Source organism: Ureibacillus sp. FSL E2-3493 (assembly GCF_038077515.1).
Lineage (GTDB): Bacteria > Bacillota > Bacilli > Bacillales_A > Planococcaceae > Ureibacillus > Ureibacillus halotolerans.
The window spans coordinates 2,853,943-2,895,000 of record NZ_JBBOPK010000001.1 but is presented as its reverse complement, the minus strand read 5'-3'; the positions used below and the strand labels follow the sequence as shown (position 1 = coordinate 2,895,000).

The following is a 41,058-nucleotide window of genomic DNA, read 5'->3' as shown; positions in this document are numbered from 1 at the left end:
CAAACTCCGAATGCCAGATATTTATACACGGGAGTCAGACTGCGAGTGATAAGATCCGTAGTCAAAAGGGAAACAGCCCAGACCACCAGCTAAGGTCCCAAAGTAATCGTTAAGTGGAAAAGGATGTGGCGTTGCTTAGACAACCAGGATGTTGGCTTAGAAGCAGCCATCATTTAAAGAGTGCGTAATAGCTCACTGGTCGAGTGACGCTGCGCCGAAAATGTATCGGGGCTAAACGATTCACCGAAGCTGTGGATGGACATCTTTGATGTCCGTGGTAGGAGAGCGTTCTAAGGGCGTTGAAGTCAGACCGGAAGGACTGGTGGAGCGCTTAGAAGTGAGAATGCCGGTATGAGTAGCGAAAGATGGGTGAGAATCCCATCCACCGTATGACTAAGGTTTCCTGAGGAAGGCTCGTCCGCTCAGGGTTAGTCGGGACCTAAGTCGAGGCCGATAGGCGTAGACGATGGACAACAGGTTGATATTCCTGTACCACCTCCCCGCCGTTTGAGTAATGGGGGGACGCAGTAGGATAAGGTAAGCGCGCTGTTGGATATGCGCGCCCAAGCAGTAAGGCGTGGAAGTAGGCAAATCCGCTTCCTAATACGCCAAGCTGTGATGGGGAGCTCTTATGAGCGAAGTACCTGATTTCACGCTGCCAAGAAAAGCCTCTAGCGAGGCGGGAGGTGCCCGTACCGCAAACCGACACAGGTAGTCGAGGAGAGAATCCTAAGGTGTGCGAGAGAACTCTCGTTAAGGAACTCGGCAAAATGACCCCGTAACTTCGGGAGAAGGGGTGCTCTCGTGAGAGAGCCGCAGTGAATAGGCCCAGGCGACTGTTTAGCAAAAACACAGGTCTCTGCAAAACCGTAAGGTGACGTATAGGGGCTGACGCCTGCCCGGTGCTGGAAGGTTAAGAGGAGGGGTTAGCGTAAGCGAAGCTCTGAATTGAAGCCCCAGTAAACGGCGGCCGTAACTATAACGGTCCTAAGGTAGCGAAATTCCTTGTCGGGTAAGTTCCGACCCGCACGAAAGGCGTAACGATCTGGGCACTGTCTCAACGAGAGACTCGGTGAAATTATAGTACCTGTGAAGATGCAGGTTACCCGCGACAGGACGGAAAGACCCCGTGGAGCTTTACTGTAGCCTGATATTGAATTTTGGCACAACTTGTACAGGATAGGTAGGAGCCAGAGAACTCGGAGCGCCAGCTTCGAGGGAGGCGTCGGTGGGATACTACCCTGGTTGTGTTGAAATTCTAACCCATACCCCTTAGCGGGGTAGGAGACAGTGTCAGGTGGACAGTTTGACTGGGGCGGTCGCCTCCTAAAAGGTAACGGAGGCGCCCAAAGGTTCCCTCAGAATGGTTGGAAATCATTCGTAGAGTGTAAAGGCACAAGGGAGCTTGACTGCGAGACCTACAAGTCGAGCAGGGTCGAAAGACGGGCTTAGTGATCCGGTGGTTCCGCATGGAAGGGCCATCGCTCAACGGATAAAAGCTACCCCGGGGATAACAGGCTTATCTCCCCCAAGAGTCCACATCGACGGGGAGGTTTGGCACCTCGATGTCGGCTCATCGCATCCTGGGGCTGTAGTCGGTCCCAAGGGTTGGGCTGTTCGCCCATTAAAGCGGTACGCGAGCTGGGTTCAGAACGTCGTGAGACAGTTCGGTCCCTATCCGTCGTGGGCGTAGGAAATTTGAGAGGAGCTGTCCTTAGTACGAGAGGACCGGGATGGACACACCGCTGGTGTACCAGTTGTCTTGCCAAAGGCATCGCTGGGTAGCTATGTGTGGACGGGATAAGTGCTGAAAGCATCTAAGCATGAAGCCCCCCTCAAGATGAGATTTCCCATTACGCAAGTAAGTAAGATCCCTCAAAGACGATGAGGTAGATAGGTTCGAGGTGGAAGTGTGGTGACACATGGAGCTGACGAATACTAATCGATCGAGGACTTAACCAAATCTTGAATGCATTCAATGTCTTTATCCAGTTTTGAAAGAATAATAAATTTGAAGCAAAAAAATATAAAAAAAGTATTGTAATTGCTTTCAAATATGGTATAATAATACTTGTCTTTCGGTTTTAAGTCTAGTGATGATGGCAAAGAGGTCACACCCGTTCCCATACCGAACACGGAAGTTAAGCTCTTTAGCGCCGATGGTAGTTGGGGGCTTCCCCCTGCGAGAGTAGGACGTTGCTAGGCGGCTATCTAAATATTCCGAAGTAGCTCAGTGGTAGAGCAACCGGCTGTTAACCGGTTGGTCGTAGGTTCGAGTCCTACCTTCGGAGCCATACTTCTTGGAGAGTTGTCCGAGAGGCCGAAGGAGCACGATTGGAAATCGTGTAGGCGGGTAACACTGTCTCAAGGGTTCAAATCCCTTACTCTCCGCCATATTACTTATTGATTGGCCCGTTGGTCAAGTGGTTAAGACACCGCCCTTTCACGGCGGTAACACGGGTTCGAATCCCGTACGGGTCACCATTTGAATTTTATAAATCCAGTTGGAGGATTAGCTCAGCTGGGAGAGCACCTGCCTTACAAGCAGGGGGTCGGCGGTTCGAGCCCGTCATCCTCCACCATATTTAATTTATGGTATAATGAAAGTAACAAAATAATAATATTATCGCGGGGTGGAGCAGTTCGGTAGCTCGTCGGGCTCATAACCCGAAGGTCACAGGTTCAAATCCTGTCCCCGCAACCAAATGGTCCCGTGGTGTAGCGGTTAACATGCCTGCCTGTCACGCAGGAGATCGCCGGTTCGATCCCGGTCGGGACCGCCATTTTAAATAAAAACATGGGTCAGTAGCTCAGTTGGTAGAGCATTAGATTGAAGCTCTAAGTGTCGGCGGTTCGATTCCGTCCTGACCCACCATGTAGATATGTTGCCGGTGTAGCTCAATTGGTAGAGCAACTGACTTGTAATCAGTAGGTTGAGGGTTCAAGTCCTTTCGCCGGCACCATTCTTCGGAGGGGTAGCGAAGTGGCTAAACGCGGCGGACTGTAAATCCGCTCCTTCGGGTTCGGCGGTTCGAATCCGTCCCCCTCCACCATTTCAAAAAAATAGGGGCATAGTTCAACGGTAGAATAGAGGTCTCCAAAACCTTTGGTGTGGGTTCGATTCCTACTGCCCCTGCCAATTTTTTAATTTAAAACTAGTTATTACGGCGATTGTGGCGAAGTGGTTAACGCACCGGATTGTGGTTCCGGCATTCGTGGGTTCGATTCCCATCAGTCGCCCCATTCTAAGTTTTAAAATAAAGAAATTGAACATAAATATAATTATGGCGATTGTGGCGAAGTGGTTAACGCACCGGATTGTGGTTCCGGCATTCGTGGGTTCGATTCCCATCAGTCGCCCCATATAAACTTAGAATTACTATCTACATTATATTTTTGGGGTATAGCCAAGCGGTAAGGCAACGGATTTTGATTCCGTCATGCCCAGGTTCGAATCCTGGTACCCCAGCCATTTTGCGGAAGTAGTTCAGCGGTAGAACACCACCTTGCCAAGGTGGGGGTCGCGGGTTCGAACCCCGTCTTCCGCTCCAAAAAGTTATGGCGGCATAGCCAAGTGGTAAGGCACGGGTCTGCAACACCCTTATCACCGGTTCGAATCCGGTTGCCGCCTCCAAAATTTTAATCGGTATGACCGATCTTTTTTTTATCTTTTTTTAATATGCCGGTGTGGCGGAATTGGCAGACGCGCACGACTCAAAATCGTGTTCCATCACGGAGTGTCGGTTCGACCCCGACCACCGGTATCATACTGCTACTGAGAAAGCAGTAAAAGTAACGTTTCTTACATTATGTAAGAAACGTTTTTTATTTGTTTTAAAAAGGCTTCCGAGCAAAATATCGTGTACATAAAATTGTGTGTGTACCTTGTCTTTAAACACTTGGAAATCGGGAAGAGGTAAGGCATAAATCCTTTTCTCTTAAGTAAACCGATAAATATGATCTAGACGTAATTTCAAATAAAAATAACAAGTTTTACTCCTTAATGAAGGAAGGCTTGTCTTATAATGAAAATATGCAGCTTTTAGAGGAGATAGTTGAAAAGCTTAAAGAGATAGGATGGGAAGACATGCAAAGTGATTTATTGAGTAAACTAGAAATTCTTTACCATACAGAATTATCGAATGGATTCCCATACGAAGATATTGAACTAATTGAAAAAGATTTCGTGGGTATTATCGATGAAGAGAATTGGTTGGCTGCTGATTTTAATGAATTTTGTATGTTTATTGCGGGAAGTTCTACTTATGTACTAGCAAATAAGAAAATTCCTAAATATCAAAGGCAAATTCTACATAAAGACTTTTTTTCACTTTACCCGAACTATTACTTTTTAAAAGATTCATTAGCTAATTATTCAAACTTTCATAGAGAACTTATCAGTTTTGAAAAAACAAGAGAATTGTTACTTACAATTATTAATAAAAATAGATAAGTTATTTTAGTTAAAAGAATTATTTTAAAAAGAAATGAAGAATACGGTAAAGGTAAGCTTCTAGGAAAAAGGATTTTCTATACGAAGGTTTTACAATCCCTTATTTATGTTGAAATCGATTTATTTGTCTTTTATCCTTTTTATTTTCTAAGCATTATACCAATGGTTTAAAGGTCCAGACTCTCTAGCACGTCTTAAAATTATATCCTATCAAGAGTATTCGGAAAGACCCAAACCATTAGTATAATCCTTGTGAACGATGAAAATTAGAACTGTTTCAAATCCTCTCCCGCTTAATAATGACGAAAGAGGCTATGATATAAACAAAAGAAATTAAATAGAATAGACTTGCAATGGTTAAGAAATCAATTAAGTAACCAGTAAGAATAATCCCTAAACCGCTCCACAATGAAATCTGTAAATGGTATTTACCAATTCGTTCACCTGCAGTTTCATTATCATTATTTCTAGCCAAAAAGGCTTTTTCTGTATTTTTTTGAATTGCACCGAGGATTCCCATCATGATCTGTATCATATAAACTTGCCATACCTCGTACAGAAGTGGTATAAGCAACATTACGGCAGCCGTGCCTAGTGTGTAAATAAGTAGCATTTTCTTATCACCATACCTATCACCTAGTCGGCCGATGATTGGATAGGTAAGCGCTGCGGTTAAAGTAAACAATCCATAGGCCCAACCAAATTGAGAGTAGCTATCTCCAACATTTTTAATCAATAATAAATAAAATGGAAAGACTACACTACTTGCTGCAATTAGAATGCTTTGGGCAATTAAAAACTTACGGAAATTCATTGACTGTACTCCTTGTAAAATAGATTCATAAATAATTCATTCATGTCAAACTGTTTCTTTTGTTCGAAAAACTCTTTGTTCTTCGGATAGGCTTCATCCATTTGCGCTTGGGTAGGATAAGAATAGTAAGGCAAATAGTAGGAGCCATCGTGTTGTAAGGTAACATCAATCATTTTCTGGATAACCTTATTGGTTTTTTCAATTTCCTTTTTGCTTTTACCTTGGTTAATTAGTAAAACAAGTGCAAACATATCTTCTTTTGCATAGGATAATACCGCCTCATTATCTTCATTTACATAACGAACCGTAATATTTAATAGATTTAGTTCTTCTTTTTCAAGCATTGACCGTAAATCATCTAGATACATAGAGAACTCATCAATTGGGACAAAGTATTCTTGTAAAATTTCAGTTTTGCTTGGGTTGTCATACTCCATAAATTTACTGTCCCCTCGCATCGCATTGTTACGTGTAATGTAGTTCCCATCTTGGCCAACATATAACTTGTTTTGCATATCCCAAAGTAGGTTCTTTCCCCAATCACTGTAACGTGAAAGTCCAAGCATGAATTTTTGAGGTGCAGCAAGTGTATCTCTTTTTAACTCAGAGTAATTGGCTAAGTTATTTTGATTTTCAGCTAATTCATAATCCGTGACATACATATCACGTAGAAATGAATCTGGAGCTACGGATAATCTAGCAATGTGCATTCGGATATTTTCATTATTTTTGACATCATGAATGAAATAATCAGGATAATCCTGATAATCGATTGATCTTGAACGAATTTGATAGAGTTCGTCATCGGTTAAATGCATTGTGACATCTAAAATGATACCAAATAGACCATAACCCCCTATTACTAGAGGGAAAAGGTTACTATTTTCTGTTCGACTGACATTGATAATATCTCCTTGAGGAGTAAGGAGTCGGAAAGATTCAACAGTATCAATAAGCGAACCATATCGAATATCTCTCCCATGGGCATTGACACTTATAGATCCTCCAACCGTAAAAATATTTTGTGATTGCATTACACGAATCGCAAGGTGATCAGGATTAATTTTCTGTTGAATATCTTCCCATGTAGTCCCACTTTGAACTGTAATCATTTTCTCATGAGGGTTATAGTCAAGGATTTTATTATATTTCTTCATATCGATCACTACACCGTTAGGATAGTATGTTTGTCCTCCCTGACTATGTTGCATGCCAGCAACAGAAATTTTCTCATTGTTATTAATCGATTCCTTTACCAAACTTTGCAGTTCTGCTTCACTTGTCGCACTATGTATTTCTTTTACCTTCGTAGGTAGTAACTGACCGACATCCTCAATGAAAATGGGCTTGTGATTATATAGCCAAAGAGAAAGTATTAATCCAATTCCGTATAGTGTACTAACGATTACAATACTTTTTTTCAAAATAACTCTCCTTAAATTCATGGTAATTACTGTTAGTTTGATTAGGTTAAGTATAGCTTTAAAGACTTTACCCTACAATTGCCAATTTTTAATTCGATAGTTAAAAATAAATTTCTTCCTTTTCCCAAGTACTAAACCGCTTTTTTTACAATAAGATATAAATAAATGTTTTGTTTCATATAATAGAAAGCCTTTTACAGAATAAATGTTTTATGGAATGTCATCAAATTTAAGGAGTGTTAAAGTATGGGTGCTGTTAATGGAAAGGATTTTATTAACAGACTGAATCAGCTAAAACCGGAGATTTGGTATGACGGTGAAAAAGTTGAAGGATTACTATCAGAGCATCCCGCCTTCAAAGGTATTATCCAAACAAAAGCGGCTCTCTATGATTTACAGCATGATCCGAAAATAAAAGATGAAATGACGTATACCTCCCCTACATCAGGTAACCCTGTAGGCCTTTCTTTTTTACAACCGAAAACAAAAGAGGATTTAATAAGAAGAAGAAAGATGTTTGAACATTGGGCACGACATACGGGAGGGATTATGGGGAGAAGCCCCGACTATTTAAATACAGTATTAATGAGTTTTGCCTCATCTGTTTCCCTTTTAAAAAATAAAAGTAACAGTTTTCCAAATAATCTCCAAGCGTTTTATGAATTAGCGCGGGAAAATGACTTATCGTTAGCCCATACATTTGTTGCACCGCAAGTGAATCGTTCTCAAATTTATATTGAAAATTCAGAGGAACCAATTGCAGCGAAGGTTATTGGTAAAAATGAAGAAGGCATCATTATTAAAGGGGCCCGGGTTCTAGCAACACAAGGTGGCTTAACTGATGAGTTATTAGTTTTTAGTGTCGGGAAATTTTTGTTTAACGAAGATGAAGCATTTGCTTTTTCGATTCCATCGAATACAAAAGGTTTAAAGTTTATTTGTAGAGATACATTTATTGGTGGTCAATCTGCTTTTGATCATCCATTAAGTTCACGATATGAGGAAATGGACTCCATTGTAGTCTTTGATAATGTATTAGTTCCATGGAATCGAGTATTTTACTATAACAATGACGAAGTAGCTGAAGACTTTATCATTAAAAGTTCCTTTCATCCATTTGCCAAGCATCAAGTAATGGTTAGACAAATTGTAAAATTGGAATTCATTTTGGGTGTTGCGGAGTTATTAATCGAAACGATTAATGTTAGTGAATATCAACATATTCATGAGAAAATGTCAGAAATCATCATTGGACTCGAGACAATGAGAGCGTTACTTGAAAAGGCTGAAAATCACGCTTCATTAGATGAATGGGGATATATGCGTCCTGATATTAATACGCTAATGGTAGCCGGAAATCTATTTCCGAAAATTTACTCCCGATTTACTGAAATTATTCAACAAATCGGTGCAAGTGGCATGATTACTTTACCGACGGAAAAAGCATTCCATTCGACGATTAGAACGGATTTAGATCGGTATTTACAAGGGGCAACAAAGCCAGCGGAGGAACGGGTTAAAATATTCCGCTTAGCCTGGGATTTAACAATGAGCTCCTTTGGAACAAGGCAAACTCAATACGAACGGTATTTTTTTGGTGATCCGATTCGATTATCAAGTGAGTTGTATAACGCCTATCCAAAATCAGAATATGTAAAGGTTATAAGCAACTTTTTAAAAAATCATATGAATTAATCCTTCTATTAATAAATGAGAATAATAGAATTACATGGAACATAGATATTTATAATATGAAATTTTATCATTCCCATTTATGAGCCCAATCAGAATAAATAAACTTGAATTTCTTATCCAAAATATTAAAATTAATTTAATTATACGGATAATTTATTCTTAACATTTTACAGTTTAATGGGGGAAGAAAGGTGTTTTAAACAATGACGAAAAAAGATTTTCTTATCTCTTTTGTCGTTGCGACTTTTGTAGTAGTAGTAGGGGGATTAGGTTTTATTTATTGGGTTTCAAAAGGAGAAGCTCAAGTAAATACGAAGACTGTTAAGGATGAGGTTATTCAAAAATCCGTTGATACAGCCCTTTCTACAGATACAGAAGGAAAAACGAACCTGGAAAAAGAAGCAGCCATGGGTGGTTTCCTCGATGAAAAGGTATTCCAACAAATGTTGCATGAAATGTCCCATCAAAAAGTCCATGCATCCCAAAAGTGGGGATTTATCGAAATGAAAGAGTCAACCATTAATGCCTTATTAAAAATGTTAGAAAACGGAAATTATGAAAATGAAAATTTGTATCGTGAAATTTTAACTGAATGGAAAGAAGGAAATTTTAAAAACGCAGTAGAGCATCACAACGCCATTTGGAAATTGCAAGGCGGTTCTATTGGGATGGCAACCCGTTTATTAACGGAGGAAGAAGAACAGAAATATTTAGAAGGTTTTCAAGATACTAAGTTTGTTGAAGAGAGTGGAAGCGGCGATTAATTCGCCGTTTTTTCTATATAAATACTAATTTCTTTTTACTTTCCTAATCTCCTTGCAATCTGAAACTTATCCGTTATAATCACATAAGAATGACGTTATAACGTTTATTTCCTGGGGGTAAATGAATGGGAAAAAGAGTATTAGCTTATTTCATCGATACGTTAGTAATAATAATCGCAAGTCTTATATTTTCCTTTGGGACAATGGCAGTATTAGGAATTGTCGCATTACTTTTACTACCTTTTTCTTATGATGCGAACGGTGAAATCCTCAATACGATTTTATTGGTAGTATATTGTCTCTTTTTGATTCCTTTTTACATTCTAACGATAATACCATCTATCGGCATCAACCTGACGTTCAAAAAAACGGTAGGCTATAAAATAGTAGGTTTAAAAGTTAATAGTGACAGATGGTTTAAATTATTTATGAGATGGTTTTTAAGAACTGGTATTATACCATTATTCTTTTTTGTATATATCTGTAATTTAATGTATGACAGTAATTTTGATAGTTATTCTTATATAAAGATTTGTATTACCTTTTACGTAATATACATCGTTTTCAACAACATTTTTGTACTCTTTCCAAAGAAGAAAAAGCCTTTCATCGATTCACTATTGAACATTGAGGTAGAAATGGATAACCGAAAACTAAGTTAAAAGACAGCAATATAATAAAGCATTTAAATTATTAGTAGTATTGAATAATAATTTAAGCGCTTTTTAATTTTAACAAGAATTTAGAGGACAAAGGTAAAAAATTAAGAGGATTTATCCATTAAACTATTGAACTATTTAAGAAAAAAGAAAGTATGGGATTATAAATGTGTACAAGCTTTGTAATTTATTCAAGTAATACTTTTATTGGGATGAATTTTGATATTTCCAAAAGGCCAATAAAAATTGTATTAAAAGGGGATAACCAGTTTGTCGTATTACAACAGGAAGACGGCCAATTTCTACCGGCATTTGGCGTAAATCGTAACGGAACTTTTGTCAATTTATTAATGGTTCAACCGAATGAAGAAGGAAAATATCGAAGGGGAAAAAATTGCGTTCATATCATGAGATTATTTGAAGAAGTTTTAGCAGAGAAAACCGATGTCTCCCAATTAAAGGATTATTTAAATGAAAAAACGATTGTTAACGTTCCGAATTATAGTGTTCATAGTTTAATTGCTGGGAAAAAGCAAAATTCATATATTGTAGAACCGGGAAGAGAAAACTTAGATATCGATTCAGTAAAAGAAAATTTTATGGTCTTAACGAACTTTCCTTTATCGGAAAATAAATCTAAAAATTACGAGGAAGTAGAAGGTTTTGGTAGTGATCGGTATAAAAAGGCTTATAACTTATTATTAAAAAATAAAGATTATTTTAATGACACAATCGGCTTTTCAATTCTTAAAGAGACAATTCAACAAGATGGAGATTATCCTACCCAATTTTCCATGATTTCGGTTCCAGAAGAAAATGCCGTATATTTTTACTTTAAATGGTGAGTTTCATAAAATATTTAAATTTTCATTTATGGATAAAGTGATACGAACAGACAAAGGTTTTCATCATAAAAACGAAATGCCCTTATCGACAAAGGGCGTACTACTTTCCGAACTTGAAAGTTGGTAAAGTTGATAAACATTTGAAAACGCGATTTATACAAGACCATCCATTATGGTCTTTTTCTTTTTGCCCAAAAACTGTCTGAAATTACCTTCTTAATGGATGATTAAAGGGAAAATGGAATGTCTATAACTAGTATAGTTTAAACTTCCAAGAGTATTGAGGTGTCTACATGGAAAAGACCTATATAACCAAGATACAAGCCTTAATGCTAGGGATATCAAGTATTACCGTGACGGGTCACCTGTTGTTTATTCCTGTCATTATTGACCATGCTGGTCGAGATAGTTGGATTTCTCTTTTATTAGCTATTTTTCCAGCCATACTAATTGGTTTTACTGTTGCTCTATTATCCCAACGATACCCAGGACGTTCTATGGTTGAATATTGTCAATTGATTTTAGGGAAATGGTTAGGAAGTTTAGTTGTCATTATATTTTTAGTGTACTTCCTACATGAAATCAGTTTATCCATTAGAGGGTTTGGTGAATTTTATACATCGGCAGTAACGCCAAGAACACCGATTGCCGTTTTTTTATTGCGATTTTAATCCTTGCTGCCTATGCGGTACATTGTGGGCTTGAAGTTATTTCGAGAACAAATCAGGCTATCCTCGTCATTTTAATTCCAATTGTAATATTTGCTACCATTCTTACTCAAAAGGATAAAGATTATCTGAACTTTCTTCCGATTTTAGAAAATTCCATAGGACCAGCTCTAGATGGAACATTGGCACTAACTTCACTATATAGCTCTATTTTTGTTTTAAGTATGATTTTTCCTTATGTGAATAACACAAAGCGATTAAAAAGATACTCCATTGTTACAATGATTATTCTTGTAATCATGTTTATTGGTCCTATAACGGGAGTAGTTGCGATTTATGGGGAAGAAAGGGCAAAAGGTCTCTATTTTCCTACATTTTTGACTTTAAGGGATATTGAAATAGGCGCATTGCAAAGATTGGACATATTGGGCATTTTACTATGGTCCCTTGGTTCCTTCGCAAAAGTTGCCCTTTTTCTATATGCGATAGTGCTAGGAATAGCCCAATTGTTTAAGCTAAAAGATTACAAAATTTTAGTTATTCCTGTTGGAGCACTAGTCTCCATTATTTCGCTTATAAATGGAGAGGATCTTAATGGAATATTTCGCTTTTTAGAAAATTACTATCCTTTTTATTCGACTTTTGTCGGCTTAATATTACCTCTTTTGTTATTGATTATTAGTCAGTTTAGGAAGAAACCAGGTGTAAAGAAAAGAAGGGCGGAATAGAGATGTCTAGAAATGACAAAGAGAACGAACAATCATCGTCTGAACATTCTAAAGAACCTGAGGAAAATAAAGTTGTATTATATGATTTAGCCGAGAATATTAAACGATATAAAGATGTATTTGGAGAAGACTCGGATTTATCAGTAAGATACATGCAACATGAAAATCTAAAAATGGCCATTTTATTTATCGACAGCTTAGTTGAAAAAGAAATTATGGACCAACATGTCATTCATGTTTTAAATAATCAATTAAACGATATAGTATCTGCTGACGAAGAAATCATCTTATCGACAAGTAAGACTAAGAAAATAACGAAACATAAAGAAGTGTTAGAACATTTGCTGCAAGGCTATTCCATTATTTTGTTTGATGGATATCCTATTGCCTATGCAGCAGAAACAGCTGGTGGAGATCGAAGACCTGTTACAGAATCTTCTGTTGAAACAGTCGTACGTGGACCTAGGGAAAGCTTTAATGAATCTATTATGACAAATATCGGATTAATCCGCAGAAGAGTCCATACACCTCATTTACAAATATACAAAAAAGAACTTGGAAAAGAGAGTAAAACTTCTGTAGCGGTACTTTATATAAAAGGGATAGCAAAAGACAATATTGTCGAAGAAGTAATTTCCCGTATTGATAATATTAGTATCGATGCGGTTTTAGATTCCCTTTATATTGAAGAGTTAATTGAAGATCCACAAAGATATTCTCCCTTTCCAACCATTTTCAACTCCGAAAGACCAGATCGAATTTCGGCAGGTTTACTTGAAGGTAGAATAGCAATTATCGTTGATGGAACACCTGTAGTTTTACTCGTTCCCGCGACTATTGGCCTTTTCTTAACTTCCAATGAGGATTACTATCAGCGATATGATATTTCTAGTTTGATGAAAATATTGAGGGGAGGAGCTTTTGTCCTTTCCATTATTTTACCGGGCTTATATGTCGCTTTACTTACGTATCATCAAGAGATGATACCGACACCGCTGTTAATTGCAGTTACAGGACAGCGCGAAGGGGTACCTTTTGGAATTGCGATTGAAGTTGCCATCATGGAAATTACCTTTGAGATTTTACGGGAGGCGGGGATTCGATTACCTAAAACGGTCGGTGCCGCTATTTCTATTGTCGGTGGTTTAGTTTTAGGACAAGCCGCTGTAGATGCAGGTCTTGTCGGTCAAGGTACCGTTATTGTTGTTGCCCTGACGGCGATTAGTTCCTTTACAACTCCTTCGTATAATATAGCGATTACCGCCAGAATGATAAGATTTATATTATTAATTTTATCTTCATTTTTAGGAGCATTCGGTTTAATTTTCGGATTGATTTTCCTATTAATTCATTTAAATTCTTTACGTTCATTTAGCGTTCCTTATTTAGCTCCTATCGTTCCATTCCATAAAGGCGATTGGAAAGATTTATTTATTAGAGTGCCATGGAGCCATATGAAAGAAAGACCAGAGGAAATATCAAATAATAACAAAAATAGGATGGAAAGTTCAAAAGTAGACCGTCATCTAAATAGGAGAAATTAGTAATATGAATTTCAAAAATTGTTTCTTACTCATGATTCTTGTCATTTTTTTAAGTGGATGTTGGGATCAAAAGGAATTAAATGAGATTGCTGTCGTGATGGGTGTAGGAATTGATAAAGTAGAGGAAGGATATAAAATAACTGCCCAAGTCATTAAACCACCACCTAAAGAAAATGGGGCAACAGGTGGTTCTGAGTTGCCGACTTGGAGTGTAACGGCTACAGGAAAATCGGTTATGGGGACAATTCGTAATTTAAACGAATTGTCACCTCGCCGTCTGTACTGGGCACATTTACAAATCATCATTTTTGGTGATGCAATGGCAAGGGAAGGAATCACACCCGCTACAACATGGTTTGAGAGGGATAGGGATAGCCGAGCAGGCGCACTAATTACCGTAACACCTGGTACAGCTGAGGACTTATTAAACAGTAAAATTGAATTAGGCGGTGTTCCAGCAAAATCAATGGCTGATCTCATCGATGGTTCAGAAATGAGAGGTATTAATGCCTTAGATGTTCAATTAAGGGATTTAATGTCGATTCTCTCTACTCCGGGTATAGAATTGACACTAGATGTCATTCGACCGAAGGAAATTAGAGGGCAAGTTGAAACGTTTGAAGTCGATGGAGTAGCCGTTTTCGATCAAGGGAAATTACAAGGATATATTTATGGACCGGAAACGACAGGAACACAAATTATGAATAGCAAACTAAATTATACGATTATTGAAGGAAAGTGTCCTAAAGGTGGAGTTGATGAAGTTTTTGCTTTTCAAATTACTGATTTTCAAAGTAAAGCAAAACCTAAACTTAATGGGAATACGATTACGATGAATGTAGATGTAACACTGGAAGGAAATTTACTAGACCAGACTTGTAGTATTGATTTACTGCAACCGGAACAAACAAAATTAGTTGAAAAGGAAATTACCGACTTTATAAAAAAGAATCTAGAAGGTGAATTTCGAATTGCTAAGGAAATGAATTCAGATATATACGGGGTTGGAAGAGACCTTAGAAGGTACTACCCCGACTATTGGGCGAAAATTAGTGATTCATCGAATTACTTAGATCAAGTGAAATTTGATATAAAAGTGGAATCTGAAGTAAGAAGATCTGGATTGATTATTGATACAACACAAGAAAAAACTAAGGAAGTGAGTGATTAATGAACACTTTCTTATTAATTCTTTTATTTGCTGCGATTTCTTTTTTAGATTATCGGCATTTGATGCGAACGAAGGATAAGAAAGGTTTTATCGTTTATACAAGCATCCTTGCTCTTGCTTTTGTTATTACCCAATTACACTTACTCGGATTTAAAGTTCCCGGTTTAAATAAATTTGTTACATTTATCGTTAATTTGTTTATTTAAGGTTTACAGTTTCTATAACAACTATCAAACGTTTCTTACTCCATGTAGGAAACGTTTTTTATATTCCTCAAAAATATCTTGTTACTTCATGGAATTCACAACCCTCGATAGGTATTTCAATTAATGTTAAAATGTTAAGAAAGAAAGAAGAACCCTTTAATAGGAAAGGAGCGGGGAAAGCATGAACATAAAACTAAATCAAAAGATGATAAAAGAAATGTGTGGTACCGTCTCCTTTAAAAGAGGGGACTCTTTTTATCGTAGTGGGAAAGTAACATTTGAACATATAAGCGAAAATGATTGTGAAGCAACTGTTCATGGGACGGAAGATTTTCATGTCTTCGTTAAAAATGATGTAACTGGCGAGATTCGAACGGATTGTAGCTGCCCAAAATTACCGAACTTTAAGCATTGCTGTCAACATGTTGCAGCTGTTTTAATCGCACTCAATGAACGAAAAAAGCAAAGATTGAACCTTCCAGACAACCAAGGAAAACCTTTTAATGCTCAAGGAATAACAGAAGACTTTATAACACTTTTCAAGGAAAGAACAATACGGACAAGTGGTCATCAACGACATTTTGAAAAAAGGGAAGTATTGGAGCTAGTATTTAAACTTCAACGAATTTCAATGAAAATGGATGAAAATTTAATTGGAATTGAAGTGGAGATTAATCAAGTAAAAGTAGAAAACATTCGAGATTTTTTACGGGATGTCAAAATGGGAAAGGTAAGTACGATATCGAATGAGTTTAAGTATAATCCTAGCTTATCCTGCTTTTTAAAAGAGCCGGATGTCATTCTCCAACAACTTATTCAAGTCGTCGATGATGAAAGTGCTTTCTTAGAAGCATTACCAAATCACGCTAACTATAACGTTCAAAATGAAGTATTATTAATTCCACCATCTACATGGTCTGGACTTATTCCATTACTAATGAATACACCCTTTGTGAAGTTTGTCAGTGAAGATGTTCTTGTGGACTTACGTATTGTTAACGGGCCTTCCTCTATTCAGTTTACATTAGAGGAAAATGAAAGGAACGGTTATCGATTAGTGATAAAAGGTTTTGAACATATAACATTCTTTAATTCCTATCATTCTGTATTAAATAATGGAGTTTTCTTTCAATTGGAAGGTTCAGATTGTGAGCGGCTATTTGAACTATATCAAATGTTGAAAAATTCTAGTGAAAAATTTATCCCGATTCATGAAGATCAAATTGATTTTTTTCTTAAAAAAATTGTACCTAGTTTGAAAAAACTTGGCGATGTCCAATTGTCTAACGGATTAACTCAAAAGTTCATGAAGACACCTCTCATTGCGAAACTTTATTTAGATCGTTTGAAAAATCGTTTACTTGCAGGGCTAGAATTTCATTACGAAAACGTTGTTATTCAACCATTAGAAAATCGTGATAGTCCAATTGGGCCGATGATTGTCAGAGATGTAGAAAAAGAAGGAGAAATCCTTCAAATAATGGAGGAGAGCGGTTTTGCGATTACAGAAGGCGGATATTTTATGCAAAATGAACAGTTGGAATATGAATTTTTATATCATATTCTTCCTACGCTAAATTCCCTTGCGCAAATTTATATTACTTCAGCTGTCCGAACTCGAATTGTCCGTGATCATAGATTCCCGAAAATCCGGGTGAAAGTTCAAAAGGAACGAACAGATTGGTTAGAATTTAAGTTTGAAATGGACGGTATCAATGACAAAGAAATTAAAGAAATTTTAGCCGCCCTTGAAGTAAAGCAAAAGTATTATCGCCTATCCAATGGCTCCCTTTTATCCCTTGAAACTAAAGAAATGGAAGAGATACGCCGGTTTTTAAATGCAGCACCGATTCAAGATGAACAATGGGAAACGACATTGAATATGCCTATAATGGATGGCCTTCCATTCCTTGATCTAATAGAAGAAAGCGAACTGTTTACTGCAGAAGAGTCCTTTCGCCAATTTGTCGATCAGCTACTCCATCCATCATCATTACATTTTGAAGTACCTTCTAGCTTGAAGGATCAGTTAAGGGATTATCAAAAAAACGGATTTAAATGGATGAAGGCATTGGCCCATTACGGTTTTGGTGGCGTATTAGCAGATGATATGGGGCTAGGAAAGACAATTCAAAGTATAGCGTTCATTGTTTCTGAGCTTTCAAAAATACGACAAAAGAAACTACCTATTTTAATCCTTTGTCCATCCTCTTTAACATATAACTGGTTCCATGAGCTTTTAACATTTGCACCTGAAGTTCAAGCGATGGTGATGGACGGAAATAAAGCGGAACGAATGAAATTGCAACAAGAGGCACAAAACTTTGATGTGCTGATAACGTCCTACCCGTTACTTCGTCATGACCGGAAATGGTATGAAGAGCAATCTTTTCATACAATCTTTTTTGATGAGGCACAATTTTTTAAAAATCCAGCAACCCAAACGGCTCGTACCGTGAAAAAGCTAAAGGCGAATCACAAATTTGGACTTACAGGAACACCAGTGGAAAATTCATTAGAAGATCTATGGTCTATCTATCATGTTATTTTCCCACAATTATTTAAAGGGTTAGAGGAATATAGTCATCTTTCTAGAAAATCAATTGCAAGAAGAGTTCGCCCATTCTTACTCCGCCGTATAAAACAAGACGTATTAGCCGAGTTACCTAAAAAACAAGAAGCGATGGAAATATCAGACCTACTTCCTGAGCAAAAGAAGCTTTATACAGCATATTTAGCAAAGCTAAGACACGATACATTAAAGCATCTGGATAAAGATACGTTACAAAAAAATCGTATTCGTATTTTAGCTGGTTTAACTAGATTACGCCAAATTTGTTGCCACCCTGCCTTATTTGTTGACGGGTATAAAGGAAGTTCTGCAAAATTTGAGCAATTGTTACACATTCTCGAGGAGTCGAAATTATCGGGAAGAAGAGTATTGATCTTCTCCCAATTTACGAAAATGCTCGAGTTAATAGGTAGGGAGCTTACGGTACGCGGCCAAACCTTTTTCTATCTTGATGGACAAACACCTTCTGAAGAAAGAGTAGAACTTTGTCATCGTTTCAATGAAGGAGAACGGGATTTATTTCTCATTTCATTAAAAGCCGGTGGGACGGGATTAAACTTGGCAGGAGCAGATACTGTCATTTTATATGATCTTTGGTGGAATCCAGCGGTAGAACAACAGGCGATGGACCGTGCCCATCGTATGGGGCAAAAAAATATTGTACAAGTCATAAAACTTGTTGCCAGGGGCACGATTGAAGAAAAAATGAACGAACTCCAAGAAAAAAAGCGAAGTCTCATTTCGGATATTTTGGAGACGGAAGAAAAAGTCTTAACTTCCTTGACAGAAGAAGATATTCGCGAAATTTTAAATATATAAGGAAGGCACATCAATAGTGATGTGCCTTTTAAATTATGCTTTTTAAATATAGATAGGTTAAAAGGGCTATAAATTTCGTAAGTTTCGAGTTAGATTATTAGGTCTTATTTCTAAAATTTATAGATAAAAAGTATTGATTTTCAATGCGAAATAATTGTATACAATTTCGATATGCTATATCATATAATGGCATGTTTATTTATAGTAATTTTGATAGTTATTGGAGGAGAATGATGTGAATATTGCAAAGAAAATGCTAATTTCCTTTATGTCCATTATTATATTAATGATAATAATAGGGGTCGTTAGTAATAAAACTTTATATGATTTAAATGATGAGTATACGAGAATAATAGACGAAAATATCGAGCAGCTTGCTATTATTAACGATATTAGACGTTATGTTCCTTTACAAGCATTACAAATGCGTTCCTATATATTAGAGGATTCTGAGAAACAGTTGGAGTTATTAGAGCAACGGTTAAATGAAGTAGATGAATTCATTCATGACTTAGAGCAGAAAAATACGAATGATCAATTTACTGAAAAAATTCAAATAGCAAAAGAATCTCAAGCACAAGTACGAGCACTAGGTGAAGAACTAATTGCAGCTGTACAAAGGGGAGATACTGCTCGAGCTACGAATATTGTTTTAGTAGAAGCCTACGATGTGAATACATTGTTAGTTAATACAATTGAAGAATTACAAACTGAAGAATATGAACTGATCGATAAGGTCAATGATGGAGCTACTAAAACGGCATTAAAGGGTGCATTGATCGTTATTTCAGTTATTATTGTGTCAATTCTTATTAGTATCTTCATCGTCATCCTTTTAAACCGTCTTATTACGAAACCGATTAAACGTATTTCAAAAGCGGTTCAAGTAGTTGCACAAGGTGATTTATCAGAAAATGATGTGGAAGTACATACAAAGGATGAAATAAAAATATTGGTTGATTCCTTTAATGAAATGAAATCTTCCTTACGTTCCATGATTGAGAATACAAGTGAAAATGCTTCCCTTTTAACCTCTTCAGCAGAAGAACTGTTAGCTAGCACGGATGAAGTCAATCATTTATCCCAATCTATAGCAAAAAATATGGAAATCACTGCACAATCTATTGAAGAAAATGCTTACGCATCAAACGAAAGTGCATCTGCAATGTCCGAAACGGCAAGTGGCATTCAACGGATAGCTGAATCGACAACATCTTTACAGGATAAAGCACTTAGCACGAAGGATGTTGCCCAATCAGGTGGTCAGACGGTAACGGATGCTCAAAATCAAATGCAAGTGATTTATCAATCTTCAAAACAAGTAACGGAATTAATGAACAAATTAACCAATCAAATCAATGAAATTAGTAATATTTCAACCATTATTACGGGCATTACAGAGCAAACAAATCTACTAGCATTAAATGCTGCTATAGAAGCTGCCCGTGCTGGTGAGCATGGTAAAGGCTTTGCAGTAGTAGCTGATGAAGTACGTAAACTTGCTGAAGATTCAAAGGAATCTGCCACTCAAATTGTCAACTTAACAAAAGAAATAGTTGGTGATGCTAAAACAGTACAACAAGCAGTTGGATATAGTTTAGCAAACGCCCAAGATGGGGTAACTCGGATTCAAGAAGCAGGGGAAGCTTTTGAAACAATTCATGTCGCCATTAATGAGATTGCCGACCAAGTAACGGACATTTCGGCGGTAACCGAGGAGATTTCCGCGGCAGCAGAAGAAATTGCTGCATCAGTAAACCAAATTTCATCGAATTCAAAACACTCTGCTACCCTTACTACGGATGTAAGTAATGCCGTCCAAGAGCAAGTCTCAACAATTGAGGAAATTAATAGCGTTTCAAAAGACTTAGGGGAAAAAGCAGTGAAATTACAACAAAGTATCCAACATTTCAAAATTTAAAAGTTTAACGCCGCTCCTCGTTAAGAAGGAGCGGTTTTTTAATATATCCTAGTTTGATTAAAAAAGAGGAAAAATTTCGTTTATAATATTTGTATTTGATATGATAGTATATGGAAATTACTGAAATAAACAAATAGGGAAATATCTTAAAATATAGAATAAAAAGCGGGGTGTAATCTTTGATACGAATTATTTCTTGGATTCTAGTTATTGCTGGATGTGGGTTTTTACTTTATGAAGGTTACCAATTATATACATCTTCCTCTATGGAAAGTAAAAGATTAGATGAAGCAAAAGCGATGATTTCCGATGACTCCCATACTTCTCAAAAAGAGTCTTCAAATAAAAGGGAAAAACAATTTCAAGAAGGGAATACATTGGGAATCTTTTATATTCCAAGACTTGATCGGGAAATCCCGATTATTGAAGGGACAGATGAGGATGAGTTAGCTCAAGGCGTAGGGCATTTTTCGAGTACTGGGTTGCCTGGGGATAATAGACAAATTCTTTTATCTGGCCATCGAGACACGGTGTTTCGACAATTTGGTGAATTAAAGGTGGGAGATGAATTACATATTAAAATGGAATATGGAACGTTTATTTATGTTATTGAGGACTATGAAATTGTGGATGCAAACGATCGTACCGTCATTCAACCAAGCAGAGAGGAAGAATATTTAACCGTTTCGACATGTTATCCTTTTTCCTTTATCGGCGGTGCACCTGATCGTTATATTCTTTACGCTTATCCGAAAAAGGTAGAATAGTCACAACCCCGTAAAATTAACACCTGTTTTACGGGGTTAGTGGAATTTCCCCATTTGAATCAATTTTTCTATTTTCGGTTAGTTAAAATAACCCCTCCAACGACTGCTAATCCTCCTATCATTTGAGCCATAATCGGTCTTTCTCCGAGAAAGAGAACCGCAAATAATGTGGCGAAAACGGGAATAAGGTTTAGAAAAACACTTGCCCGGTTTGCTCCTATTTGGATAACACCTTTATTCCAACTTAAAAAGGCGACAATAGAAGCGAGGGTGCCTACATAAAAAATAGCGCCTAATACTTTTGGAGTCCAAATAATTGGTTCTTCTAAAGTGATCATTTCATAAGCTGAAAACGGTAAAAGGAAAACGGCCCCTATAGCTATCGTTACTAAAAAGGTTGACAGACTAGGTAGTCGATTCGAATATTGTTTCACTAATAATGAATAAATACTCCAACAAAAGACAGCTAAAAGAACAATGAGATCCCCTTTATTTAAATTGAATTGTAGAATGCTTTCAATGTTGCCTCCTAAAAGGATAAAAAGTACACCGATGAGCGAGATGACTGTACCGATGATTTGAAAACGAGATAAACGTTCCTTTAAAAAAATATATGATAATATGTAAATGAATATCGGTGTAGTAGAATTCATTAAAGAAGCGTTAATGGAAGTTGTCGAATAAACAGCAATATAAACTAGCGTATTAAACGCTGTAACACCTGTTAGGGAAAGGGTAAGTACAACTTTCCAATGTTCTTTCAATTTTTGCCAGTCTCTTTTTACCTGGCTATAAGCAATGGGGAAGAACACTAGGAATGCTAAGCACCATCTATAAAAAGAGAGGGTGAAGGGTGGGATATCACCTGTAACGGCTCTTCCGATGACAAAATTCCCTCCCCAAAGTACCGTTGCTAATATTAATAAAACATATGGTGGAATCTTCATGTAAACGCCCCTTATTTTAAATAGTATGACAATTATATCGGTATAGATATTACGTAGACAACTTTATTTTCAAATTGCTTGTGCATATAGATTAATTCATGAAAAACTGGAGGAATTACAATGAAAATACGCCCAGAACATTTAATAGTAGGAGACACAGTGGGAATTGTTGCTTTAAGTAGCCCCATTGCAATGGAAAAATTACCACAAAAATTAAGTTTGTTAGAAGAGCTTGGGTTGAAAGTGAAATTAGGCGAAACGGTGGGCTTGACGGGAGATTATTTAGCTGGAACGGATGAGGAACGATTACAGGATTTACATAACATGATCCAAGACCCAGAAGTGAAAGGGATTTTTTGTATCCGTGGTGGTTATGGGGCAGCACGAATTGCCGATCGAATTGATTATCAATTATTAACAGAACATCCTAAAATCTTTTGGGGCTTTTCAGATGTTACATACCTCCATACAGCTTTTCAAGAGTATTCAGATATTGTAACGTTCCACGGTCCGATGCTTTCCGGAGGAGATGGACCACTATCGGAGGCATCAAAAAAAATGTTTTATCAGCTGTTTACACCTGTAGAAATTCAGTATGATGAACAGATTTCTTCCCTTCAAACAATTGTACCAGGTAATGTTCGGGGTGAAATAACAGGTGGAAATATGAATCGTCTTGTCAGCACTTTAGGAACAAAATTTGAAATCGATGTTAAAGACAAAATTTTATTACTAGAAGATATTGGAGAGTCTTTAGAGAATATCGATAGTATGTTAAATCAGCTACGTTTAGCGCGAAAATTAGAGGAAGCTGCAGGTTTTGTTATTGGTCACTTTAACGATATCGGAAAAGGGATAACAGAAAATGACCTTTGGAAAGTCTTTGAGCAGTATTTAAAACCATTAGGAAAACCAAGTGTTGCTGGATTTATGATTGGTCATTGTGAACCGAATATTGCCATTCCATTAGGGGTGGATGCCATTCTCGATGCCGATAGTAAAATGTTGCGCATTTTACCGGGGGTAGAATAGAAGACTTTGTATTCACTTCACAAAAATTTTAAAGGTAATTTAGATATATAGAAGGAAATGTGGAGTTATTTTCCGAAAGGGATGGGTAAAAGAATAGTAAATTCTATTAGGAGGGAATGAACATGACTCAGGTAAAGCAGTTGATGGAGGAATGGTTACAACATCGAAGCGTGTTAGAAGAGCTGCTAGAACAGATTGACGATCAATATGTTGATTTTAAACCGTGGGATGGTGCAATGTCCCTTGGCGAACTAGCATTACACGTGGCTGGCTGGAACGATGTATTTGTATCGATGGTAAAAACGGAAACCTTAGCTCCTCCGAATATCCCTGAATGTAAATCAATGACGGAAGTTCGTAATGGGGTAAGGGACTTTACTGAAAAAACAAAGGCTACCTTTGAATCGATAAACGATTTAGAATTGGAAGCAGAAAATAGTTCTACCCATCCAAAACTTCAAGGTGCTAAAAAAAGGTATCTTACAGCAATGTATGATCATGAACTTCATCATAAAGGCCAACTATTTATCTATGCTCGTATGATTGGTGTAGAAAAAGTACCATTTTTCCGATAATGAAATGGACTTGACAATATAGGACGTGTTTCAAAGGAGTATTCTTAAATGTAATGGTGAATACTCCTTTTTTGTTCTAATAACAATTTAATTTCGTAATGAAATAGCCATTTTTAATACAACCGCGTCCTCAAAAAATTGTGGATCATAACCGGTTAGTTGTTTTATTTTATGTAAACGATATGTTAGCGTATGGCGATGAATCTCAAGCTTTTGTGCACATTGATTTAGTTGTAAATTACTTTCGAAAAAGGTTTGTAACGTAGTTAGTAATTTATAACTTAACTTAGAAAGTACCCGGTTAACAAAATGTAATACTTCTTCGCCCTCGGAATCTTTAAATAATGAATACAATTCAATGTCTTCAAAAAAAGTGACTAAACCACTTTTTTTAGCGTATTGAAGGGCTGTTTTAGCACTATGAAACGCAAGGGGCAATTGGGTAAGATTTTGTACAATGGAGCCAACCCCAATTTGAATAGAAGGTAATTTATGCTTTTTTTGCCCTAATTGATTAATAAGATTATCAGCTTGATCTTCTTGCATTCCACTTAATAGAATATAATATTCGTTTAATTGTAAGTGACCGTAAAAAGCAGGTAATTTAAAAAATAGATCTTCTAAATAAAATGATAACCGATTGGAATTTTCCTCCTCATCGACGGATAATAATAGAATTTGAAAAGGTGGCTTCAAATCGAAAGATAATTTTTGAATATGGTTTTTTAAACTATTTTCTATCGGCATTCCATCCACTAAAGATTTAAATACAAAATCTTCATTTTTCCGTTGCCACTCACTTTTAGATTCCGTTAATGCTTGATGTGTCATAATTTCTGTTGTTAGCTGGACAAGTTCAGCGATTTCTTTTAGTTGATTTGGATCACCCGTAATACCTACTACGCCAACAATCTCTCCTTGATAAGTAATCGGCATATTAATACCCGGTTTCGTATTCGGATAACTATGTATGTTCGATTCATCAATCATAAGTGGCTGTGCAGTTTTAGCAACTACTTTTGCCCCTTCATGAATTAAATCCACACGTTTTTTATCACCTGAAGCTAAAATAACGCCATCCGTACTAATAATATTAATATTGTAATGGAGACGTTTCATCGTTTGATAGACAATTTCTTCCGCTAATTTGAACGTTAACATTTGTACACCCCGTCTAAAATTCAAACTGTACTAATACAGTTATTTTATACATTCATTATAATGAATTACAAATTTATTGTCATTAAAATTAATGTAAGCGCTTAAAAGAAAGGATGAGAAACTGGTTGAAGATTATCATAAGTCCCGATTCTTTTAAAGGTACACTATCGGCCATAACAGCAGCGGAAGCCATTCAGTCAGGTATTAAAGATGTGAATGAGCATATTCAAACTGTACTCATACCTGTGGCAGATGGAGGGGAAGGTACGCTGGATTCATTAATTGTTGCAACAAAGGGCACTTACTATGAAGCTGAGGTACTAGATCCCCTCGGACGAAAAATAACGGCACACTTTGGAGTTTTAGGGGACAACAAAACGTGTGTGATTGAAATGGCAAAGGCTTCAGGGATTACATTGTTGCATAACAGTGAACGTAATCCTCATATTGCTTCCAGCTTTGGTACAGGTCAATTAATTAAAAAAGGACTCGATTTAGGTTACCGGGATTTCATTATTTGTATTGGGGGAAGTGCAACGAATGATGGCGGTGTCGGGATGTTACGTGCTCTCGGTTTGGAATTACTTGATGAAAAAAACAATCCTGTCGAGCAGTCCATTGCTGGATTATTAAAAGTCGTAAAGTTAAATGAAAAAGGTTTCGACTCTAGAATTTTTGAATCAAACTTTAAAATTGCTTGTGATGTTAATAATCCATTAATCGGGGAACATGGTGCAACGGCCGTTTTTGGTCCACAAAAGGGAGTTCCGGCGAAAGAAGTGCAATATTTCGATGCATGTTTAACAAACTGGGCCAATATCGTAGAGAAAGAAAAGAATATACGATTACATGATTATCCAGGTGCAGGAGCTGCCGGTGGAATGGGTGGAGCATTGATTGCCTTTTTAAATGGCCAATTTAATCAAGGAATTGATCTTGTTTTAGAGGCGGTTCATTTCAATGAACAATTGTCTGGTGCTAGCTTTGTTGTAACAGGTGAGGGGAAATCTGATCGACAAACTTTACATGGAAAGGCACCTTATGGAATCGCTAGTACTTCTCAAAAGGCTGGAGTTCCAACCATTTTAATTTCTGGTGCAGTGGAGGACATACCAGAATTGGTCAAGTGTTTCCATACAGTTGCTTCCTTAGTTGATAAGGACGTGACGGTACAAATGGCAATGGAAAAACCAGCTGTTCATTTAAGAAATAAAACAAAAGCGATTTTTCAGAAGATATTAAAATAAGGGGATGATGAAATGCTTTTTGTAATTATATTAATTGGGGTATTATTTGTTATTTTTGCCACTGCAAAGTTACATTTGCATCCGTTTTTAGCATTAATTATTAGTTCTTTCTTTGTTGGAATTGCTAGTGGGATGCCGTTACTAACGGTAGCCGATACAGTGAATAACGGTTTCGGTAGTTTAATGACAAGTATTGGTATTGTCATTGTTGCTGGAACTATGATTGGAACGATATTAGAGCGCTCTGGGGCAGCTTATCGAATGGCAGAAGTAGTTCTTCGCATAGTAGGAAAGAAACATCCTCAATTAGCAATGTCGATTATCGGTTACATCGTTTCGATTCCAGTATTTTGTGATTCAGGATTCATTATTTTATCAAGTTTACAAAAATCTTTGGCTAAACGAGCAAAAGTAACGATTGCTTCCATGGGTGTTGCTTTAGCAACGGGGTTATACGCTACCCATGTATTAGTACCACCAACTCCAGGTCCTATTGCAGCAGCAGGGAATATTGGGGCGAGTGATTATTTAGGGACAGTCATCGTAATCGGTTTACTTGTGGCAATTCCTGCTACTTTAGTTGGTTACATTTGGGCTACAAAAGTTGCTTCGAAAATTCGTGTAGCAGCTGATGACGAAGAAGCTTTAGATTATGAGGAAATCATCAAGTCCTATGGTAAAATGCCATCCACTTTTAAAGCATTTTTACCAATTATTTTACCAATTTTATTAATTGGTATTGGTTCAATTGCATCCCTTGTTGGGGATCCGGAAGCATCTATTAATGTATTTTTACAATTTTTAGGGAAACCAATTGTTGCCTTACTGTTAGGGGTATTTGCATCATTTTTATTACTTCCTGAAATGAATGAAAAAACATTATCAGGATGGATTGGGGATAGTTTAAAAGATGCAGCTCCCATTTTATTAATTACAGGTGCAGGTGGCTCCTTTGGTACGATTATTAAGGAAACGGGCGTTGGTGAAATGCTACAAGAAATGGATTTAGGCTCCCTAGCTCAAGGTAGTTTATTCCTACTTGTGCCATTCCTTATTGCTGCAGCATTGAAAACGGCTCAAGGTTCTTCAACAACGGCTTTAGTTATTACTTCTACTTTAGTTGCACCAATGTTAGCAACAGCTGGAATTGATGGGGCAATTCCGCTAGCTCTTGTCGTTATGGCAATTGGAGCAGGGGCAATGACAGTGAGCCATGTAAATGATAGTTTCTTCTGGGTTGTTACCCAATATAGTGGAATGGAAGTAACCCAAGCATATAAAGCTCAAACGGTTGCGACTCTGTTACAAGGGATTGTCACAATTGCAGTGTCAATGATCTTATGGTTAATATTTGTTTAGTAATTAGAATAATAGAATCAAAAAACGATGAATGGAAATTCTATTTATCTTGAAAAGTGAAAAATAAAAGGTTACTACAATTCTATAAGAAAAGTAGTAACCTTTTTGTGTAAGTACCGTCATATCAAGATTACGATGAGGGAACTTGTCCTATTACGTTGGTTGGTTATTAGTTATAGGTCACAAAGTAACCGGTCAATGGTAATCGGTTTGCGATACTAAACTGCTTAAAAGGCAGGCGACGGTACGTTACGTCTCGGATTGGAGTCTCACCGCACCGAGATTAAATATAGTGCGAGTCGTCAAATTTAATTTCAACTTGATAGTTTTTGGCGTTAATTAAGTTGGATAATCGATGAGCGTCTTTTTCCATTTCATTTGCCCGCTTGCGATATTCTTCTGGTTCATATAATGCGACGCTATAGAAAATTACGGATTCGCTTCCGCCATGGTAGAGGGTTTCTTTTTCCGATTGTCCTAATTCTTTATAAAGACTTACATCGGCTCGTAGCTGTGTAGCTAATTCAATTGCTTCTACAATCGGCATTTCTTCTCCTTTAAACGTCACGGTATGATCAATGTTTGCTCGGTAAATGAGTTTATCTAAAGTTCTAGCATCTTTTCTTACTCGGGCAAGTTCTGCTTCAACTTCTGCCAGCTTTCTTCCCGATATTTTAGGGGTTTCCCCCTTTTCTACAACTGCATGGGAAACAAATTGAATTTCACTAATAAGTTCCTGAATTTTTCTCGTTATAATACTTTTTAATTTAACCCCTTCAGCAAGCGGAATTTTTTTCACTTTCCGAACCCCCTTATATTGTTATAACAAGATTACTTTTTGATAGTAAAGCTGTATCAAAATCGCCACCATTAACTTGAGTAAACATCTTTCCAGCAGTATTCAATAATTGAAGACATTCTGTTTCATCTAGAGAAGGTCGTAAATAAAAGATTTGAATCGCATGACGGGTTTGTTCTGTTACAGCTGTTCGAACAGAGTCAACGAAAGGACTTCCGAAGGCACCATTTGCATCTTTGCTATATAAAATATTTTTTAAAGAATTAAAACGGCCATTCAACCCTTCATATCCAGTATTTTCATCTCCAAGTAACAGTTCAATGTTTCCTTCCAGTTTCTCTTCATCGTAAATACCGATTGGAATTTCGTATTGTAAAGAAAAGAAATTATTTAAATCTACTGCGGAATGAACAGGAGATAAATAGTTTTGCTTAGCAATACGTCGCATTAAACTTTCAGCAGAATGACGATAACGATTTGGATCAGCGCCAAAGGACTTCCAAACTTTACGCCATTCTGCAATGCCTGGTCGTTCTGTGACAGGGTTTTCTTGAAGTTCTAAATATAGGTTTTCTTGATAAAGTTGAGTACGACCTTTAATCATTTGAGGAGATTCTGAGACGACAATTTTGGTATAATGGATAATGCCGATTTTTAATTGGTCATTCGTTGTAAAAAGTGAATCGTTTATGGAGATGTTCAAAGAAAATCACCTACAATTTTTAAATTTCGCAACATTTGCGTATGATTATATATTTTACCAAATAAGGAGTTGAATGCGTTAATGATAATCGAACAATTACAAAAAGAGTTAATTGAATATGCAATATCAATTGGCGTTGATAAAATCGGTTTTACGCATGCTTCTCCCTTTCATGAAATGAAAAACCGATTGAAACGTCAGCAAGAACTTCAATATCAATCTGGTTTTGAAGAGCAAGATATTGAAAAAAGAACAGAGCCTAAGTTGCTTTTAAATAGTGCAGAAAGTATTATTGCCATTGCCTTGGCGTACCCTTCTAAAATGGAAGATGCACCTGTTGGAAAAAAAGGATCAAGAAGAGGCATTTTTGCTCGTGCTTCTTGGGGAGTCGATTATCATGTGGCGGTCCGTGAACGTTTAAATTTAATTGAACAATGGCTAAAGAATCGGGTTCCCGATGTTCAAACGAAATCAATGGTTGATACTGGCGAACTAGTGGATCGAGCTGTAGCTGAGCGAGCTGGAATCGGATGGAGCGGTAAAAACTGTTCGATTATTACACCTGAGTTTGGCTCTTATGTTTACTTAGGTGAAATGATTACGAATATTCCTTTCATACCCGACTCACCGATCGAAAATGAATGCGGTGACTGTACTTTATGCTTAGATGTTTGTCCAACGGGCGCTCTTGTGAATCCTGGACAGTTAAATTCCAAACGGTGTGTCGCGTTTTTAACCCAGACAAAGGATTTCTTACCTGATGAGTTTCGAAAGGAAATAGGTAATCGAATTTACGGTTGTGATACGTGCCAAACAGTTTGTCCGAAAAACAAAGGGAAAATGAATTGGATTCATGAGGAATTTAAACCTGAACCAGAATTGGCAAAACCGCTTTTAAAACCGTTGCTTCATATGTCAAATAAAGAATTTAAAGCGAAGTTTGGCTATATGTCGGGTTCTTGGAGAGGAAAGAAACCGATTCAACGAAATGCGATTATTGCATTAGCCCATTTTAAGGAACAGTCTGCTGTGCCGGATTTGATTGACACTATGAATAAAGATGAGCGCCCCGTTATGCGCGGAACAGCCGCGTGGGCGATTGGAAAAATTGGTGGTTCTGATGCAGAACAAGCTTTACTTAAAGCCCGTGAAAAAGAGACCGATGAAGAAGTGCTGAAAGAAATTGAAAAAGGTCTTACTTTGTTAAAAGCTTAGAAATTGTATTAAAGGGAAGTGTCTTATATGCCATTGCATATTGTTTTATATCAACCAGAAATTCCAGCCAATACAGGGAACATAGCTCGTACATGTGCTGGAACGAATACATCTTTACATTTAATTCGTCCTCTTGGCTTTTCAACGGATGATAAAATGCTAAAACGCGCGGGTCTAGATTATTGGCATTCTGTCAATATTGTCTATCATGATAGTTTAGAGGATTTTCTAGACTATTCTAGGGATGGAGAGTTATTTTTAATCGAAACTTATAGCGATGAACCGTATTCCAATCACGACTTTAGTGACCAAAATAAAGATATTTATTTTATGTTCGGAAAAGAAACAACGGGATTGCCGAAGGACTTTGCTTATGAAAGGAAAGATAAGTGTCTACGTATTCCACAAAGTGAACATGTACGTTCGCTAAACTTATCGAATACAGCAGCAATCATTATTTACGAAGCGCTACGTCAGCAAAACTTCCCTGGATTAAAATAAGCAGAAGGCTACATTTGGAATAAGCAAATGTAGCCTTTCTTTTATACGCCTTCTGTATTCATTAAAACAATACGCCAGCCATCTGGATCTTCAATCGTAACCCCTTTTTCTTTCCAGTAAAGATTTTCAGGTTCTACTTCAGGATAGCCCATTTGTGCTAATTTATTTGCAATTTCAACGATTGTTTCTTTATTTGGTATGTAAAATACGAGTAAATTATCCTTTGTTGGAGCAGGACATGGACTGCCATCTTCATGCTCTGTAAATTCTAAATGGTAGTCACTATTTGGTAATCCAATTAAAAGCCCTGTATAACCACGGTGCCCAGAAAAGAATCCGATTTTCCGTAGACCAACCCCTTCACAATAAAATCGTTCAATTTCTTTTAATTGATCTGTTGGTCTTGCAAATCGTACTTGAGCAACTTCTATTCCGTTTGGCCATTTTTCTTTCATGTCATCATCCCCTTTTCTTTATAGTAAGGGTTAGTGAAATTTAGAAAAATTGACCAAAAGACTGAAAAAAACAGGTTCAAAAATATTTGAACCTGTTTTATTCTCCTTCCACAGTAAAAATAATGCGAATGCCTGAAGGATCAACTGTTGAAAAGGCTTGGCGGCCACCAAATTTAGGAGCATCTACAAATTGTTCAACTGTTGCTCCTATAGTGGATAAGCTTTCTTTTATTTTTTCAGCTTCTATCTCGTTATTTAATACAATTGTAAACGATTTTAAACCTACTCCATTTTCAGGTGTAGGAGTACCGCCTAAACTATTCCATGTATTCAATCCGATATGGTGATGATATTTACCAGTAGAAATGAAAGATGCTTGGTTACCGAAGCGAGTTACGACTTCATACCCTAAAGCGTTTATATAAAAGTTTTCCGTTTCGCTTATATTGGCTACGGACAAGTGGATATGGCCCATTACTGTTCCAGCCGGTAAGCCGTTCCATGTACCTTCAGCTTCTGCCAAAACGGAACGAACGTCCACTTGTTCAGTCGTCATATAAATAGTCGAATCATTCCAAATCCAACTTTGTTCAGGTCGATCAGCATACACTTCAATGCCATTGCCATCTGGATCGTTTAAATAAAAAGCTTCACTAACATGATGGTCGCCAGCTCCAACACGGGCATTTTGTTGAATCATATGTTGAATAAAATTTCCTAAATCTTTTCTTGTCGGAAGTAATAAAGCAAAGTGATAAAGTCCCGTTTGTCCGCTTTTTAAAGGCTGTGCATCAGATATTTCTTCTAAAGAAAGGACACTCGTTGAACCATCGAAAGTTAATATTGCTGTTGTATTCGTTTGTTCTAAAACATCGAATCCAATAATCGTATTATAATATTCGATTGAATTTTGTAAGTTAGATACCTTAAGTTGAACGTGGGAAATATACTTGTTCGGTTTTTTATGAAAATGTGTCGGCATACAATTGCCTCCTATAAATTATTTTTAATAATCAACTTACTTTATGTAACCTAGTTTATTTTCAAAATTGATACATGTCAAGCTAATTCATATTAGGCATTAAAGAAGGATTTTTCCAAAAAAAGAAGACATGATAACAAAAGTTATCATGCCTTTTTGTAGAGATTATTTTTCTGAAGTATAGTCGCCTTCATAACCAGCAGTAAAGATAGCGATTAAAAATGCAACAATAACAGCAAGAATTAAAATTAAGCTCATGGAAGAATCCTCCTCATGTATATAAAATCTCTTTATTTAGTATAGCTTATCTAACTAAACTTTACTACATTATTTTCTCTTAAGTAATGGGTGAAATATTATTTTTGGGGAATAGTAATGTTAGGAGGGAGAAAAAAGATGGAGCAAGATAAAACAATTATGAATGGTACGATGGCAAATAATATGGAAGATCTAATCTTTCTAGGTAAGCAAATGGAACGAATGAGAGATGGAGCACAATTAGAGGAAGATATGCGTTTTCCAGATCCAATTCAATTCGATGATCTCGATAATGACAATGATGAAAAGGAAACTTATAAAAGGAAAAATTAATAGAAGCTGACTCAAATGATTTTGAGTCAGCTTAGTTCGTTAAGATTTTACTTGATAATCTTTTAATTCATCCCGTAATTTTGCTTTTAAAAATTTTCCTACAGAAGTTTTCGGTATTTCATTAATGAAAACGACATCATCTGGTAACCACCATTTTGCAAATTGTCCTTCTAAATAGCTTATTAATTCTTCCTTTGTCGTTTGTTTGCCTTCTTTTAACACGACACATGCAAGGGGGCGCTCCTGCCATTTTTCGTGGGGAACTGCTATGACAGCCGCTTCGAATACTGCTTCATGGGTCATTAAAGCGTTTTCTAAATCGACGGAAGAAATCCATTCACCACCACTTTTAATGAGATCCTTCGTCCGATCTGTAATTTTGATATAACCTTCTTTTGTTACAACTGCAATATCTCCGGTATATAACCAACCATCTTTAAAGGCTTCTGATGTCCGTTCGTCTTTATAATATTCATCTGCAATCCATGGTCCCCGAATACGTAATTCGCCCATTGTTTGCCCGTCTTGCGGCACTATCCCTGCTTCATTTACGACTTCCGTATCGAGAAGGGGAACGGTTATCCCTTGAGTTGCACGGATGTTTAGTTTTTCTTCAGGTGTCCACTCATCCATGGAAGATGTATAAGTAGAGAGGGAAACGATAGGAGTTGTTTCCGTCATACCATAACCGACAATGAATGGCACGTTAAATTTCTCTTCAAAGGTTTTAATTAATCCCTTAGGAGAAGCTGAGCCACCACATACGACTGAACGTAGGGAAGATACATCCCGTGGATTTTTCTCCTGTTCTTGAGCTACGCCTAGCCAAATAGTCGGCACCCCTGCCGTGACAGTCACTTTTTCCTCTTGTATTAAATCAAGGATTAATGATGGTGTAAATCCAGGTCCAGGTAGTACTTGGGTACAACCATATAAAACAGAGGCAAAAGGCATGCCCCAAGCGTTTACATGAAACATTGGAACAATCGGCATGACGACATCTCTTTCCATTAATCCCATGCTATCACTTAAACCAAGGGCAAGGCTATGCAATACTAACCCACGGTGGGAATAAACAACCCCCTTCGGCATACCTGTTGTGGCACTTGTATAGCACATGCCAGCTGGTGTATGTTCATCTAAATCTTCAGGGAAGTTAAAGTCATCTGAGCTTTCAGCCAACAATTTTTCATAGGAATGAACATTGGGGAAGCTTGATTCTGGGATTTCCATATTATCTTGCATGATAATAATATGTTTAACAGTTTTTAAGTAAGGGATTGCTTTTTCTAATAACGGGAAAAGATCACCATCAATTAATAAAATTTCGTCTTCTGCATGATTGATTACATAAATAATATGTTCTGGTGATAAACGAATATTGACCATATGCAAAATCGCACCTGCACATGGAACTGCAAAGTAAGCCTCGAGATGTCGGTGATGATTCCACGCAAAAGAACCGACCTTCGTCCCACGTTTCATGCCTAGTGAAGTTAATGCATTGGCAAGTTTACGAGTTCGTTTTACATACTCTTTGTAAGGTATACGGTGAATGGTGTCAGGGCTAGTACGGGAAATTACTAGTTTTTCAGGGTAATACTTTTCGACGCGCTTTAGAAAACTTGTTAACAGTAATGGGGTTTCCATCATAAGAATCACTCTCCACGGGAAAATTTAAGAAAAAGGACTTGGAAATAAGAAAAAATACCTTTCATATATGTATATTTCTACAAAGCTCATGTTAGAACGACTAAAATAGATTTTTTTATGAGAAGTATATCTATAACAATAGACTTAAGGAAAATTAGACTCCTTCTGGTAATTTATTGATAAATTAGAAATTTCAGTTCAAAATATTTAGTAACCTGAATAAATAATCGTATAATATTAATATGAAAGAGTTAGGAGGGAGTAATTTTGACGATGATACCATCAAAAACGTTAACAAATGGAGTAGAAATGCCTTACCTTGGTTTAGGTGTTTACAAAATGACAGAGCCTGAAGTAGCTCTACAAGCAATGGTAAAGGCCCTTGAAGTTGGCTACCGTGCCATTGATACTGCTGCTCTTTATAACAATGAAACAGAAGTAGGGGAAGCTATTCGCCAATCGAACGTTGCAAGAGAAGAAATCTTTGTGACGACAAAGGTTTGGAACACGGATCAAGGCTATGATGAGACGTTACGTGCATTTGAAACATCATTAAAAAAACTAGGACTTGAATATGTAGATCTATATTTAACCCATTGGCCAGTAGAAGGGAAATTTGTAGATACTTATCGCGCCATTGAGAGACTATATGAAGAAAAATTAATTCGTGTACCTGGTGTATCCAACCACCATATTCATCATTTAGAAAAAGTTTTTGCAAAGGCAAATGTTAAACCAATGGTGAACCAAGTTGAATTACAACCATATCTTGCTCAAGAAGAACTGCGAGCTTTTTGTAAAGAAAATGATATTGCAGTAACAGCATGGTCTCCGCTAGGTCAAGGAAGAGTTCTTGAAGATGCAGTCATTACTGACATTGCACAGCAACTTGGTAAATCAACGGCACAAGTCATTCTTCGTTGGCATTATCAAAACGATGTTATTACGATTCCAAAATCGGTTACTCCAAGTCGTATTGAGCAAAATATGCAAATATTTGATTTTGAACTTTCAGCAGAACAAATGGAAAAAATGAATCAACTGAATAAAAATCAACGCTTTGGATCAGACCCAGACAATTTTGACTTTTAGTAAATTGTTTAGAGGTGACTTGAATATTTAGTCTTATCACGTAACATTTTTGTTTAAAATGAGGAAGGATAGATAGAGCGATTACATAGGCCCTATCTATCCTTTTTTATTTTCAAATTAAACTTGGTTCATTCCTTACAGAATGTACTGAATGGGATTTAAGAAAGTTAATAAGACTTACATCAGTTTCTTTTGCAGATTTACCGAGCCAAATTAAATGTCCCCATGTATCAAGCAAACACATTTCAGAAGAGGTTATATTTTCATGGGCAAAAAATGGATGGTCTAAAGGTACTGATCCATCATGTTTACTATGCATTATAAAAGTAGGACAACTTATTCCTTGTAAAGTTTCAGTTGAAAGGTCATTAATCTGTACTAAATCTATAAAGAAACCGTATCCGGATTGAACTGACCCAAAAAAGTTAGACATATTTTGTTAGGCGGCTTCCAAGACCTTTGTTCGGTATTCTACCGGGCTTAGGTCTTTTAATTTTGCCTTCATTCGTTTGTAATTATAGTACTCAATATATAACCTTAATTCTTCTTCAAAATGTTCGATACTATTAAACTCTTGCAAGTATAATAGTTCAGATTTTAAGATGCCAAAGAAACTCTCCATTGCTGCGTTATCAAGACAATTCCCTTTGCGGGACATACTTTGCTTGATACCGTGTTTTTGGAGTGTTTTCTGATATTGTTTCATCTGATAATGCCATCCTTGATCTGAATGTAGGATCACTTCATCTCCTATTTGAAGACGTGTTAACGCCTGATCAAGCATATCTGATACAAGTTTATATACAGGTCTTTTCATCAGTATATAAGCGATAATTTCACCATTACATAAATCCATCACAGGAGATAGGTAGCGTTTTTCACCAAATAAATGAAATTCTGTTACATCAGTTACCCACTTTTCATTCATTTTCTCTGCTTTGAAATCTCGTTCTAATAGATTTGGTGCAATTCGACCAACTTGTCCTTTATAAGAACGATATTTCTTCATTCTTACCAGACATTTTAATCCCAATTCATTCATGAAACGGTTGATTGTTTTTGGATCATGTTGGAATCCGTATTTTTTCAATTCACTCGCAATACGACGATAACCATAACGCCCCTTGTGTTCGTGATATATTGATTGAATTGCCTCCTTAACTTCGGCATATTTATCTTCACGATTCATTCGCTTTTCCCAATAATAATAAGTGCTTCGAGGAATATTTGCGACTTTAACTAATTCTACGACATCATAAATGTGCTTTAGTTCAAAAATTACTTGCGCTTTGATTTTATTTGTAATTTTTCCTGTCCCTGAACTAAAGCATTCAACTTTTTTAAATACGCATTCTCCATTTCTAGCTGTTTAATGCGTGCTTCAAGTGCCTCTACAGAACCATCAGCTGGAACCGATTTCGATGTCTTCTTGTTTAATTTATTCATGGATGGACGCCCCTTTTTCTTTGAATTGAGGGCATCAAATCCACCTGTTTCAAATTGATTACGCCATTTTCGAACTAATTTTGAAGATGAAATATTGAAAATAGCAGCTGCATCAATAGAGGACGTACCCGTTTCATTCATATAATTAAGTACATCCATTTTAAACTCTGCAGAGTAACTTGTATATGATTTCATAAAGGCTTCCACACCATGTTGTTCGTATAAACGAATCCAAGAAGTTAATTCAGATACGATTACACCTTCTTCTCTAGCAATTTGTTTTACACTTTCTTGTCCATTTACATAACGTAATAATATTCGTATTTTTTCATCTTTTGTAATTTTAGTCATAAAAAACACCCCGTAAAAGTTAGATTGGTGTCTAACTTTTACGGGGCATATCAGATCGTTGTCGGTTATTCATTTTCCTTATTTCTTCAATATCTTCCTTACTTAGCATTGCCGTTGCTTCTTTATATGCCAAGTTACTAAATGAAGAAAACATTTGTTTAAAAATAAATTGAGGAAATAGATTATTCATAAATGAAATTAATTTCCATGTGTATTTTTCTAGTTTTGGACGAAATAATATCTTTGCAGCTTTATATTCTACATCTTTAGGTGTAAGCCATTTTTTTGTAACAGCAGATTGTAAAGTAAGAGTACTAACTCTTTCTGGATATTTGGAAGCAAAATATATACCACTAGGTCCACCTGCAGATATAGCTATTACGTGGACTTTCTTTAAATTTAAATGATCTAATAGTTTTAAATAATACTCGCAAGCTGTAGATAGACTTTCACCTATTTCTTTTGATGTATCTCCATATCCTGCTCTTGAGGGAGTTATTATAGAAAACCCATTATCAATTAATGCTTTATAGCCAAACTCTTCATTACAATTTGAATGTCCACCGTGTAAAACGAATATAGGCTCACCTTTACCAATAATTGAATATTCAATCGTTCTATTATTTATTGATAACTTTTCTATTCTTCTTTCCATAAATAAACTCCCTCCTTTTTTTACCATAATAGACCATTAAAACTATTCCTACAATCAAAAATAAAATTGCCTTTTTAAATGTCACGGTTATAAGGGAGAGAATTTGCGTTATATATCAGAAACAACTATCCGTTTATTGATAAAGGGATGTTCAAACTCCAGTTGGATAGCATGTAATTCATAATCACCTGATGCCGTTTTTCTTGCGTCATACATAGTGTCACCTACAATAGGATGTCCAATATGGGCCATGTGCACGCGGATTTGATGGGTACGACCCGTTTCAAGCACTAAATGGACAAGGCAAGTTTGTTTGAAACGTTTTACCACTTCAAAATGTGTAATGGCATGTTGACCGGATTTTGAAACGACCCGTCGAGTAGCGTGATGACGATCTTTGCCAATTGGGGCATTGATTGTACCACTTTCTTGACGGATATTCCCTTGGACTTCTGCCTCATACGTTCGAACAATCGTTTTTTCTTCAATCATTCGATCGAAAATGGATTTTGCTATAGGATGCTTAGCTACTAATAATAAACCTTTTGTTCCGCGATCTAAACGGTGAACATGCTCAGCGTAATGTCCTCCACATGCGATAATATGCGCCATAACATGATTCATACAAGTGTCCACATCGCGCTCATCATTAGGATGGGTAGCCATCCCTTTTGGTTTTGATACAATAAGACAATGGTCGTCTTCGTATTGAATCGTTAAGCCGCAATGGGAAGTAGGTTTATAACTAGATGCGGGTACTTCATAGTGAAAGAACAGGATAGTGCCGACACGAAGTGGTTCTTTCCAAATGACAGGTGTCGAGTCTTCGTAAGTTACGGCTTTTGCCATTCGTAATTCATGGACAATCTTTTTTCCAAGGCGCCATTTTGTGCGCAACAATTCTTCCACGGATAGTCCTTCTTGTTGAACTTCATATTGGAACATAATATACCTCCAAAATAACAATAATCGTGCTCTATATAGAACACGATTATGAAATAGTAATACCTTTATTATTTTACTTGCTCTAAGAAATCATAAATCACTTTTGTATCTTTAGAATAATCTCCAACAATACGACTTACTTCTTTTCCATCTTTAAAGTAAATTAAAGTTGGTGTTGCTGTAATTTGATAATCATTCCAACCTTGATTGTATTCAAGAATATTATATTGATCGATATGAACACCTAATTCTTCAGCAATAGGCATAAGAGCAGGTGTCATTTTTTGACAGTGTGGACACTCTGGGCTGAACATATACGCTACGACAGGTTCGCCAGACGCAATTTTTTCTTCTAAAGCGTCGGGAAGAATGATGTTTTGATAATTTTCATCGGATAATAAATCAATCGTTGATTGATTTAAGTTATCTGTATCATAAGGATTGTCTTTTAATTTATCTTCGTTTGCTAAGTTAGTAAGTATAATAATAGCTGCAAATAAAACAACGACAATAGCACCGATAATACCTAGTTTTTTCATTGTTTTTCCCCCTTTAAAACGTTGATCATGTAGAAACTAGTGATGGCAATTAAAATGAAAGCAAGTCCAGCTAAAAATGGAATTGTAATAAATCCTAACCAGTTTATATATTGGCCTGTACAAGGAACTCGTCCACATGCTGGTGCTGATTCAGTTAAGAAATCTAGTTTTTGTATACCGTAATGATAAAGAGAGATGGCTCCACCAATACATGAAAAAACTGCAGTTGTTACGGCAATTCGTACATTTTTTTGGATGTAAGCTACTGTCGTAATGAGTAATATCGGGTACATCAAGATTCGTTGATACCAGCAAAGCTCACACGGTTCGTAGCCACGAACTTCAGAAAAATAGAGTGAACCAAGTGTTGCTACTAATGACACAAGCCATATAAATAGCAAACTATTTTCTAGTTTTTTATTCATTTAGCATCTCCTAGTAATCATATTATTACGCAGACTGATTATAGATTGTTCATAAAAATAAGTAAATTATTTTGAATTACGGATAATTATACTATAAGAAAATGATTTGACCAATCCATCATAGGAAATGTACAAAAAATGGACTAAAAGTAACTTGTATACCGCAACATATATTTTAAATCGAATTCTAAATGCTTCCTCATTAATTCCTCTGCTAAATCACTATCCCTTGATGCAATAGCCCGATATATTTCTTCATGTTCCTCATATAGTAACGGTCGTTTACTTTTCAACAATGTACGACTAAATAAGTCGAAGATGGCATCCGTCTTTTTTGCCTCTTCTATTATAACGGGGTTGTTCGATTCTAAAATAATAAGATTATGAAATTTTTTGTTTGCGCTTACAATTTCTTCAATAGTTCCGTTTTTCGAGTCTTTCATCGCCTGTTTTAGTAGACTTAAATTTTCTTTGGACATTTTTTTTGCAGCTATTTTTACAGCATAACATTCGATTAAAGTTCTTAATTCTGAATTGTGGATTAAATCATTTCTAGTAGGTTTATCCACTCGCTTGTCCTTGATTAATCCTTCTTGTTCTAAATGACGAATTGCTTCTCGTATTGGTGTTCGACTTACGCCGATCGTAGCTGCTAATCGTTCCTCAACAAGTTTTGTCCCACCAGGTAATTCTCCGCTTAATATGTTGTTACGTATCGTTTCATAGGCTAAGTGATAAGCGTTAGAAGTACTAGTATTATTTACTTGCATTTCGATCCCCCTAGTAACGCTAAATTCCTTTTTATTATACACTTAAATTTCCTATTAAATGAGAATAACTTTCAAATGTAACCAAAAATTAATCAAATGTTTCATTCAAAAGTATGAGAAGACAACAAATGCCAATTACTATGGACTAATGATATGATGAAATTAGAAAATAGTTTGTTCATTTAGAGAGGTGTACACAGTTTGTCAGTAAGCGATCATTCTAATATAACGATTCTGAAAGAAATAGCCGAATTACTTAATGAAGAAACCGATTTAATTCCTATGCTGAAAGGTGCGTTATCGAAATTTTTAAGTGGAACAAATTTTGAAACAGGCTGGATTTTTTTCATTAACGAAAAGGGAAAATCGGAATTAATAGCCCATGAACATTTACCAGAAGCCCTTGCGTTCAACGGTTGTCAACATTTAAAAAAAGGTGGATGCTGGTGTGTTTCCCGCTATCGAAATCATGAGTTGGAGAAGGCTTCTAATATTATCGAATGCCAGCGGATTGAAGCGGCTATTGAAGCGAATATAGGGGATAATGCAAATATTACTCACCATG

Annotated in this window: 35 protein-coding genes, 16 tRNA genes, 2 rRNA genes and 2 pseudogenes (2 of these 55 cut by a window edge); 39 read left to right on the top strand and 16 right to left on the bottom strand. The window is 36.6% G+C overall.

Features of this window, described 5'->3' with window-relative positions; all coding sequences use genetic code 11:
- The 19 genes from MHH69_RS14995 to MHH69_RS14905 form a co-directional block, all read left to right on the top strand.
- Nucleotides 1-1,962 (top strand): 23S ribosomal RNA (locus MHH69_RS14995) (it extends 956 nt beyond the left edge of the window).
- 127 nt (nucleotides 1,963-2,089) lie between these two features.
- A 5S ribosomal RNA gene (gene rrf / locus MHH69_RS14990) occupies nucleotides 2,090-2,205 on the top strand.
- Nucleotides 2,206-2,219: 14 nt separating this feature from the next.
- Nucleotides 2,220-2,294 (top strand) — tRNA-Asn (locus MHH69_RS14985).
- 8 nt (nucleotides 2,295-2,302) lie between these two features.
- Nucleotides 2,303-2,394 (top strand) — tRNA-Ser (locus MHH69_RS14980).
- Nucleotides 2,395-2,409: 15 nt separating this feature from the next.
- Nucleotides 2,410-2,484 (top strand) — tRNA-Glu (locus MHH69_RS14975).
- Nucleotides 2,485-2,506: 22 nt separating this feature from the next.
- Nucleotides 2,507-2,582 (top strand) — tRNA-Val (locus MHH69_RS14970).
- A gap of 45 nt (nucleotides 2,583-2,627) precedes the next feature.
- Nucleotides 2,628-2,704 (top strand) — tRNA-Met (locus tag MHH69_RS14965).
- Between the two features lie 3 nt (nucleotides 2,705-2,707).
- Nucleotides 2,708-2,783 (top strand) — tRNA-Asp (locus MHH69_RS14960).
- A gap of 16 nt (nucleotides 2,784-2,799) precedes the next feature.
- A tRNA-Phe gene (locus MHH69_RS14955) sits at nucleotides 2,800-2,875 on the top strand.
- Nucleotides 2,876-2,887: 12 nt separating this feature from the next.
- Nucleotides 2,888-2,963 (top strand) — tRNA-Thr (locus MHH69_RS14950).
- A gap of 6 nt (nucleotides 2,964-2,969) precedes the next feature.
- Nucleotides 2,970-3,053 (top strand) — tRNA-Tyr (locus MHH69_RS14945).
- A gap of 12 nt (nucleotides 3,054-3,065) precedes the next feature.
- Nucleotides 3,066-3,139, top strand: a tRNA-Trp gene (locus MHH69_RS14940).
- Nucleotides 3,140-3,167: 28 nt separating this feature from the next.
- Nucleotides 3,168-3,243: transfer RNA gene (locus tag MHH69_RS14935), tRNA-His, on the top strand.
- Between the two features lie 44 nt (nucleotides 3,244-3,287).
- Nucleotides 3,288-3,363 (top strand) — tRNA-His (locus MHH69_RS14930).
- Nucleotides 3,364-3,397: 34 nt separating this feature from the next.
- A tRNA-Gln gene (locus MHH69_RS14925) sits at nucleotides 3,398-3,472 on the top strand.
- A gap of 4 nt (nucleotides 3,473-3,476) precedes the next feature.
- Nucleotides 3,477-3,551 (top strand) — tRNA-Gly (locus tag MHH69_RS14920).
- Nucleotides 3,552-3,560: 9 nt separating this feature from the next.
- A tRNA-Cys gene (locus tag MHH69_RS14915) sits at nucleotides 3,561-3,634 on the top strand.
- A gap of 47 nt (nucleotides 3,635-3,681) precedes the next feature.
- Nucleotides 3,682-3,764 (top strand) — tRNA-Leu (locus tag MHH69_RS14910).
- 251 nt (nucleotides 3,765-4,015) lie between these two features.
- Complete coding sequence (locus MHH69_RS14905; protein ID WP_341362634.1) at nucleotides 4,016-4,453, top strand: YxiJ family protein; 438 nt, start codon at nucleotides 4,016-4,018, stop codon at nucleotides 4,451-4,453.
- Between the two features lie 277 nt (nucleotides 4,454-4,730).
- Here MHH69_RS14905 and MHH69_RS14900 read toward each other — a convergent pair whose 3' ends face one another.
- Together MHH69_RS14900 and MHH69_RS14895 are read right to left on the bottom strand one after the other, a co-directional pair.
- Nucleotides 4,731-5,267 (bottom strand): MFS transporter, encoded by a 537-nt coding sequence (locus tag MHH69_RS14900; protein WP_122972881.1) that lies wholly within the window; start codon nucleotides 5,265-5,267, stop codon nucleotides 4,731-4,733.
- Nucleotides 5,264-6,694 (bottom strand): FAD-binding oxidoreductase, encoded by a 1,431-nt coding sequence (locus tag MHH69_RS14895; protein ID WP_341362984.1) that lies wholly within the window; start codon nucleotides 6,692-6,694, stop codon nucleotides 5,264-5,266. The genes MHH69_RS14900 and MHH69_RS14895 overlap by 4 nt, the downstream gene beginning before the upstream one ends.
- Before the next feature lie 243 nt (nucleotides 6,695-6,937).
- Between MHH69_RS14895 and hpaB the strand changes: the two genes are divergently transcribed.
- From hpaB to MHH69_RS14835, 11 genes and pseudogenes are all read left to right on the top strand, one after another.
- A complete protein-coding gene (gene hpaB / locus MHH69_RS14890; RefSeq protein ID WP_122972883.1) occupies nucleotides 6,938-8,386 on the top strand; it encodes a 4-hydroxyphenylacetate 3-monooxygenase, oxygenase component in 1,449 nt (482 codons plus the stop codon).
- A gap of 203 nt (nucleotides 8,387-8,589) precedes the next feature.
- Complete coding sequence (locus MHH69_RS14885) at nucleotides 8,590-9,150, top strand: DUF6241 domain-containing protein (RefSeq protein WP_122972884.1); 561 nt, start codon at nucleotides 8,590-8,592, stop codon at nucleotides 9,148-9,150.
- Between the two features lie 125 nt (nucleotides 9,151-9,275).
- Nucleotides 9,276-9,812, top strand: a complete 537-nt coding sequence (locus MHH69_RS14880; protein ID WP_122972885.1) for an RDD family protein — start codon at nucleotides 9,276-9,278, stop codon at nucleotides 9,810-9,812.
- A gap of 164 nt (nucleotides 9,813-9,976) precedes the next feature.
- Entirely contained in the window at nucleotides 9,977-10,654 is a 678-nt protein-coding gene (locus MHH69_RS14875; RefSeq protein ID WP_341362633.1) for a linear amide C-N hydrolase, read from the top strand.
- 293 nt (nucleotides 10,655-10,947) lie between these two features.
- Nucleotides 10,948-12,050, top strand: a pseudogene (locus MHH69_RS14865) (GerAB/ArcD/ProY family transporter).
- A 2-nt stretch (nucleotides 12,051-12,052) separates the two neighbouring features.
- The gene (locus tag MHH69_RS14860) at nucleotides 12,053-13,594 is read left to right on the top strand and encodes a spore germination protein (protein ID WP_341362631.1); all 1,542 of its coding nucleotides are present in this window, start codon (nucleotides 12,053-12,055) and stop codon (nucleotides 13,592-13,594) included.
- 4 nt (nucleotides 13,595-13,598) lie between these two features.
- On the top strand, nucleotides 13,599-14,765 hold the full coding sequence (locus MHH69_RS14855) for a Ger(x)C family spore germination protein (RefSeq protein WP_122972888.1): 1,167 nt from the start codon (nucleotides 13,599-13,601) through the stop codon (nucleotides 14,763-14,765).
- Complete coding sequence (locus tag MHH69_RS14850) at nucleotides 14,765-14,971, top strand: hypothetical protein (RefSeq protein ID WP_341362630.1); 207 nt, start codon at nucleotides 14,765-14,767, stop codon at nucleotides 14,969-14,971. The genes MHH69_RS14855 and MHH69_RS14850 overlap by 1 nt, the downstream gene beginning before the upstream one ends.
- Nucleotides 14,972-15,152: 181 nt before the next feature.
- A complete protein-coding gene (locus tag MHH69_RS14845) occupies nucleotides 15,153-18,362 on the top strand; it encodes a DEAD/DEAH box helicase (protein WP_341362629.1) in 3,210 nt (1,069 codons plus the stop codon).
- A gap of 235 nt (nucleotides 18,363-18,597) precedes the next feature.
- Complete coding sequence (locus tag MHH69_RS14840) at nucleotides 18,598-20,283, top strand: methyl-accepting chemotaxis protein (protein ID WP_341362628.1); 1,686 nt, start codon at nucleotides 18,598-18,600, stop codon at nucleotides 20,281-20,283.
- 179 nt (nucleotides 20,284-20,462) lie between these two features.
- A complete protein-coding gene (locus tag MHH69_RS14835; protein ID WP_341362627.1) occupies nucleotides 20,463-21,050 on the top strand; it encodes a class D sortase in 588 nt (195 codons plus the stop codon).
- A 68-nt stretch (nucleotides 21,051-21,118) separates the two neighbouring features.
- Here the strand turns inward: MHH69_RS14835 and MHH69_RS14830 are convergent, their stop codons facing one another.
- On the bottom strand, nucleotides 21,119-21,997 hold the full coding sequence (locus MHH69_RS14830; RefSeq protein ID WP_122972892.1) for a DMT family transporter: 879 nt from the start codon (nucleotides 21,995-21,997) through the stop codon (nucleotides 21,119-21,121).
- A 120-nt stretch (nucleotides 21,998-22,117) separates the two neighbouring features.
- On the opposite strand from MHH69_RS14830, the gene MHH69_RS14825 reads away from it, so the two are divergent.
- A complete protein-coding gene (locus MHH69_RS14825) occupies nucleotides 22,118-23,029 on the top strand; it encodes a S66 peptidase family protein (protein WP_122972893.1) in 912 nt (303 codons plus the stop codon).
- Nucleotides 23,030-23,151: 122 nt separating this feature from the next.
- On the top strand, nucleotides 23,152-23,604 hold the full coding sequence (locus tag MHH69_RS14820; protein ID WP_122972894.1) for a DinB family protein: 453 nt from the start codon (nucleotides 23,152-23,154) through the stop codon (nucleotides 23,602-23,604).
- An 87-nt stretch (nucleotides 23,605-23,691) separates the two neighbouring features.
- Here the strand turns inward: MHH69_RS14820 and MHH69_RS14815 are convergent, their stop codons facing one another.
- Nucleotides 23,692-24,765, bottom strand: a complete 1,074-nt coding sequence (locus tag MHH69_RS14815; RefSeq protein ID WP_122972895.1) for a CdaR family transcriptional regulator — start codon at nucleotides 24,763-24,765, stop codon at nucleotides 23,692-23,694.
- A gap of 125 nt (nucleotides 24,766-24,890) precedes the next feature.
- Between MHH69_RS14815 and MHH69_RS14810 the strand changes: the two genes are divergently transcribed.
- Together MHH69_RS14810 and MHH69_RS14805 are read left to right on the top strand one after the other, a co-directional pair.
- Complete coding sequence (locus tag MHH69_RS14810; RefSeq protein ID WP_122972896.1) at nucleotides 24,891-26,012, top strand: glycerate kinase; 1,122 nt, start codon at nucleotides 24,891-24,893, stop codon at nucleotides 26,010-26,012.
- Between the two features lie 12 nt (nucleotides 26,013-26,024).
- On the top strand, nucleotides 26,025-27,371 hold the full coding sequence (locus MHH69_RS14805; protein WP_122972897.1) for a GntP family permease: 1,347 nt from the start codon (nucleotides 26,025-26,027) through the stop codon (nucleotides 27,369-27,371).
- Nucleotides 27,372-27,654: 283 nt separating this feature from the next.
- On the opposite strand, the gene MHH69_RS14800 is transcribed toward MHH69_RS14805, so the two are convergent.
- Nucleotides 27,655-28,170 (bottom strand): DIP1984 family protein, encoded by a 516-nt coding sequence (locus MHH69_RS14800; RefSeq protein WP_341362626.1) that lies wholly within the window; start codon nucleotides 28,168-28,170, stop codon nucleotides 27,655-27,657.
- Nucleotides 28,171-28,183: 13 nt separating this feature from the next.
- The gene (locus MHH69_RS14795) at nucleotides 28,184-28,873 is read right to left on the bottom strand and encodes a B3/B4 domain-containing protein (protein ID WP_341362625.1); all 690 of its coding nucleotides are present in this window, start codon (nucleotides 28,871-28,873) and stop codon (nucleotides 28,184-28,186) included.
- Between the two features lie 81 nt (nucleotides 28,874-28,954).
- Between MHH69_RS14795 and queG the strand changes: the two genes are divergently transcribed.
- Nucleotides 28,955-30,088, top strand: coding sequence for a tRNA epoxyqueuosine(34) reductase QueG (gene queG, locus MHH69_RS14790; RefSeq protein WP_341362624.1), 1,134 nt, complete (start codon nucleotides 28,955-28,957; stop codon nucleotides 30,086-30,088).
- Nucleotides 30,089-30,115: 27 nt separating this feature from the next.
- Nucleotides 30,116-30,589: a tRNA (uridine(34)/cytosine(34)/5-carboxymethylaminomethyluridine(34)-2'-O)-methyltransferase TrmL gene (trmL, locus tag MHH69_RS14785; protein WP_341362623.1), complete on the top strand. Its 474-nt coding sequence runs from the start codon at nucleotides 30,116-30,118 to the stop codon at nucleotides 30,587-30,589.
- A 41-nt stretch (nucleotides 30,590-30,630) separates the two neighbouring features.
- On the opposite strand, the gene MHH69_RS14780 is transcribed toward trmL, so the two are convergent.
- Together MHH69_RS14780 and MHH69_RS14775 are read right to left on the bottom strand one after the other, a co-directional pair.
- Entirely contained in the window at nucleotides 30,631-31,044 is a 414-nt protein-coding gene (locus tag MHH69_RS14780; RefSeq protein ID WP_341362622.1) for a VOC family protein, read from the bottom strand.
- A gap of 97 nt (nucleotides 31,045-31,141) precedes the next feature.
- On the bottom strand, nucleotides 31,142-32,026 hold the full coding sequence (locus MHH69_RS14775) for a VOC family protein (RefSeq protein WP_341362621.1): 885 nt from the start codon (nucleotides 32,024-32,026) through the stop codon (nucleotides 31,142-31,144).
- Between the two features lie 396 nt (nucleotides 32,027-32,422).
- Here MHH69_RS14775 and MHH69_RS14770 point away from each other — a divergent pair, with 396 nt between their 5' ends.
- Nucleotides 32,423-32,617 (top strand): hypothetical protein, encoded by a 195-nt coding sequence (locus tag MHH69_RS14770; RefSeq protein ID WP_122972904.1) that lies wholly within the window; start codon nucleotides 32,423-32,425, stop codon nucleotides 32,615-32,617.
- 39 nt (nucleotides 32,618-32,656) lie between these two features.
- Here MHH69_RS14770 and MHH69_RS14765 read toward each other — a convergent pair whose 3' ends face one another.
- Nucleotides 32,657-34,270 carry a long-chain fatty acid--CoA ligase gene (locus tag MHH69_RS14765; RefSeq protein WP_341362620.1) on the bottom strand — a complete coding sequence of 538 codons (1,614 nt, stop codon included), beginning with the start codon at nucleotides 34,268-34,270 and terminating at the stop codon, nucleotides 32,657-32,659.
- A gap of 273 nt (nucleotides 34,271-34,543) precedes the next feature.
- Between MHH69_RS14765 and MHH69_RS14760 the strand changes: the two genes are divergently transcribed.
- Nucleotides 34,544-35,362, top strand: coding sequence for an aldo/keto reductase (locus tag MHH69_RS14760; protein WP_174232699.1), 819 nt, complete (start codon nucleotides 34,544-34,546; stop codon nucleotides 35,360-35,362).
- Nucleotides 35,363-35,474: 112 nt separating this feature from the next.
- On the opposite strand, the gene MHH69_RS14755 is transcribed toward MHH69_RS14760, so the two are convergent.
- From MHH69_RS14755 to MHH69_RS14725, 7 genes and pseudogenes are all read right to left on the bottom strand, one after another.
- Nucleotides 35,475-35,795, bottom strand: a complete 321-nt coding sequence (locus MHH69_RS14755; protein ID WP_341362619.1) for an alpha/beta hydrolase — start codon at nucleotides 35,793-35,795, stop codon at nucleotides 35,475-35,477.
- A 6-nt stretch (nucleotides 35,796-35,801) separates the two neighbouring features.
- Nucleotides 35,802-37,159 (bottom strand): IS3 family transposase gene (locus MHH69_RS14750; RefSeq protein WP_341361539.1). Its coding sequence is split into 2 segments (ribosomal slippage): nucleotides 35,802-36,706 and nucleotides 36,706-37,159, totalling 1,359 coding nucleotides; the frame shifts between segments, so codons are not numbered across the junction.
- A 52-nt stretch (nucleotides 37,160-37,211) separates the two neighbouring features.
- Nucleotides 37,212-37,814 (bottom strand): annotated as a pseudogene (locus tag MHH69_RS14745) (alpha/beta fold hydrolase); the annotation flags it as partial.
- A gap of 108 nt (nucleotides 37,815-37,922) precedes the next feature.
- Nucleotides 37,923-38,759, bottom strand: coding sequence for an RluA family pseudouridine synthase (locus MHH69_RS14740; RefSeq protein WP_122970895.1), 837 nt, complete (start codon nucleotides 38,757-38,759; stop codon nucleotides 37,923-37,925).
- 68 nt (nucleotides 38,760-38,827) lie between these two features.
- Nucleotides 38,828-39,298, bottom strand: coding sequence for a thioredoxin family protein (locus MHH69_RS14735; RefSeq protein WP_122970894.1), 471 nt, complete (start codon nucleotides 39,296-39,298; stop codon nucleotides 38,828-38,830).
- Nucleotides 39,295-39,723 (bottom strand): disulfide oxidoreductase, encoded by a 429-nt coding sequence (locus MHH69_RS14730; RefSeq protein WP_122970893.1) that lies wholly within the window; start codon nucleotides 39,721-39,723, stop codon nucleotides 39,295-39,297. Before MHH69_RS14730 ends, MHH69_RS14735 begins: the two co-directional genes overlap by 4 nt.
- Before the next feature lie 143 nt (nucleotides 39,724-39,866).
- Nucleotides 39,867-40,493, bottom strand: coding sequence for a GntR family transcriptional regulator (locus MHH69_RS14725; protein ID WP_341362618.1), 627 nt, complete (start codon nucleotides 40,491-40,493; stop codon nucleotides 39,867-39,869).
- A gap of 201 nt (nucleotides 40,494-40,694) precedes the next feature.
- Here MHH69_RS14725 and MHH69_RS14720 point away from each other — a divergent pair, with 201 nt between their 5' ends.
- Nucleotides 40,695-41,058: the beginning of a GAF domain-containing sensor histidine kinase gene (locus tag MHH69_RS14720; protein ID WP_122970891.1), read on the top strand. The gene runs 752 nt beyond the window's last position; 364 of the gene's 1,116 nt are visible here — the first part of the coding sequence; it begins with the start codon at nucleotides 40,695-40,697; the stop codon falls past the right edge of the window.

Bases quoted from the DNA above. Each gene is read 5' to 3' on its own strand.
- MHH69_RS14900 (WP_122972881.1), bottom strand. From the start codon at position 5,267: ATGAATTTCCGTAAGTTTTTAATTGCCCAAAGCATTCTAATTGCAGCA.
- hpaB (WP_122972883.1), top strand. From the start codon at position 6,938: ATGGGTGCTGTTAATGGAAAGGATTTTATTAACAGACTGAATCAGCTA.
- MHH69_RS14885 (WP_122972884.1), top strand. From the start codon at position 8,590: ATGACGAAAAAAGATTTTCTTATCTCTTTTGTCGTTGCGACTTTTGTA.
- MHH69_RS14880 (WP_122972885.1), top strand. From the start codon at position 9,276: ATGGGAAAAAGAGTATTAGCTTATTTCATCGATACGTTAGTAATAATA.
- MHH69_RS14875 (WP_341362633.1), top strand. From the start codon at position 9,977: ATGTGTACAAGCTTTGTAATTTATTCAAGTAATACTTTTATTGGGATG.
- MHH69_RS14860 (WP_341362631.1), top strand. From the start codon at position 12,053: ATGTCTAGAAATGACAAAGAGAACGAACAATCATCGTCTGAACATTCT.
- MHH69_RS14855 (WP_122972888.1), top strand. From the start codon at position 13,599: ATGAATTTCAAAAATTGTTTCTTACTCATGATTCTTGTCATTTTTTTA.
- MHH69_RS14850 (WP_341362630.1), top strand. From the start codon at position 14,765: ATGAACACTTTCTTATTAATTCTTTTATTTGCTGCGATTTCTTTTTTA.
- MHH69_RS14845 (WP_341362629.1), top strand. From the start codon at position 15,153: ATGAACATAAAACTAAATCAAAAGATGATAAAAGAAATGTGTGGTACC.
- MHH69_RS14830 (WP_122972892.1), bottom strand. From the start codon at position 21,997: ATGAAGATTCCACCATATGTTTTATTAATATTAGCAACGGTACTTTGG.
- MHH69_RS14825 (WP_122972893.1), top strand. From the start codon at position 22,118: ATGAAAATACGCCCAGAACATTTAATAGTAGGAGACACAGTGGGAATT.
- MHH69_RS14820 (WP_122972894.1), top strand. From the start codon at position 23,152: ATGACTCAGGTAAAGCAGTTGATGGAGGAATGGTTACAACATCGAAGC.
- MHH69_RS14815 (WP_122972895.1), bottom strand. From the start codon at position 24,765: ATGTTAACGTTCAAATTAGCGGAAGAAATTGTCTATCAAACGATGAAA.
- MHH69_RS14805 (WP_122972897.1), top strand. From the start codon at position 26,025: ATGCTTTTTGTAATTATATTAATTGGGGTATTATTTGTTATTTTTGCC.
- queG (WP_341362624.1), top strand. From the start codon at position 28,955: ATGATAATCGAACAATTACAAAAAGAGTTAATTGAATATGCAATATCA.
- trmL (WP_341362623.1), top strand. From the start codon at position 30,116: ATGCCATTGCATATTGTTTTATATCAACCAGAAATTCCAGCCAATACA.
- MHH69_RS14780 (WP_341362622.1), bottom strand. From the start codon at position 31,044: ATGAAAGAAAAATGGCCAAACGGAATAGAAGTTGCTCAAGTACGATTT.
- MHH69_RS14775 (WP_341362621.1), bottom strand. From the start codon at position 32,026: ATGCCGACACATTTTCATAAAAAACCGAACAAGTATATTTCCCACGTT.
- MHH69_RS14770 (WP_122972904.1), top strand. From the start codon at position 32,423: ATGGAGCAAGATAAAACAATTATGAATGGTACGATGGCAAATAATATG.
- MHH69_RS14765 (WP_341362620.1), bottom strand. From the start codon at position 34,270: ATGATGGAAACCCCATTACTGTTAACAAGTTTTCTAAAGCGCGTCGAA.
- MHH69_RS14760 (WP_174232699.1), top strand. From the start codon at position 34,544: ATGATACCATCAAAAACGTTAACAAATGGAGTAGAAATGCCTTACCTT.
- MHH69_RS14755 (WP_341362619.1), bottom strand. From the start codon at position 35,795: ATGTCTAACTTTTTTGGGTCAGTTCAATCCGGATACGGTTTCTTTATA.
- MHH69_RS14740 (WP_122970895.1), bottom strand. From the start codon at position 38,759: ATGTTCCAATATGAAGTTCAACAAGAAGGACTATCCGTGGAAGAATTG.
- MHH69_RS14735 (WP_122970894.1), bottom strand. From the start codon at position 39,298: ATGAAAAAACTAGGTATTATCGGTGCTATTGTCGTTGTTTTATTTGCA.
- MHH69_RS14730 (WP_122970893.1), bottom strand. From the start codon at position 39,723: ATGAATAAAAAACTAGAAAATAGTTTGCTATTTATATGGCTTGTGTCA.
- MHH69_RS14725 (WP_341362618.1), bottom strand. From the start codon at position 40,493: ATGCAAGTAAATAATACTAGTACTTCTAACGCTTATCACTTAGCCTAT.